This is a genomic window from Planotetraspora thailandica (assembly GCF_016863335.1).
GTDB lineage: Bacteria > Actinomycetota > Actinomycetes > Streptosporangiales > Streptosporangiaceae > Planotetraspora > Planotetraspora thailandica.
On sequence record NZ_BOOR01000045.1, the window covers coordinates 1 to 57671 of the forward strand.

The following is a 57671-nucleotide window of genomic DNA, read 5'->3' on the forward strand; positions in this document are numbered from 1 at the left end:
TGTGGTCGTGGAGTAGATGTCGGTCCAGGTGGTGCCGTTGGGGGAGACCTGGATGCGGAAGGTGGAGGCGTAGGCCGCCTCCCAGTTCAGCACGACCTGGCTGACGGTGGCGCTGGCGCCGAGGTCGACCTGGAGCCATTGCGGGTCGCTGAAGGCGCTCGACCAGCGGGTGCCCGAGTTTCCGTCGACGGCGGCGGAGGCGGAGGTCGCCGCGTTCTCCTGGGAGGAGGCGGTGGCCGTCTTGCCCTGGGACAGCAGGGTGTCGGCCGCCTGCGCCGGCGCGGTGACGGCGGTGTAGCCGACGAGCAGCACGGCCACGACGGCGGCCAGCGCCGCCAGGAGAGACCGACCGCGGAGGACCATGAAGCGTGTGGGGGGTGACATCAGTGGCATGGCACTTCCTGACGTGGTGATACCAGCACCGGACGCGTCCGCCCCGGGGGGTTGCGACGCGTGACGGTCCTGCGACGGATGTCAGAGAGCGCTCTCTCAGTTTGTTAGCCTCACTGACGTTTGTCAGATCGTCAAGGTGATCCAATAGAAACATGGCGTTCACCGGAAAATTGGGCCCCTCGGTGATCGCGGTCCCGGGTGTCGCGTGGAAGCGCTCTCCGACCGCCGGCCCCACCTTTTGGGTGTGATCATGCAGAAGTTCGCCGGGATGGGCCCTGATCTGGCCGAACACCAATCGTGATCATGCAGAAGTTCGATGAAAGTGGCCTTGGCCTGCCCATACGCGAATCGTGATCATGCACTCGAGCATCGGAAGGCGCCGATTGCATGATCACGATTGGTGTGTGCGCAGGTCACACTGCCCATCCACGAACTTCTGCATGATCACGATGGGTATCGGTGCAGGTAGAGCTATGAGCCGGCGAACTTTTGCATGATCACGAGACCTGTTTGCCCCACGTTTCCGAACTTCTGCATGATCACGCGCACGAGATGGGGTCAGATGACGGGGCCGGGGGTGTCGCGGGGCGGCACGGGGCCCGGGCCGGGGGGCGGGTTGATCCCGCGGGACGGCGGGAGCACGCCGGGGCCCGGGGGAGGCAGCGGCGTCTCGCGCGGATACTCGGGGTTCACCGGCTGCGGAGGCATCGGCTCGCCGACGTCGTAGCCGGAGCCTCCGCCGGTGGGCGTCCTCTCGTCACGGCCGCGCTGGTGCGGGCTGGGCACGTCGCCGCGCCAGGCTCCCGTCTCGCCGCCCCGAGACTCGATGAACTCCTTGAATCGCTCCAGGTCGCCCCTGACCCGCAGCTTGACGATCTGCAGCGCGTCGGCGGCCTTCTCGGTGAAGCCCTCGGGGTCGTACTCCATCTGGAGGGTCACCCGGGTCCTGTCCGGCTCGAGCCGGTGGAAGCTGACCACGCCGGCCTGCCTCGGACGGTCGAGCGAACGCCAGGCGACCCTCTCGTCGGGATGCTGTTCGGTGATCTCGGCCTCGAACTCCTTGCGGATTCCGGCGATCTCGACGACCCAGTCGGTACGGGTGTCGTCGAGCTGCTTCACCGACTCGACGCCCTCCATGAACTCAGGAAAGGTCTCGAACTGGGTCCACTGGTTGTACGCAGTGCGGATCGGGACATTCACATCGACGGCATGTTCGATCGAGCTCATGCCTCCTCCTTCTCTGGTGCGTCTGGGCTGTCACGGTGTGTGACCTCATGACTGCCCTGCCCCACGCTGGAGGACTAAACGCGCGAGCCCGCCGTCACCGCACGACGACCTACTTCCGCGTGGTCTTGGTGATGCTCATCACGAGGATGACGCGGTCCTTGCTGTCCGGCGGCGGGGGAGTGTCGGCGTCCCCGTAGCGGCGGCCCAGCCGCACGTAGAACTGCCCTTCGGGGTCGGGCACGACGTCGACGAGGCTGCCCCGGACCTCCAGGAAGCGCATCGGGTCGTCGGGGTCGACGATCAGCAGGCTCATGGACGGGTTCCGCTGAAGGTTGCGGTATTTGGCGCGGTATGTCGTGTGGGTGAACCGGATGTTCTCCCCGTCGTACTCGAACCACATCGGGTTCACCTGCACGGTGTCGTCGGGCCGGATCGTCCCGAGGTTGCCGAAGATAGGTCGTTCGAGCAGGTCGACCAGGTCGGCGGGAATCGTCGCACTCATGATCGGTGAACGTAACACAGGCGATCGACGATTCCCGGTGCCGGGGCATGCGCGGGCGTCCGGCACCATGGAGATGTGACTCGGGCGATAGATGAGGGTCTTAGTGGTTTGTCTGATGTGACGGACGATGTGCCGCGCGACATGACGGACGACATCACGGACGACGTGACAGGCGATGCGCCGGACGGTGTGACGTACGGTCTCCACGCTCCGTCCCTGGAGGTGCTGGCCGAGCTCGTGGCGGCAGGCGATGTGGTCGTCCTCAGCGGCGCCGGCCTGTCGACGGAGTCCGGCATTCCCGACTACCGGGGGAAGACCGGCCGCTCGCGGCCGGCGGACCCGATGACCTACCAGACCTTCACCGGCAGCGTCGCGGCCCGCCGCCGCTACTGGGCGCGCAGCCATCTGGGATGGCGGCACATCGCCCGCGCCGAACCCAACGCCGGCCACCACGCGGTCGCCGCGCTCCAGGACCGCGGCCTGGTCGCGGGCATCATCACCCAGAACGTCGACGGCCTGCACCAGGCGGCCGGCGCCCGGGAGGTCATCGAGCTCCACGGCAGCCTGGACCGCGTGCGGTGCCTTGGCTGCGGGCAGCGGACGCCGCGGCGGATGCTCGACGAGCGCCTCCACGCGGCCAACCGGGACTGGCACGGGCAAGCCGGAGTGATCAACCCGGACGGCGACGCAGTGATATCCGACGATCACGTCGAGACCTTCGCGGTCGTCGACTGCCACACCTGCGGCGGCGTGCTCAAGCCGGATGTGATCTTCTTCGGGGAGAACGTGCCGCGCCCCCGGGTGGACGAATGTTACGACCTGACCGGCCGGGCCGGCCTGCTGCTGGTCCTGGGGTCGTCGCTGACGGTGATGTCCGGGTACCGCTTCGTCCGGCATGCCGCCGAGAACGGCATCCCCATCGTGATCATCAATCAGGGGCCCACGCGCGGCGACTCCGACGCCCGCATGGCCCTTGACGCCCCGCTCGGCCGGGCCCTCACCTCACTGGTGTCGCGGCTCGACCCGAAGGCCGGGTTGTGACGGCGGAGGAACTGCGTGCCGCCCTCATCGGCACGTGGCGTCTCGTCTCCTACGAGGCGACGAGCGTGCGGACCGGCGAGATCGTGCGTCCGTACGGCGACGCTCCCGACGGGCTGATCGTCTACACACCCGGCGGCCACGTGTCGGTCCAGGTCATGCGCAGTGACCGGACCCCTTTCGCCGGGAGCGCGCTGGACGAGGGGCGGCCGGAGGAGCTCGCCGCCGCCGCGCTCGGCTACATCGCCTACGCCGGGCCGTTCCACGTGCCCGACGGGCAGACGGTCGTGCACGACGTCGCCGTCAGCCTCTTCCCCAACTGGGTGTCGGGCGCGCAGCGCCGTACGGCGAGCGTCGACGGCCGCACCCTGCGGCTCGGCCCCGCCGGGCGCGGGGTGATCGGCGCGACGCGGCGCGACGACGTGCTGACCTGGGAACGGATCTGACCGGCCCGGTCACAGCAAGGTCATCTGTCCCGATCCCGCGAGCGGGTCGCGATGCTTGCGCAGGTGCCGCCACTGGGGCAGGTCGTCGAGGTAGGACCACGTCATTCGGTGATGCGGTGTGGGGCCGAGCGCCGACAGGGCCTCCTGGTGGACGGGGGAGGGGTAGCCCGCGTTCTCGGCGAAGCCGTAATCCGGATGGTCGCCGGAGAGCCCGGCCATCAGACGGTCGCGATGGACCTTGGCGAGCACCGAGGCGGCGGCCACGGTGACCGAGCGCTGGTCGGCCTTGATCTCGCACCTGACCCGCCACGGCCTGCTCAGGAAGTCGTGCTTGCCGTCGAGGATCACCGCGTCGGGCCGCTCCGGCAGCGCGTCGAGCGCCCGCTGGGCCGCGCGGCGCAGGGCCTCGGTCATGCCGACCTCGTCGATCTCCTCCGCGCTGGACTCGCCGATGGCATGACCGGCCAGCCAGCCGGGAAGGAGCGCGGCGAACGCCTCGCGGTGCTGGGCCGTCAGCAGCTTGGAGTCGCTGAGCCGTACGGTGCGGGACCCGCGGCCGGGAAGCTCGGGCGGCGGCGTGAGGTCGGTGACGGCCGCGCAGACCACGACGGGCCCCGCCCACGCGCCCCGGCCCACTTCGTCCACCCCGGCGATCCGGACCGCGCCGGAGGCGCGCAGCGACTCCTCGATCTCGTAGCCGGCGACGTGGTGCCGCGGTGGCGGGGCCGCCTCCGGCAGGCCGGGCAGCACGCTCGTGGTGACCTGATCGTCCGGCTTCCTCATCGGGCCATCATGTCAGGACTGCGAGATCCATTGCGCCGTGCGCTTCCGTACCGGACAATCACCCTGATCTCCGCAGAGGGGACACCCGGGGGTGGGCATGGAGACCGTTCAGGAACCGTTGGTCCTGCGCAGGCCGTACGCGATCGCCGGTCGGTGCGTGCGCGTGGTCCTGCTGGCCGTGCTGCTGTGGGGCGTTCTGGTCATCGTTGTCAGCGTGTTCCCCCGGGAACGTTCCGCCGAGGAGTTCTGGGCGGCGTGGAACGCCGGCCGGGTCACCTATGTGATCGACAAGCTGGACCACTCGAAGCTGGAGCCGCTGGCAGACCTGCGCTGGTCGACCGGCCCCCTGGCGTGGTACCACAGCACGGATCTCTACTCCCGCTATTTGGACAGACCCCTGCCTCCACGCGGGTGGACGGAGGTCATGCACCGGAACGACTATGAGAGCGTCGGCGAGTGGATCGTGGCCGCCTGGCCGTTGCGCGTCCCCGACGAGGGCACGCGCCGCTTGGTGCAGATCGCCTGGTGGATCACGCTGATCATCATGCTGGGCACGAAACGGCCTCGTCTGGCCAACCGCTTGGCATGGTTCTGGCTTTTCACGATCGGACAGGTCGGCGCGCTGTTCTTCCTGGTCTTCGAATCCCGGCCGTTGTGGCGGGGGGTTGAGGACCCCATGCGGGAGGCCCGGCCGATCGGTTGCTTCATAGGGCTCTGCCTGGCGTTCATCTCCGCGATGGTGATAGGCCTCGTCAACGTCTGAAGCGCGGCCGCGTAGGACTCCAGGCGGTCGGCCGGTTCGGCCGGCCGGGCGAGCGCGGGCAGGTGGCCGCCGTCCATCTCTTCGGGGGCGAAACCCAGCCGCTCACGGACCACCCGCCGCTGGAACAGCGCGGGGAAGAACCGGTCGTCGCGGCCAGTACCACGAGGTCGAGCCCGCGCCCGGGATCAGAACATACGTCGCCATCGGCGGAGGTCCTTTCCGTCGGGCCTCCCAACCTAGGGGCGATGCCGGGCCGAACGCACCGCAGCATCGCCCCAAGGGGTGGCTAGGCGGCGGACCCTTCGGCTACCGGGCCGCTCACGGCGGCGGGCTTTCCGGCCAGCGCCTGTCCCGTACGGCCGGGGATGGCCAGCACGACGAGGGCGGCGAGCAGCGCCACGCACGCGCCGATGATGAAGTCGGCGCGGAAACCGGCCTCCGAGGGGACGGTGACCGGGCCGAGGCCGACGGTCATGTGCGCCAGCACCACGCCCATGACGGCGCTGGCCGTCGAGGTGCCGATGGCGCGCATCAGGCTGTTCAGGCCGTTGGCGGCGGCGCTCTCCGACGGGGGAGCGGCGCCCATGATCAGGGCGGGCATGGCCGCGTAGGCGAAGCCGACTCCGCCGCTGACGACCGCCGCGAAGATCAGGACGCCCCAGGTGCTGCCCATCAGCCCGAGCGCGAGCGCGTACCCGGCCGCGATCACCAGGGCACCGGTGAGCAGAGAGACCTTCGGCCCGCGCGCGGCCGACAGGCGGGCGGCCACCGGTGAGACGGCCATCATCACCAGGCCGGCAGGGGCCATCCACAGGCCGGCCGCGAGCATCGACTGGCCCAGGCCGTAGCCGGTGACCTCGGGAAGCTGCAGCAGTTGCGGCGTGACCAGGGACATCGCGTACATCGCGAAGCCGACGACGATGGAGGCGAGGTTCGTCATCAGGATCGGCCTGCGGACGCTGGTGCGCAGGTCGACCAGCGGGGCCCCCTGGCGAGACTCCCAGACGCCCCACAGCAGCAGGATCACGACGGACGCGGCGAACAACCCCAGCGTGGTCGCGCTGCCCCAGCCCCAGTCGCTTCCCTTGGAGATCGGCAACAGGAAGCAGACGAGTCCCGCGGACAGTCCCAGCGCGCCCACCACGTCGAACCGCCCGCGTGCGCGGACCGGAGACTCCGGGATGAACGCCAGGACCAGCAGGCCCGCGATGATGCCGAGTGCGCCGGACCCCCAGAAGAGCGTGTGCCAGCTGGCCTTCTCGGCGACGGCGGCCGAGGCGGGCAGGCCGAGCGCGCCGCCGACCCCGAGCGAGGAACTCATGATCGCCATCGATGAGCCGAGCCGTTCTGGCGGCATGACGTCACGCATGATGCTGATGCCGAGCGGGATCACGCCCATGCCGAAGCCCTGCAACGTGCGGCCGACGACCATCGGGGCCAGGGTGTTCGCCGGGGCGCACACCAGCGAGCCGACGACCAGAAGGGCCGTGCTGATCAAAAGCAGCCGGCGCTTGCCGTACAGGTCGCCGAGCCGCCCGACGACGGGGGTGGCGACGGCGCCGCCCAGCAAGGTGGCGGTGATCGCCCAGGTCGCGTCGGCCGCCGAGGCGTGCAGCAGGCGCGGCAGGTCGGGGATCAAGGGAACGACCAAAGTCTGCATGACCGAGACGGTGATGCCGGCGGCGGCGAGCACGCTCACGATCGCCCCGCTGCGCGGTGCGGGAGAGGTGGTGTTCATGATGTCCTTAACTCATCGGACCAGGAGATATGCATCCTACATATGGTGTGCACCATGCATAATCGGGGGGTGCGACCGGGAGGGCTGGACATGGACGAGGAGATCGTGGAGATCGAGCGCGAGCTGCGGCTGATCGGCCGCCACGTCGCCATGGGCGCGTTCGCGGCCGAACGCAGGCTCGACCGCAGCGCCTACCTCTTACTCAGCCGGATCGAGATCGAGGGACCCATGTCGATCGGGCAGCTCGCCGAGGCGTTCGGCCTCGACACCTCCACCGTCAACCGGCAGACCGCGGCGCTGCTGCGCTCGGGCGTGGCCGAGCGCATCCCCGACCCCTGCGGCGGGATGGCGCGCAAGGTGCGGATCACCGACGAGGGCCTGCGCCGCCTGCACGCCGACCGCGCCTGGGCCACCGACGGCCTCCGTACGGTGCTGGCCGACTGGAGCCGCGACGACCTCGCCGCCTTCGCCCGCGTCCTCGAGCGTTTCAACGTCGAGATCGAGGAGAAGGAGGGGCGGTTCTGGCCCCGCCCCGATCATTCGTACGGCACGGCCCCGCGGGACGCGGCCGGGAGGTCCTGATCAGACCTCGGTGATCTGCCCGGAGGAGACCACGAGACGCCGGTTCACCTGGACCGCCTCCAGCATGCGCCGGTCGTGTGTGACCAGCAGCAGGGTGCCCGGGTAGTGCGCCAGCGCCGACTCCAGCTGCTCGATCGCCGGCAGGTCGAGGTGGTTGGTCGGCTCGTCGAGCACGAGCAGGTTCACCCCGCGGGCCTGCAGGAGCGCGAGCGCCGCCCGCGTTCGCTCGCCGGGCGACAGCGTCGCCGCCGGGCGCGTCACGTGCGCGGCCCGCAACCCGAACTTGGCGAGCAGTGTGCGCACGTCGGCGGGCGGAATCGGCTCCACCAGGGCGCCGAAGGCGTCCAGCAGCGGCTCGCCGCCCAGGAACAGCCCGCGCGCCTGGTCGACCTCGCCGACCACGACGCCGGGGCCGAGCGCGGCGTTCCCCTCGTCGAGCGGAAGCCGTCCGAGCAGGGCGGCCAGCAGCGTCGACTTGCCCGAGCCGTTCGCGCCGGTGATCGCCACCCGGTCGCCCCAGCCGATCTCCAGGTTCACGGGCCCGAGCGTGAACGGCCCCCGCCGGGCCACCGCGCCACGCAAGGTGGCCACGACGGCCCCGGCCCGGGGCGCGGCTGCGATTTCCATCCGCAGCTCCCACTCCTTGCGCGGCTCCTCGACGGCCTCCAGCCGTTCGATCATCTTCTCGGTCTGGCGGGCCTTGGCGGCCTGCTTCTCCGTGGACTCGATCCGAACGTTGCGCCCGATCTTGTCGTTGTCGGACATCTTGCGGCGCGCGTTCCTGACGCCCTTCTCCATCCAGTTGCGCTGGGCGCGGGCGCGGGCCTCGAGCTGGGCACGGGTGTCCGCGTATTCCTCGTACTGCTCCCTCGCGTGCGTCCGCGCGACCTCGCGCTCCTCCAGGTACGCCTGGTAGCCGCCGCCGTACAACCGCACCTGCTGCTGGGGCAGGTCGAGCTCCAGCACACTTGTGACGGTCCTGGCCAGGAACTCGCGGTCGTGACTGACCAGCACGGTGCCGGCGCGCAGGCCGGCGACGAACTTCTCCAGCCGGTCGAGCCCGTCCAGGTCGAGGTCGTTGGTCGGCTCGTCGAGCAGGAACACGTCGTAGCGGCTCAGCAGCAGCGAGGCGAGCCCCGCGCGGGCGGCCTGCCCGCCGGACAGCGAGGTCATCGGCTGGTCGAGGCCGACGGCCAGGCCCAGGTCGGCGGCGACCTCCTCGGCGCGCTCGTCGAGGTCGGCGCCGCCCAGCGAGAGCCAGCGCTCCAGCGAGGTGCTGTAGGCGTCGTCCGCGCCGGGAAGGCCGTCGACCAGCGCCTGCGTCGCGGCGTCGAGGTCGGCCTGCGCCCGGGCGACACCCGTGCGGCGAGCCAGGAAGCGGCCCACGGTCTCTCCCTGCCGGCGCTCGGGCTCCTGGGGCAGGTGGCCGACGGACGCCGTGGCGGGGGTGAGGCCGATGCCGCCCTGCTCCGGCTCGTCGAGGCCGGCGAGCAGGCGGAGCAGCGTGGACTTGCCCGCGCCGTTGACTCCGACCAGCCCGATGACGTCGCCGGGGGCGACCACAAGGTCGAGGCCGGAGAACAGGACGCGGTCCCCGTGACCGGCCGCGAGGTTCTTCACTACGATCGTCGCGCTCATATCGCCAACGATGCTAGCCAGGGTCCGCGCGGAAATGTCCGTCGCCGCCGCTACGGTGGGCCCATGCCGCGTGTCGCCGTCGCCTTAGCCGCCGTCGTGACCATCGCCGCCGGGCTGGGCATCAGGGCGGCACTCGACGGGCCGTTCGCCAAATACGCGGGCGACGCCCTCTACACCGTGCTCCTGTACCTCCTCGTGCTGCTTGCCGCGCCGCGCACCCGCCCGGCCGTGGTCGCGGCGGTCGCGCTCGGGGCCAGCTGGCTGATCGAGTTCGCCCAGCTCGCCGACCTGCCTGCCGTGCTCAGGCCGGTGCTCGGCAGCACGTTCAACGCCCCCGACCTGGTCTGGTACGCCGTGGGAGCCGCTGCGGCCGGTACGGCTCACGCAGTGGCAGCACGCCGGCGCCCGGTGCTTCAGGATGGGGGAGGGCTTCAGGATGGGGGAGGCGACTCCCGCCGGAGCACCGCCTGAAAACGAATATGAGGATCGAATGTCTCAAGAACTGACCGTGATGGCCGTCCACGCCCATCCCGACGACGAAGTGATGAGCACTGGCGGCATTTTGGCCCGATACGCGCAGGAGGGCATCCGCACGGTCCTGGTCACTTGCACCAACGGTGAACAGGGCGACGGCCCCGGCGGCGTGAAGCCCGGAGAGGAGGGCCACGACCCCGACGCGGTGGCGGAGGTCCGGCTGTCCGAGTTGAGGGAGTCCGTAGGCCATCTGGGCATCGCCCATCTGGAGCTGCTGGGCTACCGTGACTCCGGCATGCAGGGCTGGGCCGCCAACGAGGACCCCCGCGCGTTCTCGAACGTGCCGCTGGAGCAGTCGGCGGCCAAGCTCGGCGCGCTGATGGAGCGCTACCGGCCGCAGGTCGTCGTCACCTACGACGAGACCGGCGGAGGCGGATACGGTCACCCCGACCACGTCCAGGCGCACCGCGTCGCCGTCGCCGCCACGCTGGGCACCGGCATCCCCGACAAGCTGTACTACGCCGCCGTGCCGCGCGAGAGCATCCGCGAGATGTTCGCCTTCATGCGGGCCTCCGGCGTCGACATGGGCGACTTCGAACTGCCGGAGGACTTCGGCACCCCCGACGAGCTGATCACCAGCGTCGTCGACGTCTCACCGTACGCCGAGAACAAGCTCAAGGCGCTGGCCGCGCACGCGAGCCAGGGACAGAACATCTTCCTGCTGCGCATGCCGGACGAGGCCCAGCAGCGCGTGGTCTCGCATGAGACGTTCATCCGGCACTTCTGCCGCGTTCCCGCCCCCGACCACGAGGACGACCTGTTCGCCGGGCTGCGGGCGTAGACGAGGGACACGTCGGTGGTGCGACGGGGGATCGAAGACGGCGACCGCGCGGCCATCGCGGCCGGGACGGCGCGGGAGCACATGCGCGCGTTCGTCATCACCGGACCGGGCCGCGCGGAGGTGCGGGACGTTCCCCGGCCGCAGCCCGGCCCGGCCGAGGTGGTCGTCGACGTCGAGCGTGCCGGAGTGTGCGGCACGGACGCCGAGTTCTTCTCCGGCGAGATGGCCTACCTGCATTCCGGACAGGCCCGCTATCCCCTCCGCATCGGCCACGAGTGGGCGGGCGTCGTGTCGGCCGTCGGCGAGTCCGTCGACCAGGCGTGGATCGGCCGGCGGGTCACCGGCGACACGATGCTCGGGTGCGGGCGATGCGAACGTTGCGACGGCGGCCGCCGGCATCTGTGCGCCGACCGGTTCGAGATCGGCATCCGCAACGGTTGGCCGGGAGGGCTTGCCGAGCAGTTGCCGGTTCCGGCGGACGCCCTCCAGCCGTTGCCCGATTCGGTCGACGCGGCCCTCGGCGCGCTGGTCGAGCCGGGCGGCAACGCGCTGCGCGCGGTCCGGGGGGCGGCGCTCGAACCGGGCGAGCGGCTGCTCGTGCTGGGGCCCGGCACGATCGGGCTGCTCGCGGCTCAGATCGCGGCGGCCCGGGGGATCGACGTGCACCTGCTCGGCAAGGACGACCGGTCGCTGAGCTTCGCCCGCCGCCTCGGCTTCGGGCACGCGTGGACCGCCGATACCTTGCCCCGGCTGCGCTTCGACGCGGTCATCGACGCGTCGAACGCCGCCGCGCTGCCCGGTCTCGCGGTCGACCTGGTCGAGCCGGGGCGGCGCGTCGTCTTCATCGGGCTCGCGGGGGAGCCGAGCCTCGTCGACACCCGCACGATCGCGCTCAAGGACGTGACGGCCGTCGGCGTGCTCAGCGCCTCGGGCGGTCTTGCGGGCACGGTCGACCTGTACGCCTCTGGAGCGGTCGACCCGCGCCCGCTCGTGGCGGCGACCGTCACCCTCGACGACGTTGCCGCGGTCCTCGCCGGTGAACGCCCGGCCGAGTGGGGGGACGCTCCGAAGATCCACGTCGACCCCCGCCGGAGCCGGGCGTCACGGCCGTCGTGACAGGGCGAGACCCGGCACGAGCACGGCGCCGACGACCAGGTGCATGCACGTCAGCACCAGGACGGCGGCGGTGCCGATGCCGCTGCCGAGCGGCCCGGTGAGCGAGAGCGCGAGCGCCGCGACGGCGAGCACGGTCCAGTTGCGGCGGGGCCGCGTCGTGAGCCGTTCGAGCAGCGCGAGCGACGCCCACGCCGCCAGTCCGGCCGCGAGGCTCGCGGCGACGACGCTGCCCGGCCCCACCTCCTGCACGACACCGCTGAGCCGTACGGACAGGTCGGCCCCGGCGACGGGGCCGGCGAGCGCCCACACCGCCACGGCGGCGGCGGACGCGCCGGCCACGGCGAGAAGCCGCCGCACACGGTGAGCAGCCATCTGTGTCTCCTTCGAGATCGGGTTCGTGACCAGGACGATGACCGATCAGCCGGGCGCCGCGCATCGTCCGTTCGGCGGCCGCCGGTACGACTCCTGTCGGGCATGGCATCGACTTTGGTCGGTATCGGGGAACAGGGGCACGTGCCACCCTGGGCAGATGGACGACGAGGCCTGCACAAACCAGGAGGAATCGGGTTTGCGGCCCCCCGTGGCGGTCACAGTCGCCGTGACGCTCGCGGTGGGGGCGCTGGTGGCGCTCTCGGTCGTGGGCCGGCACGTCGACCAGGGCGTCACGGCCGCTCTGATCGTCGACATCGTGGCAGGCCTGGTGAGCTGCGCCCTGTTGCCGGTGCTGCTGCGCCGGCCCGTTCCCGCGGCGTTTGCGCTGGCGGTGCTGGCGGCGGTGTCGCCGGCGGCCACCCCGCCCGCCACCGTCGCCGCGTGGTACACCGCACGGTCGCGGTCGTTCCCCGTCGCGAGCGGCGTCGCGGCGGCCGGGATCGTGGCGCACGTGGTGCAGGGCCTGCTCTATCCGGCGGGCGGGCTGTCGTTCGGCTGGTGGCTGGTGCTGGTGGTCGTCGCCTACGCGGCGCTGGCCGGCTGGGGAGCGCTGGGACGGGCCCGCCATGGGCTCATCGTCTCGCTGCGCGAGCGGGCCCACCGCGCGGAGGCCGAGCAGGGCCGTAGGATCGCCGAGGCGCGGATCGCCGAGCGCACCCAGATCGCCCGCGAGATGCACGATGTGCTGGCGCACCGCCTGTCCCTGGTGGCCACCTACGCGGGGGCGCTGGAATTCCGCCCCGACTCCTCACCCGAACAGCTTTCCCGGGCGGCGGGCGTGGTGCGCGCGGGGGTGCACCAGGCCCTCGGCGAACTCCGGGAAGTGATCAGCCTGCTCCGCGACGAGGGCTCCGACGAGCCCGGAAGCGGCCGGCCGCAGCCGGTGCTGGCCGACCTGCCCCGGCTGGTCGGCGAGTCTCTCGACGCGGGCGTGCCCGTACGGTTCGACAACCGCGTGGACGATCCCGGGTCCGTGCCGCCTGCGGCCGGCCGCACGGCGTACCGGGTGGTGCAGGAAGGGCTGACCAACGCCCGCAAGCACGCCCCCGGGCAGGCCGTCGCGGTCGAGGTCGGCGGGTCGCCGGGCGGGCGGCTGGTCGTCGACATCCGCAATCCCGTGAGCCGGGACCCGGCGACGGAGCCCGCCGTCCCCGGCAGCGGGGTCGGCCTGGTCGGCCTCACCGAACGCGTGCGGCTCGCCGGGGGACAGCTTGATCACGAGATCACTCCGGGGGGTGAGTTCCGTCTGCGCGCCTGGTTACCATGGCCCGCGTGAGCGGAGCCGTACGCGTCCTCATCGTGGACGACGACCCCCTGGTCCGGGCCGGGCTCTCCCTGATGCTCGACGGCGCGAACGGGATCGCGGTGGTGGCCGAGGCCGCCGACGGGGATGAGGTGCCGGCCGCCGTCGACGCCCACGCACCCCATGTGGTGCTCATGGACCTGCGGATGCCGCGGGTGGACGGCCTGACGGCGACCCGCAGGCTCCGCGGCCGTGCCGGCCCGCCGGAGGTCGTGGTGCTGACGACCTTCGACACCGATGAGAACGTGCTTCTCGCGCTGAGGGCGGGCGCCAGCGGCTTCCTGCTCAAGGACACCCCGCCCCAGCAGATCGTCGACGCGGTGCTCAGGGTCGCCGCGGGCGAGCCGATGCTCTCGCCGACGATCACGCGGCGGCTGATGGAACGCGTCGCCACCGAAGCCGGCTCCTACGAACGGGCCAGGGCCGCGCTTTCCGGCCTGAGCCCCCGCGAGCGCGACGTGGTGCTCGCCGTGGCGCGTGGCCGTACCAACGCGGAGATCGCAGCGGAACTCCTGATGAGTGTGGGCACCGTGAAGGCCCACATCACGCACATCCTGACCAAACTCAACCTCGGGAACCGGACGCAGATCGCCCTGCTCGCGCACGACGCGGGGTTAGCCTGAGCTGATGGCACTGGCTCTTTTCGGCGAAACGGCAGGTCAGGGCTGGATCCAGATCGCGGAGCTGGCTCTGGCGCTGGTGCTGTCGGCCGCGATCGGGCTGGAACGGGAGTTGCGGCAGCAGAGCGCGGGGCTGCGCACGCACACGGTCGTCGGGGTCGCCGCCGCCCTGATCATGCTGGTGTCCAAATACGGCTTCACCGATGTGCTGGGCGACCACGTGGTGCTCGACCCGTCGCGGGTGGCGGCCCAGATCGTCTCCGGCATCGGCTTCCTCGGCGCGGGCCTGATCTTCGTGCGCAGAGACGCCGTGCGCGGGCTGACCACCGCCGCCGTCGTCTGGTTGACCGCCGCAGTCGGCATGGCGGCGGGGGCGGGGCTGTGGCTGCTGGCGATCGTGGTGACGGCCGCGCATTACCTCGTGGTGTTCGCCTTCCCCCCGCTGGTCGCCCTCCTGCCGCGGTCGAAGCACACGGCGACGCGGATGCGGCTGACGTATCTCGACAAGCGGGGTGCTCTGCGGGCGGCGCTGGCTCAGTGCGCGGAACACGATTTCACCGTCACCGACCTGTCGGTGGAGCAGCGCGAGCAGGAGAGGGAGCCGCCCGTCGTCACCGTGTGGTTCACAGTGACGGGCGCGGCGCCGGTCAGTGAACTCACGGCCGCCCTGTCCGAGATCGACGGGGTGCTGACCGCCGCGGCCGAAGACCCCGACCTCCGGCTCCCGTGACGCCTTCCGTTTAGGCCGCTGACCACGGGTACGCGGGCAGGAGAGAGCATCGGAAGGAGCCGATCATGACCGTGACCAGATACCACGATCTGCCCGTGGCCCGCCGCGACCGGGAATGGGACGGGGACGCCGCAGAGCAGCGGGTCCGGGCCTGGGCGCACGCGAAGGACGCTCCCAACGCGGCCTACCGGGACGCGCACGTCTGGTACGACGGCGACGCCCCCGGCAACTTCACCGGATACAAGCTGCTGATCGCCGACGTCGTCGGCGGCAAGCTGAAAGTCGTGCCCCGCGCGGTGATGTCGGCGGGCGGCATCGTGCAGGGCGCCAGGGGCGGGGTGGACCTCCCGCAGAAGGACATTCCGCGGGTTAAGGCGCATCTCGCCAGGTACTACGCCAAGTTCGGCGACACCGCCCCCTGGGAGCGCTGAGCCCGAGAGGGGGACGGCCCATGATCGCATGACCCTTTACCTTTAAGGTGCATGTACCAACTAATCCGGCATGTGCACTGATCGGGGTAATCCTCAAGTGACGAGCTCATTGACGAACTGGGCGGGCAACGTCGTCTTCCAGGCCGGGCACGCCGAACGGCCGTCCTCGATTGCGGAGCTGCGTGCCCTGGTGGGACGCGGCTCCGCCGTCCGGGTGCTGGGCAGCGGCCACTCCTTCAACGACATCGCCGACACCACCGGGACCCTGGTCTCCCTCGAGAACCTGCCGCACGACGTCGAGATCGACACCGCCTCGGGCACCGTCAAGGTCGCCGCGAGCGTGCGCTACGCCGAACTCGGGCGGCGCCTGCACGACAAGGGCTACGCGGTGCACAACCTCGCCTCCCTGCCGCACATCTCGGTCGCCGGGTCCATCGCGACCGGCACCCACGGCTCCGGCGACGGCAACGGCGGGCTGGCGACGGCGGTCGCGGCGATCGAGATGGTCACCGCGGACGGCGAACTCGTCACCCTCCGCCGCGACCAGGACCCCGGGACCTTCCCCGGGGCCGTCGTCGCACTGGGCGCGCTCGGCGTCGTCGTCAGCGTGACCCTGGACGTGCAACCCGCCTTCGAGATGCGGCAGTACGTCTACGAGGGGCTGCCGGGAGAGGTCCTCGACGAGCACTTCGAGGACGTCGTCTCCTCCGCCTACACCGTCAGCCTGTTCACCGACTGGCGGAACCAGCGGATCAACCAGGTGTGGGTGAAGCAGCGGCTCGACGAAGGCGCCGCCGAGCCGCCCGCGACTCTGTTCGGAGCGACGCCGGCCGACGGCCCGCGCCACCCCGTGCCCGGTGTCGCCCCCGACGCCTGCACGACGCAGTCGGGCGTGCCCGGCCCCTGGTTCGAACGGCTCCCGCACTTCCGGCCCGACTTCACGCCGAGCAGCGGCGAGGAACTCCAGGCGGAATACATGGTGCCCCGGCGGCACGCCGTGGAGGCCCTGCACGCCCTGGCCGGGATCCGCGAGCACATCGCCCCGGTGCTGCAGATCTCCGAGATCCGCACGATCGCCGGTGACGACCTGTGGCTCAGCCCCAGCCAGGGACGCGACACCGTGGCCTTCCACTTCACCTGGGTCAAGGACCCGGCCGCCGTACGGCCCGTGCTCACGATGATCGAGGAGCGGCTCGCGCCCTTCGCGGCCCGTCCGCACTGGGGCAAGCTCTTCACCGTCGAGCCGGAGACCCTGCGATCCCGCTACGACCGCCTGGCCGACTTCCAGCGGCTCGCGCGCGACCTCGACCCGGCGGGCACGTTCGCCAACGCCTTCGTGCGGAGGTACGTGCTCGACGCCTGACTCAGAAATCACCCCCTGCCGCGATGAGTTCCGGCCGGGTCGCGGGTCTGTACTGGTGTCGTAGGGCGTCGTACGACGCTGCCCGGCACGAGACATTACGGAGGACACCATGACGACCACGCCGGACGATCCGACCACCGCGCTGCCCGGCCGCCCGCCCGTTGTCGACCTGGCCACCTGGCAGGCCGCCCGTGACGAGCTTCTGGTCCGCGAGAAGGCCCACACCCGCGAGGGCGACGCCATCGCCGCGGCTCGCCGCCGGCTGCCGATGGTGGAGTTCGACGGGACGGTCGAGGTCGTCGGACCCGACGGCCCGGTCCCGTTCCTGGACCTGTTCCAGGGCCGCGACGAACTCGTGGTCTACAAGCACATGTGGCACGACGGCGCGCCGCACCAGGGGCAGTGCGAGGGCTGCACCACTGCGGCCTGGCACCTGAAGGACGCCGTCTACCTCAACGCCCGCGGCGTCTCATTCGCCATCCTGACCACGGGCCGGTGGGAGGAGGTGGCCTCCTACGTCGAGTTCATGGGCTACACCCAGCCCTGGTACTCGGTGCGCGGCGTGGACGCGCCGGTCGGCGGCAGCATGGGTTCCATCACCTGCTTCCTGCGCGACGGCGACCGCGTGTTCCTCACCTACTCCACGACGGGCCGCGGCAACGAGCCGGTCAACGGGTCCTTCGGCCTGCTCGACATGACGCCCCACGGCCGCGGCGAGGCGTGGGAGGACAACCCGGAGGGCCGGCCCGAGGGGCGCAGCGCGTGCTGGTACTGGCGCTCGGACGCGGACGGGAACGCCACCTGGGGCCCGACCAGCCGCCCCGTGCCGCAGTGGACCCGCCCCGGCGCGACCCCCGTGGAGACCCTCGGCCGGCACGGCCACCACCACTGAGTCCCGCTCTCTCAGTGCTTGTGGTGGTTGTCCGGCTGGGCGGGGTCTCCGGGATGCTCCAGGCCCGGCACCAGCCGGAGCCGGTGCGCCCGCGCGTGGTCGAGCCAGCGCACGAACGCCACCCGCCGCGCCGAACCCAGCAGGCCTTCCTCCGGCAGCGGCCGGGGCTCGCGCGCCCCGTCGTGCACCCTGGCGTGCATCTCGATCAGGGTCGCGGTGACGCCGCCCGCGGTCACCGTCCGCCCGGGCCCCGCCTCGGTGAGCGCCGCGGCCAGCCCTGCCGGAAGCGTGGAGGGGGCCGCGTCGAACTCGCCGTCCGGCGTGGCCAGCCGCCACTCCGCCTCCGCGGCGGGCCTCGCCGTCGCCTCCGCGTAGGCCGCCGCCTGCTCGTCCGGGACCGTGACGTCGGCCGTCACCGCCGCGTACACCGCCCGTACGGCGGCGCTGCCCTCGAAGGCGGCGGCGGTGATCGAGCCGAGCTCCACGGCGGCCCGCTGGTCCAGCCGCACCGGCGGGGCGGCCGCATCCAAAGCGGGCACGTCCAGTCCGCGCTCCGCCGCCACCGCCTCACACAGCAGCTCGGTGAGCATCACCTGGGCGACCCACCGGGTGAGCTGCCGGTCCTCGGCGCTGCCCGGCTCGGGCAGCGCCGTGGACCGCGGCCCGCCGCGCAGAGCGGCGAGGCGGCGGTCGAGGCCGGCGCGCGGCACAGGCCGCCCGTCCAGCACCCCCAGCAGGTGTTCGCTGGATGTCACGGGGCCACGACCAGCTCGACGGTCGGTGCGTACTGGCAGCGGCCGAACCACATCACCTTGGCCAGCGCCCAATAGGCCCCGGGGTCGGCGTCGCGCGGCACCGTCACGTCGAACGTCACCGTGTCCGTCGCGCCGGCGGCCAGCGTGAACCCGCGCACCGGCGCGGCGACGGCCTCCCACGAGCCCCACGGCGAGACCACCTGCAGCTCGCCGCGGATCTCACCCCGGGTGCTGTTGGACAGCGTCACGTCGAGCGAGGCGTGGCCGCCGGGAGCGACCCGGACCGACGTGGCGACCACGTCGACCGTGAGACCCGTCTCCCGTGCCGTGGTGGCCTTCGTGCCCCCGGCCCAGGCGGCCCACTCGTCCTCGGGCTTCTCACCGGGGACCGGCAGCTCGGGAAGGTCGCCGATCGCGATCGTCGCCACGTCCTCGACGGCCTGCCCGTCCTCCTCGATGCGCGCCGCGAGGAAGTACAGCCCCGGCTCGGCTCCGGCCTCCGGCGTCAGCGTGACCGGGAACCGCACGTGGCCGTCCGCCTCGAGCCGGTACGGCCGGCGGGCCGGGTTGGCCGTCCAGCCCTCCGGGGCGATCAGCTCGGCGACTCCCTCCACCGCGGCGTCGCGCAGCTGGGAGGCGATCACCACCGACACCTCGACGGGCTCGCCCTCCGTGCGCAGGAGGCCCGGAGAGACGGCGACGGAGACCGGCAGGTAACCCATCGGGGCGGGGCCGCGGTTGTGCAGCCAGTACCGCGAGTGCACCGGCTGTGCGATCTCGGCCGAGGGGCCGAGCGGCTCCCCTCCGCGGCGGGCCGAAGCCGGCACGCCGACGACGGTCGCCACTTCGCTGCCCGCCAGCTCGATCGTCTCCCCGAGCGGTTCTCCCCGTCGTTCCAGCAGGTCGGCGGTGTAGAGGCCGGTGAAGGCCAACGTCCCGGCGAGCGTCGCGGCCGACCCCTGGCCGGTCGACTCGACCAGCCGCAGCGTGACACCGTGCGTGGGGTCCTGCTCGGCGGCCGAACCGGCGGCGATCGGAGAGCCGCTCGGCTTGACCGTGCCGAGGAGCACCTCGCGGGCAGGCTCGACGCGGAGGTAGGACCGGGTGGCCGGCAGCGGCCCCCCGTGCGAGCCGGCCACCCGGGCGTACAACGGGTGGTTGAACTCCTGGCCCTGCGCGGGGAGCGTGCCCGCCCGCCAGTCGCCGTCGCCGGAGACCAGCGCGTAGGAGAACTCGTGCGTCCAGTGCTGGAGCTGGAACGCCGAGCCGTCGGGCGCGGTGCGCTTGGGCGGGTCGATCCACACGCCGGACGGCCAGCCGGTGCACGAGCGCATGAGGGACAGGTGGAGCGCCCCGGTCGGGTCGACCGCGAATCCGGGCAGGCCGTACGTGAGCAGCGCGACCGTGTGGTCGGTCAGCACCTCGGACGCCGGGATCGGCTCCGGGCACACGGCGGACACGCGGGCGTCGGCCAGATCCTCCACCACGGACTCGGGGTCCGCGACCACGAGGGCGGGCAGAGCCCTCAGATCACGCAGGTCGGCGTTCGGCTGCCACACCTCGTGCAGAGGCTTGTCGGCAGGCACCCAGACCCGGCCGTGCGCGGCCAGCGTGCTCGCGTAGCCGCCGCCCGCCCGCTCGAGCAGCTCCCGCGTCGCGTCGTTGACCTCGGGCCCACCGACGAGGATGCGGAAGTCCGGCAGGTTGGAGTCGACGTCCAGCCAGCCGTACCTTGCCCAGTCGGCGTTCGCGGTCGTCGCGGTCACGCCGACCTTGGCCAGCGCGACCACCAGGTCGCGAACGCCGGCGGCGTCGGCAGACGCGGGCACGACCACCTCGGCGACGCCGAGCGCCCGGTCGCCCAGCGGCGTGCCGTCGGGGTCGGTCAGCGAGACACGGGCGGTCGAGCTGAGCCCGAACCACGTGTTGGCCGGGTTGTCCAGCGTCCAGGGCGCCTCGGCGGCGTCCACGTCCGGCAGCGCGAAGCCGCGGCCGACGACGGCGCCGGCCACCTCGCTCACCGGCAGCGCGCCCGGCACGTCGACGGGGAAGCGCACGCGCAGCAGCCGGTCGGCCCCCGCGTAGTCGACCACGCGTGTGCGGCAGTCGACCCGGTCGACCCCGTGCCACACCGTGATGGTCTGCTCGTATCCGAGGCCGTCGACGGTGCCCGCGATGACCAGGCGGGAGCCGAGCGGGCTCGTTTCGGCGCGCACGGTCGCGGAGGCGCCAGACGACCCGACGACCGGACCGCTCGGCACCAGGTGCCACGGCCCCTCGCCGAAGTCGGGGTGCGCCGGATACTCCTCGTAGACGCGCAGCTCGTTGCCGACGTGGCCGTCGCGGATCAGCTCGCGGCCGGACACCTTGTCGTACACGCTGGTCAGGCCGCCGCCCCTGGCCGGGTCGGCGGTCACCCGGTAGCGGGCGTTTTCAATCACGGAGTCATCCGCGGGAGCCCACGCGGGCTCGGCGGCGGACGTCCCCGGCAGCAGCCGCCAGGTGCGCCAGCCCATGGCCGGGACGTCCTCGGCGAAGAACCGCAGCGTGCCCCGGTCGGTCACGGACGCGACCTCGGCGCCCGCGTCGTCCACCACGCGGCCGCCCTCGACATCCTGCGGGAGCCGTACGGCGACCAGGGCCGAGCGGTCGAACGACAGGGTGTTGGCGACGACGAGGGGCACGCCCTCGCCGGTGGTGTCGATCTGCCCGGTGAGCGCGTCGAGCGCGGCGTCACGTACGGCGGCGGCCAGATCGTGGGCCTCCCGCCAGCCGGACAGCAGGTCGATGTAGACCTGGTCGGACTCCGAGCCGGTGATCGCGTCGTGGTGGGCGCCGTAGGCGAGCTGCCGCCACACCTTGTCGAGCGCGGCGGCCGGGTAGGAGCCCAGACCCTCGAGGGACGCCAGCGTGGCGAGCTTCTCGGCGTCGACGGCGGCGACCTCGCCCGCCCGCTGGGCCTGCTTCGTGTCGATGTACGACACGTCCTTACCGGTATAGATCGGGTTCATGTCGCGCGTCTGCGGCGACGGGCGGCGGCCGGTCTCCTCCAGCTCGGCCCGGACGGCGTCGAGGAAGTCGCGGGGGGTGCCGCAGACGAATCGCGGCCACACGTACTTGGCGGCCCACGACCGGTGGATCTCGGTGACCCACTTGTTCGGCGGGGTGTAGTCGGTGCCGACGGGCAGCAGCAGGTTCTTCGTGGCCCCCACCGGCTTGATCCGGGCGTACAGCTCGTAGACGGCCCGCTCGGCCGTCTCCAGATCGGCAGAGGAGTCCATCCACCAGCCGGCGGAGTAGTGGTGCGGCATGAAATGGGTGAGCACCCCGCGGCCGGAGGGGGAGATCCACTCGAACTCGCTCGGGAACTGCATCACCGTGGCGTCGTTCTTGGCCTCGCGGAAGTTCTTCTGAATCGGGCCCCACTGGTGGAACGGCCCGCGCGCCCACGCCGAGCCGGTCAGCCCCGCCGCGTCCAGGTAGCCGGGGAACTGCGGGTCGTGGCCGAACACGTCGAGCTGCCAGGCGGTCTGGGGGTCGCCGCCGAGGATGTCGCGCTGGTAGCCGATGCCGTAGACGATGTTGCGGATCGTCGTCTCGGCCCCGGTGAGGTTGGTGTTGGGCTCGTTGTAGGTGCCGCCGACCATCTCGACCTGGCCGCGCTCCATGAGCAGGCGCAGGTCGGCGCGGCGCTCGGGGTGCAGGTCGAAGTACGGCTTGAGGTAGTCGATCTCGGCGAGCACGAACTTGTACACCGGGTCGCGCAGCGCCAGGTCGAGGTGGGCGTCCACGAGGGCGAAGCCGTTGCGCTCCCACAGGGGGCGGGTGGTCGCGTCGCCGGACAGCAGCTCCCACGGCGACGTGTAGGCCGCCTGGGTGTTCCACCAGACCGGGTCGTAGTGGAAGTGGGACACCAGGAACATCGTCCAGCCCGGCTCGGCCACAGTGAAGGTGGCCTCGGTGCTCGCCTCGCCGGCGGTCACGGTGACCGCGATCTCGGCCCCCGGGACGGGATCGGCGACGTCGAGCGGCACTTCGACCACTCCGGTGCCGGTGGCCTCACCTGTGATCCCGGGCCCGGTGACGGAGACGCGAGCGGGCGGTCCCTCGAGCACGACGCGGAGCACCTGACGTGGCGCGTCCTCGGTGCCGACGAACAGGTCGGTGGATTCTACGGCCGTGATGGTCACCGGCACTGCGTGGTCCTTTCTATCGCGTTCCTCCGGAGTCGCCTCCGGAGGAACGACGGGTATCGGTAGGGCGCGTCAGGCGCCCCAGGCCTCGAATTCGTAGATGCGGGCGGCCGGATCAGAATTCTGCGTCGGTTTGGTGATGTTCAAACGAACGTATCGGGCGCTGACCGAGGCCGGGTGGGTGGTGGTCGCCGCGGTGTTGCCGGTGACCGTCGCGACGGTGGTCCACGGGTCGGAGGTCGAGGAACGGACCTGGATGGTGAAGTCGACGGTGTTCCACGACGGGGACTCGCCTCCCGTCTCCGCGTGATCGACGACGAACCGGTTGAGCGACCGGACCGACCCGAGGTCGGCCTCCAGCCACTTGTCCGCGGTCAGCGCGCACCACTTGGTGGAGGTGTTGCCGTCGACGGCCTTGTCGGGCCCCTCGCCGGCCGCGCACTGGCTGGAGGACGTCACCGTGGCGTCCTGCATGAGGTTCATCTCGGACGGCACGTCACCCGACCAGGCGACCTTCGCCGGCGTCGCGGGGGAGCGGCCGAACTCGGTCGACACCGCCAGCACTTCGATCTTCGTTTTGGTCTCCGTGCCGACGCGGTCGAGCCGCGGCACGTAGTAGACGGTGTTGGGGGTCGCCCCGAGGAAGGTCCGCGTGCCGTCGGGGTTGCGCCGGTACACCTCGTAGTGGTGCACCGACCCGTGCGCCGAGGGCCGCCACGAAAGCCGCAGCGACTTCCTGAGGGGCGACACGTCCGTCGTGCCGTCCACGGTCAGCCCGGTGGGCGGCGCCGGGCGCTCGACCGGGCCGTCGTACACGGCGATCTGGCCGATCCGCACGTCGTAGGAGTCCACGGCGGTCGGCGCCGACGCCTGGAGGCCGATCTGCGCGATCGTCCTGCCGGCGTACGCCGACAGGTCGAGCGTCTTCTTCTCCCAGCCGTTCCCGCTGGTCGAGCCGAGGTCGAGGGTGGTGAACTCGGTCGGCGCGTCGGTGAAGGAGACGGCCGCCTTCAGGTCGGTCGGGCCCGCCGCAGGGGTCTTGAGGACGACCGACAACTTCGTGTGGCGGGTCACGGGCAGCTTGGTCTCGTACAGCCGCACGGTGTTGGTGGCGTCGAGCCTTCCGGTGAGGCGGAGCGACGATCCGCCGTTGTAGGCGTCGCCGAAGTCGATCGACGGCTTCAGCTTGGTGCCGTCCGACGACACGATCCAGCGGTAGGTCGGCAGCACGTCCTGCAGCGACAGGTTGTTCCACCCGCCGGTGCGCACCCGCGTACCTTCGACGTTGTAGAAGTCACCCTGCCCGGTGTCGAACCCGGTCACGAACGGCTTGGAGGTGACCGGCGTCGACTCGGCGATGTAGGTGGACAGACCCTTCCACGACGAGGCGGTCGTTGTGTCGGACGGGTCGCCGTTGGCGCCGACCCAGTAGCGGGAGTCCCTGGCGTAGAAGTCGGCCCGGCTCGTCGAGGACTTCCACGTCCATTCCGGGCGGTAGATGCCGAGCGACGTGACGTGCGGCTGTCCCGCCGGGAACAAGGCGTTCCAGTTCACGGACGTGTTGTAACCGTTCGCCTCGGTGTCGATGCCGGAGTACAGGTCGTACTCGCTGCGCCCGAGCGCCTGCGCGTTGGCGCGCGAGGAGGCGAGACCGGCGGCGGACCACCAGAAGTTGAGGAACATCGAGTTCGACACCGGCGACGGGTCCGACAGGAACGAGTCGTTGGCCGGGGTGAGCGCGTTCTGCCAGGACACCGCGCCGTCTTCCGTCATCGAGTCGTACCACATGAAGTCGACGTCGGGGTGCTCGGCACGGGCGTACTTGATCATCTCCCGCATCGAGGTCGCGAGGGCGGCGTCTCCGCCGCCGGTCTCCTGGTTGACGAACCAGCCGTCGAACCCGTAGTACTTCGCGACCTGCGCCATCTTGTCCGCGACGGGATAGGCGGAACCGGACTGCTGCACGAAGTCGCGCACCCACTGCAGCTGCCCGCCGTACGCGGCCGGAGGGAGGTAGACGTTGCCGTACACCTTGACGCCGTTGCGGTGCGCGGCGTCGATGACCGTGGCGTTCGGGGCGAGGATCAGGCCCTCGCTCGCCGAGCCGCCCCAGAAGACGAGCGTGTCGACGTACTGCCAGTAGCCGAAGGCGTAGTAGTTGGCGTCGAGGGACCCCTGGGACGGGTTGCCCGAGGTGGGCGCGAACGAGACCAGGGACGCCACGCGGCCCTCGCCCGCGTGGGCGTTCGCGTTGGACTTGAGGGCGGGGTCGGCCGTACGCGGCTGCAGCGGGACGCTCGACCGGTTGAACCGCGCGTCGGGGTCGGTGGCCGGGTCCCAGTCGAGGATCGTGTCGGGATACCAGTACGAGGCGTGCGGCTGGCCGCCGGTCGCGGCGGCCGGAGCCGCGTCGGGCAGCGGCTCCGCGCCGGCCGGCACGGTGAAGAACGCCGTCGCCATCGCCGCCGCGCACAGCGCGGGAATGACTCTTAATCGCATACGAGATCTCCTGGGGGGGTCAGGACACTGCCGATTCCGCGAGCGAGAAGGTAGGTGGGGTCGGCCGCGTGCGCCGCGCCGACGATGGCGAGCGGACCGGCCTGGCGCAGCCGCACCCACTCGCGGTGGAAGGGGCTGCCGGGGGCGACCTCGCCCCGCCGCTCGGGCTGGGTGCGCAGGTCGACGTCGCACACGAGGGCCGGCCGCGATGCGGGAGCCGTACGGTTCGCGCGCTGTTCGGCGACGACCGCGGCGAGCTCCCGGGTCGCCGGCTTGATCGCGTGGTCGACGGTGAACAGGCCGAGGTCGTATTCGCGGTCCGGGAAGTCGGCCAGGCCGCGGTCGAGGTCGTGCGAGCACCACCAGGTGACGCCGTAGAGGGCGGGGTTGGCGGTGACCGCGTCGAGCATGCCGCGGACGAACGCGGGCGCGTCCTGCTCGCCGATGTCGGGCCGGGGCGCGCCGACCTCCTGCAGCCAGACGGGCCGCGCCGGGTCCGCGGAGGTCGCCGCCGCCAGCTCCACGAGGTAGTCGGCGTGGGTGACGGTGGCCGGGCCGAGCGGGCCGTCGATACCGGAGACGCCGTTGAACACCCAGGAGTGCACCGTCGTCAGGTCGCCGATGCCGACGTTGTCGGCCGGGTGGAAGGGGTGGTCGGGCTCGTACCAGCTGCCGTCGTAGAGCGAGTGCAGGCTGAGCAGGTGGGGGGCGGCCTTGCGGGCGACCTCGACCAGTTCGGCGGCCCACGCGGAGGAAGCCTCGGGGGTGGTGGCGTTCGACGGCCACAGGTTGTTGACCTCGTTGCCCAGCGTCACCGCGAACACGTTGCCGCGGGTGGCGACGGCCCGGGTGAGCCGGTCGACGTAGGCGACGATCCCGTCGCGCACGGCGGCGTCGGTGAACAGGCTGCGCCGATGCCAGGTGAGCACCCACGACGGCAGGAAGTCGAAGCTGGACAGGTGGCCCTGGAGCAGGTCGACCGAGACGTCCAGGTCGAACTCGGCGGCCACGTCGATCAGGGCCAGCAGGTCGTCGATGCCACGCTGCCGGATCAGCGTCCGGTTGGGCTGGATCCACGGCCAGATCGGGAAGACGCGGACGTGGTCGAGCCCGATTCCCGCCAGGTCGGCGAAGTCGCGCCGGGCGGCGTCGGCCGAGAAGTCGAGCCAGCTGTAGAACCAGCCCGACGAGGGCACATAGTTCGCGCCGAAACGCAAAGGGGTGGTCAGGCCTGGCGGTTGGGGTGTCACTCGTCCTCCGGCTGCGGGTGGCGCCGGGCGGTCCTCCCCCCAGCGCTTGGACCGGACGCAGCCTAAACCGTTTTAGTTATCCTGCCAAGGGCGGGGCCCCGGTGCTCTCCCTCACCACGAGCCGGGGGGTCGGCGTGCGGTGGTCCCTGCGCAGCCCCGGATCGCCGATGATGCCGAGCAGCACCTCGGCCACCTCGGTGCCGAGGGCGAACGTGTCGCGCGACAGCGCCGTCAGCGCGGGGTGCACGATGCGGGTGAGCACCGAGTCGTCGAACGCCACGATCGACAGCTCGCCGGGCACGGCCACGCCCATCTCGGCGGCGACCCCCAGCCCGGCGACGGCCATGAGGTCGCTGTCGTAGACGATCGCCGTGGGCCGGCCGGGCCGCGACAGCAGCATCCGGGTGGTCGTGGCGCCCTCGGCGTCGCTGAAGTCGGTGGGCAGCGAGACGACGTCGGCAAGGCCGAGCCGCCTGGCCGAGTCGCGCAGGGCGCGCATGCGCCGCTGGGTGTGCTGGAAGGCCGGCAGGCCCGCGACGTGGGCGATCCTCCGGTGGCCGAGCGCGGCGAGGTAGTCGACGATCGACAACATCGCCTCCCGGTCGTCGGCCCACACGCTGGGCAGCGACCCGTGCCTTCCGGGCCCGCCGAGCACGACGGCGGGCACGTCCAGACTCTCGACGATCTCCACGCGCGGGTCCTTGACCTGCAGGTCGACCATGATGAAGCCGTCGACGCGGTGTTCGGAGGCCCACCGCCGGTAGACCTCGATCTCGGCCTCGGTGTCCTCGACGACCAGCAGTTCCAGGGCCACGGACTGGGCCGACAGGCCCGCCTGCAGGCCGGACAGGAGCTGGGCGAAGAACGGCTCCACGCCGAGGGTGCGGGCCGGGCGGGCGATGACGAGGCCGACCGCCCCCGCGCGTGCGCCGCCGAGGGCGCGCGCGGCGGTGTGCGGCCGCCAGTTCATCTCCTCGGCGGCCTTGAGGATGCGGGCCCTGGTCGCCTCACTGACCCCGGGCCGGCCGTTGAGCGCGAACGAGACCGCGCCCTTGGAGACCCCGACGCGTCGGGCGATGTCCTCGATGGTCGGTCGCGCCACGGTGTGCCTTTCTTCGTTCCTGCAGGTCATCGGCACGTCGCCCCGAACCCCTGCGCCAAGAGGATTGTCGGCGGATCGCGGCATCCCTTGACACGAAGTCTAGTGGGGTGGATAGTCCCCGTTCACTAGAGCGGTTTAGTAACCGGTCGTCTGCGGGAGAAGTGATGCGCAAATACGGGATAAAGCTGGCCGCCGTCGTGGCAGGGCTGGCGTCGCTCGCGGGATGCGGGCTCGGAGGCGCCGACACGTCGAGCGGAACCCCCACCGCCAGCGCCTCGGGCGCAGTGACGGGGAAGGTGAGCCTGCAGACGTGGGCGCTCAAGCCGAAGTTCACCGACTACGTCCAGGGCGTCATCGACTCGTTCGAGAAGAAGTACCCCGGGGTCCAGGTGGAATGGCTCGACCAGCCCGGCGACGGCTACGCGGAGAAGGTGCTGAGCCAGGCGTCCGGCGGCACTCTGCCCGACGTGACCAACCTGCCGCCTGACTTCGCGCTGCCGCTGGTCAAGCAGGGCCTGCTCCTCGACGTGGCCACGGCCGACCCGAAGGTGACCGAGGAGTACGTCCCCGGAGGTGTCGACGGCTACAAATACGCCGGATACGAGGGCGTGTACGGCTACCCCTGGTACCTCAACACCGACGTCAACTACTGGAACTCCGAGCTGCTCTCGAAGTACGGGCTCGACGCGAAGAAGCCGCCGACCACGCTCGACGAGCTGATCGCCGCGGCGAAGACGGTGACGGAGAAGTCCGGCGGCAAGGTCTACCTCATGAGCCGCAAGCCGACTCTTATCGACCTGACCAACGCCGGCGTCCCGGTCATGTCGCCGGACGGCAAGAGCTTCACCTTCAACACCCCCGAGGCGGCCGCGATCCTCGACAAGTACCGCGACGCCTTCAAGGACAAGTTGATGCCGCGTGACGTGCTGACCACCAAGTACGCCGGCAACACGCAGCTGTTCAACTCCCAGACGGTGGCGTGGACGACCGCGGGCGGCAACTACATCACCAGCCTCGCCGCCGAGGGCAACCCGACGCTCGCGCCCAAGGTCGTGCCGTCGCAGGCGTTCGGCACCCCGCCGCTCTACGTCCAGGGCCTGTCGATCTCCAAGTCGACCAAGAACCTTCCGGCCGCGATCGCGCTCGCCCGGTGGGTCACCAGCGCGGAGAACCAGGCAGCCTTCGCGCACCTCGTCAACATCTTCCCGAGCACCAAGGCCTCGGCGGACGACCCGTTCTTCAGCAAGAGCGACGGCACGAACTCCGGCGACGCCAAGGTGATCGCGTTCAACTCGCTCTCCACGGCGAAGATCCTGCAGCCCGTCCAGGTCACCCAGGCGATGGCCGACTTCATCGACCAGCAGTTCGCCCTCGCGATCAACGGCGACGAGCCGTCGCAGAAGGCGCTCGACGACGCCGTGGCCAAGTGCAACCAGCTGCTCAACGGCTGATGTGACGCCGCGTACGGGGGCCCGGCCCGGGGTCCCCGTACGCGGCGCGCAGGAGATGAAATGACACACAAGCGCTGGTTCACCCCATGGCTGCTCATCGCCCCCGCGGCGGTGTGGCTCGTGGTCTTCAACGCCCTGCCGGCGATCAACACGCTGATCCTGTCGTTCACCAACGCCAAGCCGCTGGGCGGAGGGACGTTCGTCGGCTTCGCCAACTACACCCGCATGTTCGACGACCAGCAGCTCGTGGACGCGCTGATCAACAGCATCGTCTACATGGTGGTCTGCGTTCCGCTGTTGACGCTGCTGCCGCTCCTGCTCGCGGTGCTGGTCGAGAAGAAGCTGCGCGGGATCGCCTTCTTCCGCATCGCGTTCTACACCCCCGTGCTCGCCTCGGCGGTCGTGGTCGCGCTCATCTGGGGCTGGCTGCTCAACGACCGGGGAGTCATCAACGGGATGGCGGAAGGGCTCGGTTTCCTGAGCGAGCCGCTGCCGTTCCTCTCCGACCGCTGGCTGCTGCTGCTCAGCGCGATCAGCCTGACCGTCTGGAAGGGCCTCGGCTACTACATGATCATTTACATGTCGGCGCTCGGCAACGTGAGCCGTGAGCTCCACGAGGCCGCCGCCGTCGACGGGGCCGGGCCCGTGCGCCGGTTCTTCTCCGTCACCGTGCCCGGCGTGCGCAACACGATGTTGCTCATCTCGGTGCTGATCTCGGTCTTCGCGTTGCGGGTCTTCTCCGAGCTCTACGTCCTGTCCAACGGCACGGGCGGACCCGGCGGCCGCGACATGTCGCTCGTGATGCTCATCCAGCTGTACGGCCAGGGCCTCACCGGGCATCTCGGGTACGCCTCCGCGCTCAGCGTCCTGCTGTTCGTCGTCACGGTCGGCCCGATGGTGTTCCTGGCACGGCTCAACCGGAAGGAGTCGTAGCGATGGCCCGGAGTGGTCGCGGGTTCAACTCGATCTCGCCGGCGGAGAAGGTGGTCCGATACGCCCTTCTCCTGGTCGTGCTGGTCATCACGGTGGGCCCGTTCCTGTGGCAGCTTTCCACGTCTCTCAAGAGCGTCAGCGAGGACGTCTTCACGCAGACGCCCACCTTCATCCCCCAGCACCCGACGTTGTCGAACTTCGCGGAGGTCGCCAAGACGATTCCCGTCTGGTCGTACGCCGGCAACTCGCTGATCGTCGCCGTCCTGGTCGTGCTGGGGAATGCGATCGGGGCGACGTTCGCCGGGTTCGCGCTGGCCAAGTTGCGCTTCCGGGGTTCGAAGCTGGTGCTCGGGCTCTTCCTCGCGACGCTGATCCTGCCGAGCGAGGTCACGATCATCTCCCAGTACGTCATCGTGCGCGGGCTCGGCTTCGCCGACACGCTGATCGGCGTCGCGCTGCCGGGGGCGATTCAGATGCTGAACGTGCTGCTGATGCGCACGGCGTTCCTCTCGATCCCGGCCGACGTCGACGCCGCCGCGATCATCGACGGCGCCACCGCCTGGCAGCGCCTGATCCGCATCGGCCTGCCCAACGTGCGGGGCATGCTCAGCGTCGTCGTGATCTTCTCGTTCATCTTCGCGTGGGACGACTTCCTGTGGCCGCTGATCGTGCTGACCGATCCGGACAAGTACACGCTCACCGTCGGGTTGCAGTACCTCAACGGCACGTTCAGCTCCAACCCGCGCCTCATCGCCGCGGGCACGATGATCGCCTTCCTGCCGATCGTCGTCGTCTTCGCGCTGCTCCAGCGGTTCTTTTTCAAGGGCGTGGACGCAGGCGCGATCAAGGGCTAGCCCCGTTGTCCGTACGTCAGTCTGAAGCAGGTCCAGGCCGGGATCGCAGTCGCCTCCGATGGCGCGATCCCGGCCTTTCGCCGCGCCTGTGACGGCGCTGCCGGGACCCCCTGTGGCACACTCAATAGAACAGTTATAGAACTGTCTACATGAGTTATAGAACTATGGGAGGTCCGATGAAGGACCTGGCAGAGCGAGGGCGGTTCGGCGACTATGGCGGCCTGTTCGTGCCGGAGTCGCTGGTGGCGGCATGCAGGGAGGTGGAGGGCGCTTTCCGGGAAGCACGATCCGATCCAGGGTTCCGGGAGCGCCTGGAGACGCTGCTGGCCCTGCACGTGGGGCGGCCGACGCCGTTGACGCCGGCGCCACGGCTGTCCGCGGAGCTCGGCGTCACCCTGCTGCTCAAGCGGGAGGACCTGACCCACACCGGCTCCCACAAGATCAACAACGTGCTGGGCCAGGCGCTGCTGGCCACCAGAATGGGCCGGACGCGCCTGATCGCCGAGACCGGTGCGGGGATGCACGGCGTGGCCGTCGCGACCGGCGCCGCTCTGCTGGGGCTGCGGGCGACCGTGTTCATGGGGGAACGCGACGTCGAACGCCAGGCGCTGAACGTGTTCCGGATGCGCATGCTGGGCGCCGAGGTCGTAACGGTCGGCGCCGGCAGCCGTACCCTCAAAGACGCCACCAGCGAAGCGATGCGCCACTGGGTGAGCGCCACCGAGGAGGCGTACTACTGCGTCGGCTCCGTCGTCGGGCCCACCCCGTACCCGTGGATGGTGCGCGAGTTCCAGCGGGTGATCGGCGACGAGGCACGCGGGCAGTGCGCCGGGGCATTGGCGAGCGCCGTGCCCGACTACGTCGTGGCCTGCGTCGGCGGCGGCTCCAACGCGGCGGGCACGTTCGCCGGCTTCGTCGACACCGCCGCCCGGCTGGTCGGCGTCGAGGCGGAGGGCGGCGCCGGCGCGAGCAGGGGGCGGCTCGGTGTGCTGCACGGTTTCCGCTCGCTGTTCCTGCAGGACGAGCACGGCCAGATCACCGAGGCGCATTCCATCGCCGCCGGCCTCGACTACCCGGGGGTCGGGCCCGAGCACGCGTACCTGCGCGACCTGGGCCGGGCCCGCTATGTCACGGTCTCCGACGAGGAGGTCGTGGGCGCGGCGGTGCGGCTGGCCCGTACCGAGGGGATCGTCCCCGCGCTGGAGTCCGCGCACGCGATCGCGTGGGTGATCCGCGCGGCCGTGGCCGGCGAGCTGCCGCCTGGTGCGACGGTCCTGATCACCCTGTCCGGCAGAGGCGACAAGGACATGTCAACGCTGAAGGAGCTGGTATGAGCCTCGAAAGGCGGCTGCGCGACCGCGGCCGGAAGCTGCTCATGCCGTACGTGACCGGCGGCATCACCGACGACTGGACCGGCTACCTGCGGTCTTTCGCCGCCGCCGGCGCGGACGCGATCGAGCTCGGCCTGCCCTTCTCCGATCCCACGCTCGACGGCGCCACCATCCAGGAGGCGTCCGACGCGGCGCTGGCGCGTGGCGCGACGGCCCACGGCATCCTCGCCGAGATCGACGGCCTCGGCCTGGACGTGCCGCTGGTCGCCAGCACCTACTACAACCTGGTGCTGCGCGACGGGACGTCGGCGTTCTGCGCGGCGCTGCGCCAGGCGGGGATCGCCGGGCTCATCGTGCCCGACCTGCCTTTGGAGGAGGCCGGCGAGCTCGCGGAGGCGGCCGCCGCCACCGGCATCGACCTGGTCCTGCTCGCCTCCCCGTCGACACCGTCACCGCGACTGTACGAGATCGCGCGTCGCAGCCGCGGCTTCGTCTACGCCGTCTCCCGGATGGGCACCACCGGAGAACGGGCCGCGCTCGCCGAGTCGGCCGGGGCGCTGGCCGAGCGGATCAAGCAGGTCGGCGACCTTCCCGTCTTGCTAGGATTTGGCATTTCCACGCCGGAGCAGGCCGTGGAAGCCGCACGCCGCGCAGACGGTGTCGTCGTCGGGGCCGCGATCATGCGCCGGATCCTCGACGGGGCAGGTCCGGACGACGTCGGCACCTACGTCACGGCGCTGCGGCGGGCCCTGGACCAGGAGAGTGACGAAAGACGATGACCCGCGACTCCGGACACGAAGCGAGGTACCGCGCCATCGCCGCCGACCTCGCCGCGAAGATCCGGGCGGGACACTACGCCCCCGGCGAGGCGCTGCCGTCCCAACGCGACCTGAGCGCCTCGTACGGGGTCACCCTCATGACGCTTCGCCAGGCGCTTCGGCAGCTCAGCGACGAAGGGCTGATCAGTCAGCAGGCCGGCCGCGGCACGTTCGTGTCTCCGCCCCACCTGACGTACCAGCTCGGCTCCCTGCAAAGCTTCGTCGACGACCTGCGGAAACAAGGCCACGAGGTGCGCACGGTCGTCGTCGGGCAGTCCTTGCACCGGATCCCGGCACGGGTCGCGACCCAGCTGCGCACCGCCCCCGGCGAGACGGCGCTGCGGCTGGAACGAGTGCGTGAGTTCGCCGGCCGCCCGGCGATCCACCAGGTCTCCTGGATCCGCCGGCCGTCCGCGGAGCGCGTCCGCGACGTGGACTTCACCACCGTCTCCCTCTACGCCGCCCTCGCCGACGGCGGGGTCGCGGTCGCGCGCGCGTCGGAGAAGATCCGGCCCGGCCTGCTCGACCCGGCCATCGCGTCCCACCTGGGCGAGCCCGGCGGCAGCCCGGTCCTCCTCAGCGACCGCGTCACCTACACGCTCGACGCGACCGCGGTGGTCGCCGACCGCGCCACCATCCTCGGCAGCATGATGGAGATCCGCACCGACCGGGCCGCCACCGGGCTCTCCCTCACCTGGGGCGCCAGCAGCTAGCCCGCGCGTCCAGCGGGCTCGCCTCAGCGGGCGGGCAGGCTCGGATGCGGCTTGCCCAGGGTGTTGAGGAGGACCCACCGTTCGTGATCACGCCAGGCGCCGTCGATGAACAGCAGCTCCGGTGCAAGCCCCTCGTAGCGGAAGCCGGCCCGCTGGACCAGCTTGATCGAGCGGGTGTTGTCCGGCTGGATCTGCGCCTCCAGCCGGTGCAGCCGCAGGTTCTCGAACGCGTGGCGCACCACCAGTCCGAGGCCTTCGGACATGTACCCCCGGCCGCCGAACGGGGCGAAGGCCGCGTAGGCGATGGCGGCACTCTGCAGACGCCCGCGGATGATGCTGTTGAGGGTGACGTAGCCGGCGACGGCGCCGGTCTCGCGCTCATAGACGAGGTGCGCTTCGGCCGCCTCCGGATCGTCGTACCGCCGCATGAAGGCCTGGAAGTCCTCCGGCGTGGCGGGCAGGTTCATGTACGGATAATGAAGCTCGGCGCTGGCCCGGACCAGGCCGATGAACTCGTCCTGGTCATGGACGGTGAACGGTCGCAAGGTCACGCGGGAGGGGGCAGACGGTTCGGGTCCGTCGCCGGCAACATGCTGGATCACGGCGCAAAAGGCTACCGGGATTTCCAGGGAAACGGTTGGGCGAGGGGGATCGGGTCGGGGGAACGCCAGGGCCTGACCCACAGCTCGTCGTCCCGCCTGATCGGCTGCCCGCAGTGGTCGCACGTGGCGCGCGGGCCCCCGGGCCCGGTGGCGTGGCCGCACGGCCGGTGGACCACCCGCATGGACGGTGAGGACTCGCCGGCGCGGGTGTGCTCCTCACCCCAGGCGGCCAGCGCGTGCAGCACCGGCAGCACGCCGGCGCCCGCGTCGGTCAGGCGGTATTCGTGCCGCACCCGGCGGCCCTCGGTGTAGGGCACCCGGGCGAGCAGGCCCGCCTCGACCATGCGGGCGAGCCTGTCGGACAGGATGTTGTCGGCGATGCCCAGCTCGGACCGGAACGCCTCGAACCGGGTGGTGCCCAAGGTCGCGTTACGCAGGATCAGCAGGGTCCACCGCTCACCGATCACGCCGACCGCGCGGCCGATGGGGCAGGGGCCGGTCGCCTTTCCGCGTGGCCGGGCCGTCACGCCGCCCCCCTCACATCTCGGGTGCCTTGCACGGAGAAATTCCAAGGCGTAATGTCGGATATATCTTAACTTGCATATTGCAAGTTGTCAGGTGAAAGCGGCTACGCCGCCGCCGGTCGATCCCCACGCCCGCGTTGCGGGGCCAGGGGAGGGGTGATCGATGTCAGGCCGGCTCTCACCACGAACCACACCCGGCCGGTGCCCGCCGAGGCGTCGACGGACCGCCGGCAGTGAGGGGGGACGACATGACGACCCGCACACATGAGACGATCGACACCGTTCACGAGGTGCACCGGCTGGCCGTCGCCGTCGACGCCTCGTTCGACGACTTCAAGAGCCGGTACGAGCGGGCGGTGCCCCGGCTGGACGCGCAGGTCTTCGACCGGCTCATGAGGGAGCACGCCGACTGGGACAACGTCCTGCGGGCCACCGCGCTGAACGCACCGCATGGCTTCATCGTCTACTGGAGCTTCGACGTCACCGCGCTCATGCGCCTGGCCGGTGACACGTGGCGGTGCACCGAATACCTGATGGGCAACCACACCATCGCGCAGCGGATGTTCCGCCACCATCCCGGCATCATGCTGTACGCGCCGCTGCGCACCGGGATCTACGAGGATTGGCGCGGCACGACGTGGTTCTCCGTGGACCAGCCCAGCGCGCAGTTCGCGAGCTTCGGCGACCCGCGCATCGCGGAGGTCGGCCTCGAGCTGGATCACAAGCTGGCCGCTCTGCTCGACCACCTCGGCGTGCCCCCACCCGCCCGTCTCACCGCCCGATGAGAGGAGCCGGCCATGAGCGTGCTCGCCGGATATCAGCGCGAGATCTATTTCGACGGCCTGCGGGGCGTGCTCCCGGTGCTGCCGACCGACCTCGGTGCGCTGGAGCGGGTCGCCGCCGAGCGGCTCGAACCGCGCGCGTTCGGCTACGTCGCGGGCGCCGCGGGCACCGAGTCGACCGCACGGGCCAACCGGGACGCCTTCGAGCGGCGGCGGATCGTGCCGAGGATGCTGAGCGGAGTCACCGAACCCGACATCGCGGTGGAGCTGTTCGGCGAGCCGATGGCCTCGCCGGTGCTCCTCGGCCCGGTGGGCGTTCTGACGATCATGCATCCGGACGGGGAACTCGCCGTGGCCCGCGCCGCGGCCGGGCTCGCCACGACGATGGTGCTCAGCACGGCGTCCGGGCACCCGATGGAGGAGGTGGCCGAGGCGAATGCGGGCGGCAGACGCTGGTACCAGCTCTACTGGCCGAAGGGCCGCGACCTGGCGGAGAGCTTCCTCGAACGGGCCCTCGCCGCGGGCTACCGCACCCTCGTCGTCACACTGGACAACCACACGCTCGCCTGGCGGCCCCGCGACCTGGACCACAGCTACCTGCCGTTCCTGCGGGGCGTCGGAATCGCCAACTACGTCACCGATCCGGTGTTCCAGAAGGCCATCGGCCATCCGGTCGGCGAGCACTACCTGCGCGACGCCGCCATGGCCTGGGCCGCCGTATTCGGCGATCCGTCGCTCACCTGGGACGATCTTCCGTTCCTGCGCAGGCACTGGGACGGGCCGATCGTGCTCAAGGGAATCCTGCACGCCGACGACGCGCGCCGGGCGGCCGACGCCGGGATGGACGGCGTCGTCGTGTCCAACCACGGCGGCAGGCAGGCCGACGGCGCGATCGCCGCGTTGGACGCCCTGCCCGCCGTCGCCGCGGCCGTGGGAGACCGGCTCACCGTGCTGTTCGACAGCGGCATACGCACCGGATCCGACGTGATCAAGGCGATGGCCCTGGGCGCGCGGGCCGTCCTGCTCGCCCGCCCCTACGCGTACGGGCTCGGGCTGGCCGGGGAGGCGGGCGTCCGCCATGTCGTCCGCAGCCTGCTCGCCGACCTGAGCATCACGATGACGGTGTGCGGCATCCCGGTCCTCCGGGAGGTCACCGCGGACGTGCTCGCCGGGTCGTGACCGCGCGCGGGGCCGGCTCACGCGGCTGCCGCGGCCTCCCCCACCTGCCGCAGGGCGGGGGAGTGGCCGTGCTCCGTGAGGTAGTGCCCCATCCCGACGATGAGCACGATGGGCCATTCGACGATTTCGAGTACGCCCAGCACGCCGAGGGCGGCGTAGAAGACGAGGTGGTCGGGTGGAGGCATGACGAGCGTGCCGAGAACCGGCACCGTGATCTTCGGCCGTGCGGGGACGGTGGATCGAGCCATGGCATCCTCCCGAGTCCAGAAATTTCCGGACGTATGCCCGCGATGCCCCACGGCGATGCCCCACCGTGATGCTCGGATAACCCCGCTTGGGGATGACTTTTGGAGCCCGCGCCGGGTTTGACTCCCTGCGCGTCCGGAAACGCGACACCGCCCTGCCCGGAGGCGGGGCGGTGCGGTTCGCGTCAGAAGGACGTCAGAAGGAAGAGGCGGAGATCAGCGGTGGCCGCCGTGGTGGTTGTCGTGGTGGTGGTCGTGGTGACCGTCGTGGTGGTCGTGGTCCTTACGGCCCCACGGACCGGTGATGGCGAAGACGTAACCGGGCGACTGGATGTTGGCGAACAGGATCTGCCCGTCGTGGCTGAAGGTCGGGCCGGTGAACTCGCTGTCGTTCAGCTCGTTCCTGGCCATCGGGTACGGCTTGCCGCCCTCGGTGACGCCGACCAGGTGGGACAGGCCCTCGCCGTCCTCGGCGAGGATGACCCCGCCGTACGGCGAGACGGTGATGTTGTCCGGCCCGTCGTAGTTGGTGTCCGCCTCCGGGTCCGGGTTCACGCCGAAGATCGTCTTGAGCGTGATCGTCTCGGAGTCGGGGTCATAGAACCAGACCTGGCCGTCGTGCTCGTTGCGGCTGCCGTCGTCGTGACGGGCGTAGCTGGCGACGAAGTAGGCGCCGCCATCGCCCCACCAGGCGCCTTCGAGCTTGCGGCTGCGGGTGATCTGGTCATCGGTGAACTGCTTGCGCACCGAGACGGTCTTGGCGTCGCGGTCGGGGACGTCGACCCAGGTGACCTTGTAGCGCGTGCCCGGGGCGGTGGCCTCCGACAGGTCGCCGATGTGCTTGCCGCCCTTGGAGCACTTCATGGCCTGCAGCTTGCCCGCGGTGTCGCCGCCCTTGCCGAGCGCGAGCTCGCGCAGTTCGCCCTTGCGGCCGTGGAAGTGCTTGGGGGGAAGCCAGCGGAAGTACAGCCCGTTCGGGCCGCCGGCGTCCTCGGTGAGGTAGATGGCCGAGGTGTGCGGGTCGACCGCGACCGCTTCGTGGGCGTACCGGCCGAGGAACTTCAGCGGGACCGGGTTCTGGTTGGCCTTCCGGTCGAACGGGTCGACCTCGAAGACGTACCCGTGGTCCTTCTGGAAGACGCCGCCGGCGCGCTGCTCGGTCTCCTCGCAGGTGAGCCAGGTGCCCCACGGCGTGATGCCGCCCGCGCAGTTGTTGTGGGTGCCGGCCACGCTGACGTACTCGCGGATCCGGTTGCCGTGCTTATCGACGTCGATGTTGGTGGTGCCGCCCTTGGCGCCCGGGTCGTAGGTCAGGCCCGGCAGGGCCGGCACGCCGTACGGTTCGTCGCCGCTGATTTCGTGGTTGTTGACGAGCACGAAGCCCTTCGGGCCGCGGAAGCAGCCGGTGCCGTCGGCGTCGCTGGGGGTGGGCTGACCGGTCTCGAGGACGGTCTTGCCGGCCTCGGCGACGATCTTGTAGGAGAAGCCGCGGGGCAGGGAGAGCAGGCCCTTGGGGTCGAGGACGACGGGCCCGTAGCCGACCGCCCTGCCGGCGCCCGCCTGTGCGGCCTGGGCGGCGGCCGGGCCGGCGATCGCCTCGATGCTGCCGGCGATCGCGATGCCGAGGCCGCCGACGGCGCCCGAGCGGAGGAGATTGCGACGGGAAATGGGAGAGGTCACAAGTGCACCTTTCTGGACATAAAGTACAGATAAGTGATTTGCTTATGACGAAACCCAATTCAATTGAATTGAACTTTTAATTCCGCGATGCGTACATAAAGGTGAACGGCGGGAAACGATCAGTCGTCGTACGCGTCGCGGGCCTGATCGGCGGCCAGATTGGCGAGCGCCTCGTCGAGATCCTCGTCCAGCGGGTCGTCGAGCTCGGCCTCCCGGTCCGCGTCCTCATCCGTGAGGTGAACCGCGGCCTCCTCCGCGCCGGCCGCGCCCGCGTCGACGCCCACGTCACGCCCCAGCAGCTCGCCGGAACGGTCGCCCTCCTCGCCGACCAGCCGCCCGCTGCGCGGCTCCTGCTCGTCCCACCGGCCCGCGAGCACCGCGGGGTCCAGCTCGGGCTCCTCCTCAGCCAGCAGCTGGTCGAGTGACTCGCCCTCCGCGGCCTCGTCGGCGGTCGTGCCGTACCCCTGGCCCGCCGACCAGCGCTCGGCGGCGGTCAGGCCGGTGTCGAGCGGGTCGTCGCCGAGGTCGTCGGTCAGCAGGGAGTCCGACGGCTCCAGCACGCCGTCGTCCTCCGCCGCGTCGTCCTGGAACTCGTAGTCGTCGTCCGCCATGGAAAAGCCCTTCGATCGTGTCGCTCGTCGCCGAGACCCTGATGTGCGCGGCCGATCATGCTACGCGGCCGGCACCCCGCAACATAGCCCGGTGCCCGCCGCCCGCCGACGGCAGGTGCCGCGCCCGGCCTTGGCTCGCCCTTGCCGTGCCGTACAAGGGCGGTGCGAGGGTGCCGCTCATATGATCGCACCGCAGGTCAGAGTGGTTCTACGGGGGTCCGATGGTGGTGCAGCCGCGCATCCTGGTGACCGGTGCGGGTGGTGGGGTCGGAGGAGTCGGCCGCACGGTGGTGCGGTCGCTGCGCGCCCGCGACGTGCCGGTGCGGGCCATGGTGCACAGGGACGACGAACGCGCGGCGGCCCTGTGCGCCCTGGGGGCCGAGGTGGTGGTGGGCGACCTCACCCAGCCCGACGACGTCGCCGGCGCACTCGACGGCATCGGCCGGATGCTCTTCAGCATGAGCGTCTCGCCCGACTACCTGGAGGCGACCGCCACGGTCGCGACGGTCGCCCGCGCGGTGGGCGGGCTCGAGGCCCTGGTGAACATGTCGCAGATGACGGTGTCGCAGATGACCGCCGTGAGCACCGAGGAGTCGCACCAGCACCGCCTGCACTGGCTGTCGGAGCAGGTGCTCGACTGGTCGCGGCTGCCGGTCGTGCACATCCGGCCCACCGCGTTCCTGGACAACCCCCTCTTCACCACGCTGGTGGCGCGGGCGGTCGCCGACGACGGAGTGCTCCCGCTGCCCTTCGGCGAGGGCCGTACGTCGCCGATCGCCGCGACCGACGTCGCGCGGGTCGTCGTCACGATCCTGGACGACCCCGCCCCGCACGTGGGGCACGTGTACGAGCTCACCGGGCCGCGCTCGCAGGACATGGCCGGTGTCGCCGCCGAATACTCCCGCGCGCTGGGCCGGCCGGTGACCTACCAGGACGTGCCGCCGGAGATCTGGGCCGAACGCGTCGCCGCGCTGCCCTCCCATGTGCGCGATCACCTGCTCACGATGGCCCGCCTGCACCGGCGGGGCCGCTACGACCGGTCCACCCGCACCGTAGAGGAGCTCACCGGGGCGCCGGCGCAGACCGTCGAGCAGTACGTCGCCGAGCACGCGGGGTTGTTCGCCCGCACCGGTGAGACCGGGTGAGCGGGCTCGTCCGGCGCGACGTGCGCGTGGAGGGCGTCGTTCAGGGAGTCGGCTTCCGGCCGTTCGTGTATTCGCTGGCCACCCGGCTGGGGCTGGCCGGCCGGGTGGGCAACGACGCGGGCGGTGTGTTCGTCGAGATCGAGGGGCCGCGCGCCGGGGTCGACGCGTTCCTCCTCGCGCTGGAACGCGACGCGCCGCCGCTGGCCGTGATCGAACGGGTCACCGTCAGCGCGGGCGAGCCCAGCGGCGCGTCGGCGTTCTCGATCGTGGGCAGCGACGGCTCGGGCCCGCGGCGGGCACTCGTCTCCCCGGACACCGCGACCTGCGACGACTGCCTGGCAGAGCTCGCCGACCCGGCGGACCGCCGCTTCGCCTACCCCTTCATCAACTGCACCAACTGCGGGCCCCGGTTCACGATCGTGCGCGACGTCCCCTACGACCGCCCGAACACGACGATGGCGGGCTTCGCGATGTGCGCCGCCTGCGCCGCCGAATATCACGACCCCGCCGACCGGCGCTTTCACGCGCAGCCGATCTGCTGCCCGGACTGCGGTCCGCGGCTGCGGCTGGCCGGCCCCGACGGCACCGTGCTGCCGGGAGACCCAGTGCTGCCGGGAGACCCAGTCCAGGAGACGGCGGCGTTGCTCCGCGCGGGCGCGGTCGTCGCGGTCAAGGGCCTCGGCGGCTACCACCTGGCGGTCATGGCCGCCGACGAGGCCGCCGTCTCCGCGCTGCGTGCGCGCAAACACCGCGAGGACCGGCCGTTCGCGGTCATGGTGCCCGGCCTGGCCGAGGCCGCCCAGCTTTGCGACGTCGATGCGGCCGCCGCGGCCCTGCTCACCGACCGGGCACGGCCCATCGTGCTGCTGCCCCGCCGGGACGGAACGCCCGTCGCCTCTTCTGTGGCCCCTTCTGTGGCTCCCGGCGACCGGAGCCTCGGCGTCATGTTGCCGTACACGCCGCTGCACCACCTGCTGCTCGCCGCCGTATCGGCTCCCATCGTGCTGACCAGCGGGAACGTCTCCGACGAGCCCATCGCCTACGACGACGCCGACGCGTTCGGCCGGCTTTCCGGCGTCGCCGACGCCTTCCTCACCCACGACCGGCCCATCCATGTGCGCGTCGACGACTCGGTGGTGTGCTCTCCGGCGCTTTCGCCGGGCGGCCGCGAACTCGTCGTGCGCCGCGCCCGCGGCCTCGTGCCCCAGCCCGTACGGCTCAGCCGCCCGGCGGCGCGGCCGATCCTCGCCTGCGGCGCCGAACTCAAGAACACCTTCTGCCTGGTCAAGGGGCGGCACGCCATCATGTCGCACCACATCGGCGACCTGGAGAACTACGAGACCATGCGGTCGTTCGTCACCGGCGTCGACCACTTCACCCGGCTCTTCGACGTGCGCCCCGAGTTGGTGGCGCACGACCTTCACCCGGAATACCTGTCGACCAAGCACGCCCTCGAGATGCTCGGCGTCGACCTGATCGGCGTGCAGCACCACCACGCACATATCGCGTCCTGCCTGGCCGACAACGACGAGGAGGGCCCGGTCATCGGAGTGGCCTTCGACGGGCTCGGCTACGGCACCGACGGCACCCTCTGGGGCGGCGAGTTCCTGCTCGCCGACCTGGTCTCCTTCGAACGGCTCGGCCATCTCGCCCCCGTGCCGATGCCCGGGGGAACGGCGGCGATCCGCCAACCGTGGAGGATGGCCGCCGTCTACCTGGACGTGGCCTACGACGCGGCCCCGCCCCCCGGCCTGGAGGTGGCCCGCCGGAACTCTCCTCGCTGGGCCAACGTCGTCGGGCTCGCCCGCGCCGGGGTGAACTCCCCGGCGACGTCGAGCGCGGGGCGGTTGTTCGACGCCGTGTCGGCCCTGCTGGGCGTGCGCGACACGATCACCTACGAGGGACAGGCGGCCGTCGAGCTCGAACAGCGGGCCGACCCCGGAGAGCGGGGCGCCTACCCTGCGGCCTTCTCTGACGGACGCCCGTTCCAGGTCGTCGCGGCGGGCCTCGTCCTGGCCGCCGCCGAGGACCTGCGGGCGGGTGCGGCCCCCGCGGTCATCGCGGCCCGCTTCCACAACGGCCTCGCCGATGTCGTCGCAGAAGGGTGCGAGAGGCTGCGCCAGTCGACGGGAGTGTCGTCCGTCGCCCTGTCGGGCGGGGTCTTCCAGAACCGGCTGCTGCTCGGACGGGCCGTCGAGAGGCTGACCGCGCGCGGCTTCCGGGTGCTCACCCACCGGCGGGTGCCCGCGGGCGACGGAGGCATCAGCCTGGGTCAGGCGGCCGTCGCCGCCGCGACCGACCGAGGAGACGGCGGCGTGGCCGAATCGGTGTCGGCGCCAGGATCGACAACATCTCCGTCATGTCCGGCGCGCTGATCCACGCCGCGCGCGCCGGCCGTCCTACGGTGCGCGTATGCCCGGACAACGTCACCACGTCGGCCCCGAGCGCGGCCGGCTGATCCTGAGCACCGCCCGGCATGGGCTCGCCTCCACCATGGGACACGACCTCACCATCGAGGTGACCCGATGGTCGGGCGAGGTCGTCACCGCCGACGACCCGGCGGAGAGCAGTGCCGACATCACGGTGGACATCACGGTGGACATGGACAGTCTGCGGATCGTGGAGGGCACGGGCGGCGCCATGCCGCTGACCGACCGCGACAGGCGGGAGATCGAGAAGACCGCCCGGCGGCTGCTCGGCGTGGACCGGCATCCGCAGGCCCGGTTCGTCTCAGGCCGGGTCGAGGTGACGAGCCCCGACGCCGGCGTGGTGGAGGGCACGCTCACCCTGCACGGGATGTCACACCCGCTCAGGCTCGAGGTCTCCGGATCGGGGGAGGGCCGCTACCGCGCCACCGGCACCGTCGTGCAGTCCGAGTACGGCATCAAGCCGTACAGCGCGTTCTTCGGTGCGCTGCGCCTCGCCGACCCGGTCGGCGTGGAGGCCGAGCTCGACCTGTCCTGATCCGGCGGCACGGCCCGACCCTTTCCGCCCGGTTCTCCTGCCCGTGCGGGGACTTTTCCTACCCGCACGGGCGGGGAGGCGTGCCCTGGCGTGAACGCGCCACGGCACCATCACGCCTTGACATGATCTTGACGCAAATGTTCCTGATGCCCGATTTTCGGTTCCGGGATCTTCGTATCCCGCCGCCGGCGTCTGCCCGGCGGAATCCCCCCGGAGAGCAGGAGCAGGACCTTTGCGCACCTGGAGAGGACCGGAACCGCGGCCATGGCCGCGGGTACGCGCCGGCGGCCGTCATGTCGCCCTCCTCGTCACCGTTTTACTCGCCGTGCTGACACTCGGCGCGGCGCCCTCGTCCGCCGCCACGTCAGCCGCCACGCCACCCGCCGCCGGTCAGAGTGCGTCCGGCAGCACGTCAGGCAGCACGGCGGAGCAGCCGCAACCGTTATGTGACGCGCCGGCCGAAGGCCGGTTCAGCTGCTTCGCGCTGCGCCGTCCCCGCCCGGCGGGGCAGTCGCAGAAGCGGGTGAGCGCGGCGGTCGCGCCCGACGGCTACGGCCCCGCCGACCTGATCGGCGCCTACCGGCTGCCCGCCGACGGCGGCGCCGGCCAGACCGTCGCCATCGTCGACGCCTTCGACGCGCCGACCGCCGAAGCCGACCTCGCCGTCTACCGTGCGCAGTACGGCCTGCCGCCGTGCACGACCGCGAACGGGTGTTTCCGCAAGGTCGACCAGCGCGGCGGCACCGACTACCCGGTGCCCGACGGCGGGTGGGCCGGTGAGATCGCGCTCGACCTCGACATGGTCTCGGCCGTCGCGCCCCGGGCGGACATCCTGCTCGTCGAGGCCGACTCGAACTACCCCGACGACCTCGGCGCGGCCGTTGACCAGGCGGTCGCGATGGGCGCCAAGTTCGTCTCCAACTCCTACGGCACCGACCGCGAATACCCGGACGACGCCACCCTCGACGTGCACTACAACCACCCCGGGGTCGCGATCGTCGCCTCCTCCGGCGACTACGGCTACGGCGTCTCCTATCCGGCGGCCTCGCCGTACGTCACGGCGGTGGGCGGCACGTCCCTGGTCCGCGACTCCAGCGCACGAGGCTGGTCGGAGACCGTGTGGAACTCGTCCTGGCTCTCGTCGGGCGAGGAGCGCTGGGGCGCCGCGGGTTCTGGCTGCTCCGTCTACGGCGCCAAGCCCGGCTTCCAGTCCGACCCGGGCTGCCCCGGGCGCACCGTCGCCGACGTGTCCGCCGTGGCCGACCCGGTCACGGGCGTGGCGGTCTACAACAGCTACTCCGACACCGGGTGGAGCGTGTACGGCGGCACCAGCGCGTCCTCGCCCATCATCGCCGGCGTCTACGCGATCGCCGGAACCCCGGTGCAGGGCACCGACGCCAACTCCTACGTGTACGCCAACCGTGGCGGGCTCAACGACGTCGTCTCGGGTGACAACGCGAGCTGCCCCGCGGGGCTCTGCGGCTTCGGCACGACGCCGTCGTGCGATCCCTCCTACCTGTGCGTGGCGGGCGCGGGCTACGACGGCCCGACCGGGCTCGGCACCCCCAGCGGAGTCGCGTCCTTCCGGGGCGGCCCGCACGGCACGATCGCCGGCACGGTGACCGACGCCACCACCAAGGCGCCCATCCCGGGTGCTCTGGTGTCGTTCGGCGCGTATTCCGCGACGTCGGGACCCGACGGCGGCTACCGCCTGTCGATCCCCGCGGGCGACTACACGGGCACCGTCGGCGCGTACGGCTACAAGCAGGCGTCCATCGAGAAAGCCACTCTCGGCGACGGGGCGACCCTCACCCGTGACGTGGCGCTCGAACCCCTTCCGTCGCAGACCGTCTCCGGCACGGTCACCGACGGTGGCGGCCACGGATGGCCGATGTACGCCAAGGTCGGCGTCGCCGGAGTGCCGGGAGCCCCCGTCTGGACCGACCCGGTGACCGGCGTCTACCGCGTGAAGCTCCCGCAGGGCGTCACCTACGCCCTCACCGTCACGGCCGCCTACCCCGGCTACCTGCCCGCGACGGCGAGCGTGACCGTGGGGACCAAGCCGGTGACGGCGAACGTCGCGATCCCCGTGGACGCGCAGAAGGCGTCCGCGCCGGGGTACACGCTGACCTACCACGGCGGAGGCGTGCAGCCCTTCGACGACCGCTCGGCGCCCGCCGGGTGGACCGTGAAGAACAACAACGACAACGGCGGATGGCAGTTCGACGACCCGCTCGGCAGGGGGAACCAGACCGGCGGCGGAGGCGGATTCGCCATCGTCGACGACTTCCACCTCGGCTGGGCCCAGGTCGACACCGAGCTGCGCAGCCCCTCCTACGACCTGTCGAAGGAGAAGGACCCGGTCGTCGAGTTCGAGACGCATTTCCCGCCCTTCCAGCGGCTCGACACCCCCAAGGCGGACGTGGACGTCAGCACCGACGGCGGCTCCACCTGGACCACGGTGTGGACCGCACCCGACACCGTGAACGGGCCGGCACACGAGTCGGTCTCCCTCAAGGCATACGCGGGCAGGAGCGACGTGCGGCTGCGGTTCCACTACGCGGGCGGCCTCGGCAACATCTGGGAGGTCGACAAGGTCGCCGTCGGCACCCGCACGTTCGCGCCCGCGCCGGGCGGTTTGGTCGTCGGCCAGGTGACCGACGCGAACACCGGGGCCGGCGTGGTCGGCGCCACCGTGTCAGGCGGATCACCGGGGGAGCGCGCGATCAGCGTGCCGACCCCCGACGACCTCACCCTGGGCGACGGCCTCTACTGGCTCTTCTCGCCGAAGGGAGAGCGGAAGATCACGGCGGAGAAGGCCGCCTTCCACTACCCGGCCCTGACCGAGCACGTGAAGGTCTCCGGCGGCGTCACCCGGGCCGACTTCGCCCTGAAGGCGGGCAGGCTCGCGGTCGCGCCGGCGGCACTGGACGCCCCGGTCACCTGGGGGAGCAGCCGTACGCTCACGTTCACCGTCCGCAACACCGGTGCGGGGCCCGCCACGTTCAGGCTCGGTGAACGACCCGGTTCCGCCCAGCCGGAGGCGGGGGCGTCCGCCCCGGTCAACCGGGTGAAGGTGCCGAAGGAGCAGGCCACCGCCGACGGCGGCACCGGAGCCCCGGTGCCCGGCGCGCGCAGCACACAGCCCGCCGGCACGGCCTGGCGCCCGGTCGCCGACCTGCCCGTGCAGGGCACCGGCATGGTCGCCGGCGCTTACAACGGCAAGCTGTACGCCGGGCTCGGAAACACCGGGCAGGGCACCACCTTCTCCAACTCTTTCAGCTCCTATGACCCGGCCACGGACTCGTGGACCACGCTGACCAGCCCCTGGTACCGGCGGTGGGCGGCCGCGGGAGCGTTCGTCGACGGACGCTTCTACGTGACGTCGGGCCGCGACAGCATGGGCGGCACCGTCGCCGCCACGGAGGCCTACGACCCGAAGGCCGACTCCTGGCAGACGCTCGCGCCGAACCCCGAACCGTACGGCTCCTCCGGCGTCGCCACGCTGGACGGCAAGTTGTATCTGGTCGGGGGTTGCCGCCAGGGCGACTTCGGATCCGAGAATTGCAACAACAACACCGTCATGGTCTACGACCCGGCGGCCGACCACTGGTCCAAGGCCGCGCCGTACCCTGCGGGCGCCGCCTACCTGTCGTGCGGCGGCATCGACGGCAAGGTCTACTGCGCGGGCGGCATCGCGACGACCGCGGGCTACGCCTACGACCCGGCCGCGAACTCCTGGTCGCCGATCGCCGGCATGCCGCTGGACCTCATGGGCTCGGCCTACGCCGTGGCCAACGGGCGACTCCTCGTCTCCACCGGCTACAGCTACGGGCTCGGCGCCGACACCAATGAGGGATTCGCCTACGATCCGGCGGCCGACGCGTGGAGCCCACTGCCCAACGCCGGCGTGACCGTCTCGGGCGCGGCAGGAGCACCCGGGTTCTACCTGGTCGGCGGCACCGACCCCGCCACCGGACAGCCGTCCACCCGCGTGGAGACGCTGCCCGGCTATGACCGGCCGTACGCCGACGTGCCGTGGTTGTCGGCGCGAGCGGGCACGACCCGCCTCGCGCCCGGCAAGAGCACCACCGTCACGGTGACACTCGACGCCGACCCCCGGACCACCTCGATGCTCACGGACTACACGGCGGCCGTGACCGTCGCGGGCGACACCCCCTACACGTCGCAGGCGGTGCCGGTGACGATGCGGGTGCGGCCTCCCGCGTCCTGGGGCCGGCTCTCCGGGACGGTCCGCGAGACCGGCGGGCGGGCCGTCGCCGGTGCGACGGTCACGCTGCAGACGGAGCGCGGCACACACACCGTGACACACACCGTGACGACGGGCGCCGACGGCGGCTACGAGATCTGGCTCGCCCACGCAGGAGACTCCGTACGCGTGACCGTGACGGCGCCGGGCCATCGCGCGGCGACCGGGCTCGTGCGCATAAAGGGAGGTGACACCGCGGTCAGGGACTTCACGCTGCAGCCCGCCTCCTGACCGCCGCCCTTCGACGACCGTCACAGGGTTCGACCAGCACAGGGTTCGACCAACACAGGGGCCCGGCCGGAACACCTTCCGGCCGGGCACCTCTCCTGATCAGGGCCCGCTCAGGCGCGCGCGTCCGGCTCCCACCAGCCGCGGCGCGCGGCCAGCACCCCCGCCTGGAAGCGGCTGCTCGCGCCCAGCCGGATCATCAGCGCGTGGATGCGCCGCTGCACGGTGCGGTGGCTCATGTCGAGCTGACGGGCGATCGCCTCATCCGGCAGGCCGAGCGCGAGAAGCGACACGATCCTGCGTTCCTCCTCCGTGAGCGGCGTCTCGTTCGCGCCGGGACTTCGCGGGTTCACGGGGCCGCCGGAGACGCCGTGGGCCTGCGACGTCGCGGCATCGTCCGCGGCGACCTGCCCGGCCACGAACGGCATCGCCTGGTGCCACAACATCTCGAACAACGTCGACAGGGCGTCCAGCAGCGAGCACGGATGGACCAGGATGCACGAGTCGAGCACCCGGGGCGTGGCCCGCAGGGGGATCAGCCCCATGTCCTCGTCGCCGAGGATCATCTTCATGGGCACGTTGGCCAGGATCCGCACCTGTTCCCCGGAGGCCACGCTCAGCTCGATCTTCTGCGCCTGACCGGCCAGCCGGAGGGTGTCGCGTTCGTGGATGAAACGCCGGCGCACGCCGCCGTCCAGCACGTTCGCCATGGAGGAGATCATCTCGCCGTCGATCGCCCTGGCGTACGGCGGAGCGTCGATGCCGCGGATGGCGGTCCTGGCGCGGCGGAGAAGCTGCTGGCCGGCTCGTGCGACGCCGTCAGGTCCGGAGATCACCTCGATCAGCTCGGCCGCGTCGCGTCCCGATCGGGTGCGATGCCGTTCGCCCAGGTGGTGGGCCAGCGCCCTGACCCGTTTGATGTCGTGCTCCCGTGCCAGGAGCAGGACCTCGATCGCGCTGTCCGGCGGCAGCGCGGTGTAGCGCACGGGCCTGCCGCTGACCCGGCAGATCAGGCCCCGATCCTCGAGCCGTCGCAGCACACCGGGGAGCGTCTCCCGGTCGACGGTGGTCAGGTCGGCGAGCTCGTCGACAGTGTGGGGCGCTCCCTCCACGAGCGCCAGATACGCCTCTTCACACCAGTGGTCGATCCCCAGGACTTCGAGCACCGTGTCACCTCTCAAGAAGCCGCCGTTTGCCGGGCGGTTCCCGCCGATTAACGCAGGATCGTAGAGGAGACGCCAAAGGGCTTTCCGCGTGCCCCGCCCCGATTGGGCGCGCTCCCACGCAGTGTGAGTCATCTCATTTGGCGATCTGGGGTGTTATATGGCGGTAACTCCCGTTGCCTGTGCATGCCCCGATGCCGTGCCCCCAAGAAACGGATCCTCGTGGAACAGACGACCGACCTTGGTTCGATCGCGGGAGCGCTGTAACGAAGAACTCCGGTGACCAGGGCGCCTACCGCGCGATGCTCGGCGAGGGCTGGAAGATCAACGGCGCCGTCAACGGCGGCCTGCTGCTCGCCACCGCCGCCCGCGCGCTCTCAGAGGAACTCATGGGCGAGACCGGGCACGCCGATCCCGTCGTCGTCAGCGCGCACTATCTGTCGGCCTCCCGGCCCGGCCCGCCGACGCCGGCCGCCTCGTCGCACAGGGCCGGCAACTCGCCGCGGTGCCCCGCAGCTAGATTCCCGCGGCGCTTTCCGCCTCCTCCCAGGTGGCCTGGGCCGCGGTGCCGCCCGCCGCCCGGGCCGACAGGGAGCCGCACGCCGCCGCGAACCGCAGCGCGGCGCCCAGCGGCAGCCCCCGCAGGCGGGCCGCCACGAAGCCCGCGTCGAAGCTGTCGCCTGCCCCGACGGTGTCGACGGGGGTGACGGGCACCGCCGGAGCGTCGATGGCCATGTAGCCGTCCCAGCTCAGCACGCCGTCCTGGCCGCGCTTGACCACCGGAAGGACGCCTCGTGCGGCCAGGTCGCGCGCCGCGTCCCGCACGTCGCCACCGCCGCTGATCGCCAGCGCTTCGGCCTCGTTGGGGAGCAGCACGTCGGTCTCGGCCAGGACGCCGTCCAGCCCCGCCCACGCGCCTGACGGGTCGTCGTTGGTGTCGAGCGAGGTCACCGCCCCGTTCGCGCGGGTCGCCGAGAAGAGGGACGGCAGGTCCGCCGCCAGCCGCGGCTGCAGGAAGAACGAGGCCGCGTGCACGTGCCGAGCGGACGCGAGCAGTTTCCGCGGAACGTCGCGCCCCGAGAGGTACGGCAGGCAGCCCGGTGCGGTCAGGATCGCCCGGTCACCGTGCCGGTCTCCCTGTTCGCCTGCATCCTCGACTACTGGGCCCTCGACGAGCACGACCGTCATGGCGGTCGGCCTCGACGGGTCGATGACGCATGCCGACACGTCGACGCCCCGGGCCTCCAGCGAGGAGAGCATGAACCGGCCCGCCTCGTCGTCTCCGACCCTGCCCACGAAGGCCGTGCGCAGTCCGAGCCGTGCCGCGCCGCAGGCCATGATCGCGCCGGAGCCGCCGACCGTGAGCACGCCGGTGTCGACGAGTTCCTCCCGCTGGCCGTACGCGGGGACGCGCGGAACGCCGGACAGGATCACGTCGGGGTTGGCGTCGCCTATCACGAGGAGGTCATACATCGCGCAAAGCTCCCGTTTCATGCGAATTAATGCTCGAAAGCATTGCCAATCGAACGAAAACAAGCAAGTCTTGACCCCAAGTCACGAGGGAGGAGCCCGACCGGGGCGTGTCGCTCCCGCCGCATCGGTGGATGCCTGCCGCGTGGCCCGCCGTGGTGCCTGAACCACCCGGGTGGCCCCCCCACCTGCAAGGAGCTGACCAATTGAAGATCGTTTTTGTCGGCGCCGGCAGCGTCGTCTTCACGCAGGGCCTGCTGGCCGACCTGGCGAGCTTCCCCGAGCTCGCCGGCAGCGAGATAGCGCTTCATGACATCTCCACCGAGCGGCTGGCCGTCGCGGAGGCAGGAGCACGGAGGATCACGGGCGGCGGGCGCACCGGGCTCACCGTCACCGCCCATCTCGACCGGCGCGCGGCGCTGGACGGGGCCGACTTCGTGATCAACATGGTCCAGGTGGGCATGCTCGCGGCCACCGTCACGGACTTCGCGATCCCTGCGTCGTACGGCCTGCGCCAGACCATCGGCGACACCCTCGGCGTCGGAGGGATCTTCAGGGCGCTGCGCACCTTCCCCTTCCTGGACGAGCTGGCCGCCGACATCACCGCGGTATGCCCCGACGCGTGGCTGCTCAACTACACCAACCCGATGGCCATGAACGTCACCTACCTGTCCCGGCTGCTGCCCCGGGTGGTCGGGTTGTGCCACTCGGTCCACTGGACGATGGACGGCCTGGCCGGCCTGGTCGGCGTCCCGTACGACGAGGTGGACTACCTGTGCGCGGGCGTCAACCACCAGTCCTGGGTGCTGCGCTTCTCTCATCGCGGGGAGGACCTGTACCCGCGGCTGGACGCGGCCATCGAGAAGGACCCCGAGCTGCGGCGGCGGGTGCGGGTCGACATGTACCGCAGGCTCGGTTACTACCCGACCGAGTCGAGCGAGCACTCCGCCGAATACGTCCCCTGGTACCTCCGGCATGACGGCGAGGTCGAGCGGCTGCGGCTGAAGGCGGGCGAGTACGTCCAGATCAGCGAGGAGAACGTCGCCAGCTACGAGCGGGCGCGCGCGGGCGACTTCGACCCCGTCGAGGCCAGCATGGAATACGCGCCGCAGATCATCCACGCCATGGTGACCGGCCGCCCCCGCGTGGTGTACGGCAACCTGCCCAACCACGGGCTGATCTCCAACCTGCCGCCGGGATTCGCGGTCGAGGTGCCCTGCCTGGTGGACCGGCTCGGCGTGCACCCGACGGCCGTCGGGGACCTGCCGCCGCAGTGCGCGGCGCTCAACAACGCGTTCGCCTCCGTGGGCGACCTCACCGTCCGCGCCGCCGTCGAAGGGCGGCCCGACCACATCCGCCACGCCGCGATGCTCGACCCCAACACCGCGGCGACCCTCACCCTGGACCAGATCTGGGCGCTGTGCGACGACATGGTCCGTGCGCACTCCGACCTGCTGCCCGAATCGCTCCGAGAGGAGATGCAGCCATGATTCGCAAGCTCGCACTCGTCTTCGCCGTCGTGCCGGCGCTCGCCCTGTCGGCGGCCTGCGGCGGCCAGTCCGGAGACGACGACGGCAAGGTCACGGTCGTCTGGTGGCACGGGCAGGCCGACGCCGAAGGCGACATCCTCAAGGGCCTGGCCGACGAATACAACAAGTCTCACCCCGGCATCGAGGTCAAGCCCGAGGTCGGCACGACCAACGTCGACGACATGCTGCAGAAGGTCCAGGCCGCGCTGGCCGGCGGAGACCCGCCCGACATCGCGTACATGTACGGCTCCTGGTCGGCCACCCTGGCCGAAACGCCGCGGGTCGCCGACCTGTCCTCCCTGGTCAAGGACCCGTCGTTCGGATGGGACGACTTCTGGCCCGCCGAGCGGGAGGCGGCGACGGTCGACGGCAAGGTAATCGGCGTTCCGTCCGTGGTCGACAACCTGGGACTGATCTACAACAAGAAGCTCTTCGACGCGGCAGGCGTGGCCTACCCCACGAAGGACTGGACCTGGGACGACTTCCGGTCGGCGGCCAAGAGGCTGACCGACGCGTCCAAGGGCGTCTTCGGCACCTCCTACGTGGCCACCGGCGACGAGGACACCGTATGGCGGTTCTGGCCGATGCTCTGGCAGCAGGGAGGCTCGATTTTGAGCCCCGACGGAAAGAACGCCGCGTTCGCGACCCCGCAGGCCGTGCAGAGCCTTGAGCTGTGGCGGGCCATGGCCGTCGATGACAAGTCCGTCTACCTGGACCAGAACGGTGAGAAGTTCCTGCCGCTCTTCTACAGCGGCAAGGTCGGCATGGAGATCGCCGGCCCCTGGGCGATGCGCGACCTGGCCGACCACAAGGTGGACTACGGCGTGGTGCCGCTGCCCGGATACGGCGGAAACCACCAGACAATCTCAGGCCCGGACAACTGGGTCGTCTTCGACAACGGCTCGAAGCGGGCGCAGGCGGCCAAGGACTTCCTTGCCTGGCTGACCAAGCCGGAGCAGGACGCGCGGTGGTCGCTCGGCTCGGGCAACCTGCCGATCCGCCAGGCCACGTCGAAGCTGCCGGCCTACAAGGAGTTCGCCAAGCAGTACCTCGGAGCGGACGCCTTCCTGGCCAATCAAGACAACGCCGTACAGGCCCGGCCGTCCATCACGTCTTATCCGGATATTTCGGCAAAAATCGGTGACGCCATCGACCGTGTCCTCCTCGGCCAGGCCACGGCGCAGGAGGCGCTGACCGGCGCCGCCGCGGAGGCGGACAAGATCCTGGCGAAGGGCTGACATGAGGGCGGACACGGCCGCGGGCGCGCTGCCCCTGAGCGGCCGCAGACGCAAGGCGGGCCCGCGCGTACGGCTGATGCCCCAGCTGACCGGATGGGGGTTCGTCGGCCCCGCCACCCTCGTCATCGTCGGGCTGTCGATCTTCCCCGCCGTCTGGGCGCTGATCCTGTCGCTGCGCGACGACAACCTGCTGGCCCCGGGCACGTTCGTCGGCCTGCAGAACTACCGCGACCTGCTCGACGATCCCGACCTGATGGCGGCCACCGGGCACACGCTGCTCTACTCCGTGCTCTTCGTCCCCGGATCGCTGCTGATCGGGCTGCCGATCGCGCTCGCGCTGAACCGGCCCCTCCGGTTCCGCGCCTTCTACCGCACCTGCCTGTTCGTGCCGTACGTCGTCTCGGCGGCGGCCACGGGCATCCTCGCCAACTTCGTGCTCGACCCGCAGTTCGGCATCGTCAACGACCTGCTCGCGGGGCTGGGCGTCGCCCGCCAGGGATTCCTGCAGGACCCTTCGCAGGCTCTGCTGACCCTGGTGGTCGTGTCGTTGTGGGGGTCGGTCGGCCTGCCCATCGTGGTCTACCTCGCGGCCCTGCAGGACATCCCCCGCGAGCTGATCGAGGCGGCGCGCGTCGACGGGGCCGGGCCGCTGCGGGTCTTCCGCGCGGTGACGCTGCCCCAGTTGCGGCCCGCCACGGTCTTCCTCGTGATCTGGCAGACGATCGACGCCCTTCAGCTGTTCGACCTCGTCTACACGACCACCAAGGGCCAGCCGCTCGACTCCACCACGGTGATCGTGTTCTACCTGTACCAGCAGGCGTTCAAGCTGTTCCACGCCGGATACGGCGCGGCCGTGGCCTACGCGTTGTTCGTGGTCACGCTGCTCGTGTCCGGCCTGGCCCTTTGGTACGCCCGGAGAGGGGAGGCGGCCGCATGAGACGCCAGTGGCCCTACCACCTGGTCCTGCTGCCGCTGTCGCTGCTGTTCGCGGCGCCGCTGGTGTGGATGCTCCTCACGTCGTTCATGCCGGACGCGGAGATCAACTCCTACCCGCCGCGCCTTTGGCCCAGCCACATCAGTTTCGACGGCTACATCAAGGTGCTGACCGAGGACTCCTATCCGCGCTGGTTCGGCAACACCCTGCTGGTCACCGTGGTGGCGGTCGTGTCCCACCTGGTGTTGTGCTCGCTGGCGGGGTACGGCTTCGCCCGTTTCCGTTTCCGTGGCCGAGGCGTGGCGTTCGCGGCCATCATGGCGACCGTCATGGTGCCCACCCAGGTCCTGATGATCCCGACGTTCCTGGTCTTCAAGAACCTCGGGCTGATCGACACCCTGGCCGCCGCGTTCGTGCCGTGGCTGGCGACGGCCTTCGGCGTCTTCCTCATGCGGCAGTTCTTCCTCGGCCTGCCCCGCGAGCTGGAGGAGGCGGCGAGGATCGACGGCTGCAACCGGTTGGGTGTGTTCTTCCGCGTCGTGCTGCCGCTGGCCCGGCCTGCCCTCGCCACGCTGGCCGTCTTCACCTTCCTCGGCGCGTGGAACGACCTGATCTGGCCGCTGATCGCCATCAACTCCGAGGACACCTACACCCTGCAGGTGGGCCTGACCACGTTCGCCGGAGCCCGGCACACCCAGTGGTCGGCGCTCATGGCGGGGAACGTGCTCGCGACGTTCCCGCTGATCGTGGCCTTCGTTCTGGCCCAGCGGCACTTCATCGCCACCATGTCGTTCAGCGGCCTCAAGGGATAGGACGAGGAAGATGAGCCGGCCCGTCAGCCTGGTCGTCGTCGGCGCGGGGATGCGCGGCACCGCCTATGCGCGGCACGCCGCGGCCGCCGGAGCGCGGGTGGTGGCGGTCGCCGACCCCGACCCCGCCCGCCGAGCGGCCTTCGCCGCCGAACACGGGCTGCCCCAGGAAGACGTCCACGCCGGCTGGACCGAGTTGGCCGGCCGCCGCCACGCGGACGCGGCGGTCGTCGCCAGCCCGGACGCCGAGCACGCCGAGCAGGCCGTCGCCCTCGCCGGCGCCGGCTACCACCTCCTGCTGGAAAAGCCCATGGCGACCACCGAGCACGACGCGCGTCGCGTCGTTCAGGCCGTGGGCGACACCGGGGTGATCCTGGCGGTCTGCCACGTGATGCGGTACACCGCCTACACCCGCGTGCTCACCGGGCTCATCGAGGCCGGGGCCGTCGGCGAGGTCGTGAGCGTGCAGCACCTCGAACCCGTCGGCTGGTGGCACCAGGCCCACTCGTTCGTCAGAGGCAACTGGCGGCGTGAGCAGGACGCGCCCATGCTGCTCGCCAAGTCGTGCCACGACGTCGACTGGCTGCTCCACGTCACCGGCCGACCGGTCGAACGCATCTCCTCGTTCGGTTCGCTGACGCATTTCACCCCGGCCAACCGGCCTCAGGGCGCCGCCGACCGGTGCCTCGACTGCGCCGTCGAACCCACGTGCCCCTATTCCGCGCCGCGGCTCTACCTCGACTGCCTGAATGACCCCGACCGCACCTTCTGGCCGCTCAGCGCCGTCACCACCGACCACACGGAGGCGGGTGTACGGCAGGCGCTGCGCGAGGGCCCGTACGGCCGGTGCGTCTACGCCTGCGACAACTCCGTCGTCGACCACCAGGTGGTGTCGTGGGAGGCCGCCGGGGGCCAGACGGTCAGCTTCACCATGACCGCCTTCACGCCGCAGGAGCACCGCAAGACGAGGATCTTCGGCACTCACGGCTACCTGGAGGGCGACGGCCTGGTGGTGCGCCACACGGACTTCCGTACGGGACGGGAGGAGGTCGTCGACACCCGAGCGGTCAGCGGCGCGGCCGCCTCCGACGAGCACGGCGGGGGAGACGAGGCCCTGGTCGACGCGTTCCTGGCGGCCGTCGCGGTGGGCGACCCGGGCCTGGTCTGGTCTGACGCGGCCACCAGCCTCGCCTCCCACCTGGTGGTCTGGGCCGCCGAACGCGCCCGCGAGACCAGCACCGTGATCACCCTCCCCTAGATGTGACCCCCCTTGGGATACAACCACCCCCCCTTCCGCGTGATCACACCCCCCCTTGGGCGTGATCATGCAGAAGTTCGGTGACGGCCGCGCCGACCTGCGGCGACGTATGTCGTGATCATGCAGAAGTTCGGGCGTCGCCCCGTTGACGTGCGGGAATCTCTTTCGTGATCATGCACTGTCAGCCCGCGAGCACGCCCAGCAGATGGGTGACCTCACGAGCCACGGCCTCACGGCCGGCCCGGACATAGGTGCGGGGGTCGACCACCGATGGATGCTCCGCCAGCTGGCCGCGGATCGCCTCGGTGAACGCCTTGTTCAGGTGCGTGGCGATGTTGATCTTCTTCATGCCGTGCCGTACGGCTGAGCGGATCGTGTCGTCGGGCACGCCGGAGGAGCCGTGCAACACCAGGGGCACGGGCACCGCGGCGGCCAGCTCGGCGATGAGGTCCAGGTCGAGCACGGCGTCCTTGGTGGTCATCGCGTGCGAGCTGCCGACGGCCACGGCGAGGGCGTCGACGCCCGTGCGCGCCACATAGTCGGCGGCCTCGTGCGGCTTGGTGCGCACGCCCGGCGCGTGCACGCCGTCCTTGCCGCCGACCTCGCCGAGCTCGGCCTCCACCCACACACCGCGGTCGTGGCACCACGTGGCGACGTCCGCGGTCGCCGCCACGTTGGCCGCGTCGTCGAGCGCGGAGGCGTCGAACATGACCGATCCGAGCCCGAGCACGACGGCCTCCTCGACCAGCGCGCGGTCGGTGGCGTGGTCCAGATGCACGGCGACCGGCACGTCGGCCGCCCGGGCGGCAACGAGGCACGCCACCGCGATCGGGGCGAGGGCGCCGTGGTAGCGCACGGCGTTCTCGCTGATCTGCAGCACGACGGGCGCGCCCGCGGCATGAGCGCCCGCAATGATCGCCTCGGCGTGTTCGAGCTGGATGACGTTGAAGGCGCCGACGCCCGCGGGTGCCGCGCGGACGATTTCACCGATCCCGACGAGGGGCATGGCAGGGGCTCCTGATTCAGAGGGGGGTCAGGCGATCGGCTCGACGATGATCGCGGAACGCAGGGAGTCGTAGACGCCGGGATCGAAGTCGCCGGCCACGGGGGCGGCCACCGCGGCCGAGCCCAGGGCGGTCGCACGGCGCAGCCGGTCGGGCCACGGAGTGCCCTCCACCAGGCCGAGCGCGAGCCCGGCGACGAGCGCGTCCCCGGCGCCGGTGGGGTTGCCCACGACGTCATGGGGCACGCGCGCCCGCCACGCGCCGCCGGAGGTCACGGCGAGCGATCCCTCGGCGCCGAGGGACACCACGACCGCCTGGGCTCCCGCTTCGCGCAGCAGCTCCGCCTGCTCGTGCCGGGAGGAAAGGTGCGCCACCGCACGGGCGAGTTCGGCCGCGTTGGGTTTGACGATCGCGGGACGCCCGCTCAGGGCATGGCGCAGGAACGGGCCGTCGGCGTCCACGATCGCGGGCACGCCGCGGTCGGCCGCCACCGTTGCCAGCGTCGCGTAGAAGTCGACGGGCGTGCCGGGGGGAAGGCTCCCGGACAGCACGACCGCATCCGCCCGGCCGAGCAGGCTGCGGAAATGCGCCGTGAAGCGGCCCAGGTCGTCACCGGTGACCTCCGGGCCGGGCTCGTTGAAAAGAGTGTGGCCTCCGGGCTCGGAGACGACGAGCGTGGTGCGCGACTCCGCGCCGACGGGCGTGAAGTCGGCGGGCACACCCGCCTGGGAGAGATCGGTGAGGACGGCCTCACCCGTCCTTCCTCCGGCGAGGCCGGTCGTGAGCACGTCGTGGCCGAGGGCGGCGAGCACGCGGGCGACGTTG

General features: G+C 71.2%; 51 protein-coding genes and 1 pseudogene (1 of these 52 running past the window's edge). 31 read left to right on the plus strand and 21 right to left on the minus strand.

The window, feature by feature from the left end; genetic code table 11:
* The 3 genes from Pth03_RS27020 to Pth03_RS27030 all read right to left on the minus strand — a co-directional run.
* Positions 1-384, minus strand: a 384-nt coding sequence (locus tag Pth03_RS27020; protein WP_239119396.1) for a discoidin domain-containing protein, incomplete at its 3' end; no start/stop codon positions are given.
* 567 nt (positions 385-951) lie between these two features.
* Entirely contained in the window at positions 952-1620 is a 669-nt protein-coding gene (locus tag Pth03_RS27025; RefSeq protein WP_203947211.1) for an SRPBCC family protein, read from the minus strand.
* A 109-nt stretch (positions 1621-1729) separates the two neighbouring features.
* Positions 1730-2122, minus strand: a complete 393-nt coding sequence (locus Pth03_RS27030; protein WP_203947212.1) for a PPOX class F420-dependent oxidoreductase — start codon at positions 2120-2122, stop codon at positions 1730-1732.
* A gap of 141 nt (positions 2123-2263) precedes the next feature.
* On the opposite strand from Pth03_RS27030, the gene Pth03_RS27035 reads away from it, so the two are divergent.
* Positions 2264-3163, plus strand: coding sequence for an NAD-dependent protein deacetylase (locus Pth03_RS27035; protein WP_203947213.1), 900 nt, complete (start codon positions 2264-2266; stop codon positions 3161-3163).
* Complete coding sequence (locus tag Pth03_RS27040) at positions 3160-3606, plus strand: lipocalin-like domain-containing protein (RefSeq protein WP_203947214.1); 447 nt, start codon at positions 3160-3162, stop codon at positions 3604-3606. Before Pth03_RS27035 ends, Pth03_RS27040 begins: the two co-directional genes overlap by 4 nt.
* Positions 3607-3615: 9 nt before the next feature.
* Here the strand turns inward: Pth03_RS27040 and rnhB are convergent, their stop codons facing one another.
* Positions 3616-4389 carry a ribonuclease HII gene (rnhB, locus tag Pth03_RS27045; RefSeq protein WP_203947215.1) on the minus strand — a complete coding sequence of 258 codons (774 nt, stop codon included), beginning with the start codon at positions 4387-4389 and terminating at the stop codon, positions 3616-3618.
* A 97-nt stretch (positions 4390-4486) separates the two neighbouring features.
* Here rnhB and Pth03_RS27050 point away from each other — a divergent pair, with 97 nt between their 5' ends.
* On the plus strand, positions 4487-5152 hold the full coding sequence (locus Pth03_RS27050; RefSeq protein WP_203947216.1) for a hypothetical protein: 666 nt from the start codon (positions 4487-4489) through the stop codon (positions 5150-5152).
* Positions 5153-5438: 286 nt separating this feature from the next.
* On the opposite strand, the gene Pth03_RS27055 is transcribed toward Pth03_RS27050, so the two are convergent.
* Positions 5439-6890, minus strand: coding sequence for an MFS transporter (locus Pth03_RS27055; RefSeq protein ID WP_203947217.1), 1452 nt, complete (start codon positions 6888-6890; stop codon positions 5439-5441).
* 69 nt (positions 6891-6959) lie between these two features.
* Between Pth03_RS27055 and Pth03_RS27060 the strand changes: the two genes are divergently transcribed.
* Positions 6960-7472: a MarR family winged helix-turn-helix transcriptional regulator gene (locus tag Pth03_RS27060; protein ID WP_239119397.1), complete on the plus strand. Its 513-nt coding sequence runs from the start codon at positions 6960-6962 to the stop codon at positions 7470-7472.
* Here the strand turns inward: Pth03_RS27060 and Pth03_RS27065 are convergent, their stop codons facing one another.
* Positions 7473-9110, minus strand: coding sequence for an ABC-F family ATP-binding cassette domain-containing protein (locus tag Pth03_RS27065; RefSeq protein WP_203947218.1), 1638 nt, complete (start codon positions 9108-9110; stop codon positions 7473-7475).
* A 63-nt stretch (positions 9111-9173) separates the two neighbouring features.
* On the opposite strand from Pth03_RS27065, the gene Pth03_RS27070 reads away from it, so the two are divergent.
* From Pth03_RS27070 to Pth03_RS27080, 3 genes are read left to right on the plus strand one after another with little or no spacing between them, the layout of a single operon-like run.
* On the plus strand, positions 9174-9581 hold the full coding sequence (locus Pth03_RS27070; protein ID WP_203947219.1) for a DUF2809 domain-containing protein: 408 nt from the start codon (positions 9174-9176) through the stop codon (positions 9579-9581).
* A 19-nt stretch (positions 9582-9600) separates the two neighbouring features.
* Positions 9601-10425: a PIG-L family deacetylase gene (locus Pth03_RS27075; protein WP_203947220.1), complete on the plus strand. Its 825-nt coding sequence runs from the start codon at positions 9601-9603 to the stop codon at positions 10423-10425.
* A gap of 15 nt (positions 10426-10440) precedes the next feature.
* A complete protein-coding gene (locus Pth03_RS27080) occupies positions 10441-11541 on the plus strand; it encodes a zinc-dependent alcohol dehydrogenase (RefSeq protein WP_239119398.1) in 1101 nt (366 codons plus the stop codon).
* On the opposite strand, the gene Pth03_RS27085 is transcribed toward Pth03_RS27080, so the two are convergent.
* The gene (locus Pth03_RS27085; protein WP_203947221.1) at positions 11527-11913 is read right to left on the minus strand and encodes a DUF6069 family protein; all 387 of its coding nucleotides are present in this window, start codon (positions 11911-11913) and stop codon (positions 11527-11529) included. The two genes, Pth03_RS27080 and Pth03_RS27085, sit on opposite strands and share 15 nt — an antisense overlap.
* A 157-nt stretch (positions 11914-12070) precedes the next feature.
* Here Pth03_RS27085 and Pth03_RS27090 point away from each other — a divergent pair, with 157 nt between their 5' ends.
* From Pth03_RS27090 to Pth03_RS27115, 6 genes are all read left to right on the plus strand, one after another.
* On the plus strand, positions 12071-13249 hold the full coding sequence (locus Pth03_RS27090; protein ID WP_203947222.1) for a sensor histidine kinase: 1179 nt from the start codon (positions 12071-12073) through the stop codon (positions 13247-13249).
* Positions 13237-13899 carry a response regulator gene (locus Pth03_RS27095; RefSeq protein WP_203947223.1) on the plus strand — a complete coding sequence of 221 codons (663 nt, stop codon included), beginning with the start codon at positions 13237-13239 and terminating at the stop codon, positions 13897-13899. Before Pth03_RS27090 ends, Pth03_RS27095 begins: the two co-directional genes overlap by 13 nt.
* A 4-nt stretch (positions 13900-13903) precedes the next feature.
* Positions 13904-14626, plus strand: a complete 723-nt coding sequence (locus Pth03_RS27100) for an MgtC/SapB family protein (RefSeq protein ID WP_203947224.1) — start codon at positions 13904-13906, stop codon at positions 14624-14626.
* 65 nt (positions 14627-14691) lie between these two features.
* Positions 14692-15057, plus strand: a complete 366-nt coding sequence (locus Pth03_RS27105; protein WP_203947225.1) for a hypothetical protein — start codon at positions 14692-14694, stop codon at positions 15055-15057.
* A gap of 97 nt (positions 15058-15154) precedes the next feature.
* Entirely contained in the window at positions 15155-16420 is a 1266-nt protein-coding gene (locus Pth03_RS27110; protein ID WP_239119399.1) for a D-arabinono-1,4-lactone oxidase, read from the plus strand.
* Between the two features lie 109 nt (positions 16421-16529).
* Positions 16530-17312, plus strand: coding sequence for a DUF899 domain-containing protein (locus Pth03_RS27115; RefSeq protein WP_203947227.1), 783 nt, complete (start codon positions 16530-16532; stop codon positions 17310-17312).
* 11 nt (positions 17313-17323) lie between these two features.
* On the opposite strand, the gene Pth03_RS27120 is transcribed toward Pth03_RS27115, so the two are convergent.
* From Pth03_RS27120 to Pth03_RS27140, 5 genes are all read right to left on the minus strand, one after another.
* A complete protein-coding gene (locus Pth03_RS27120; protein ID WP_203947228.1) occupies positions 17324-18067 on the minus strand; it encodes a DUF7158 domain-containing protein in 744 nt (247 codons plus the stop codon).
* On the minus strand, positions 18064-22263 hold the full coding sequence (locus Pth03_RS27125; protein WP_203947229.1) for a glycoside hydrolase family 38 N-terminal domain-containing protein: 4200 nt from the start codon (positions 22261-22263) through the stop codon (positions 18064-18066). The genes Pth03_RS27120 and Pth03_RS27125 overlap by 4 nt, the downstream gene beginning before the upstream one ends.
* A 69-nt stretch (positions 22264-22332) precedes the next feature.
* The gene (locus Pth03_RS27130; RefSeq protein ID WP_203947230.1) at positions 22333-24759 is read right to left on the minus strand and encodes an endo-beta-N-acetylglucosaminidase; all 2427 of its coding nucleotides are present in this window, start codon (positions 24757-24759) and stop codon (positions 22333-22335) included.
* On the minus strand, positions 24750-26009 hold the full coding sequence (locus tag Pth03_RS27135) for a glycoside hydrolase 5 family protein (RefSeq protein WP_239119400.1): 1260 nt from the start codon (positions 26007-26009) through the stop codon (positions 24750-24752). The genes Pth03_RS27130 and Pth03_RS27135 overlap by 10 nt, the downstream gene beginning before the upstream one ends.
* A 76-nt stretch (positions 26010-26085) precedes the next feature.
* A complete protein-coding gene (locus Pth03_RS27140; RefSeq protein WP_203947231.1) occupies positions 26086-27111 on the minus strand; it encodes a LacI family DNA-binding transcriptional regulator in 1026 nt (341 codons plus the stop codon).
* Positions 27112-27275: 164 nt separating this feature from the next.
* On the opposite strand from Pth03_RS27140, the gene Pth03_RS27145 reads away from it, so the two are divergent.
* From Pth03_RS27145 to Pth03_RS27170, 6 genes are all read left to right on the plus strand, one after another.
* On the plus strand, positions 27276-28562 hold the full coding sequence (locus Pth03_RS27145; RefSeq protein WP_203947232.1) for an ABC transporter substrate-binding protein: 1287 nt from the start codon (positions 27276-27278) through the stop codon (positions 28560-28562).
* A 60-nt stretch (positions 28563-28622) separates the two neighbouring features.
* Positions 28623-29495: a carbohydrate ABC transporter permease gene (locus Pth03_RS27150; RefSeq protein ID WP_203947233.1), complete on the plus strand. Its 873-nt coding sequence runs from the start codon at positions 28623-28625 to the stop codon at positions 29493-29495.
* 2 nt (positions 29496-29497) lie between these two features.
* On the plus strand, positions 29498-30349 hold the full coding sequence (locus Pth03_RS27155) for a carbohydrate ABC transporter permease (RefSeq protein ID WP_203947234.1): 852 nt from the start codon (positions 29498-29500) through the stop codon (positions 30347-30349).
* A 176-nt stretch (positions 30350-30525) separates the two neighbouring features.
* The gene (gene trpB / locus Pth03_RS27160) at positions 30526-31683 is read left to right on the plus strand and encodes a tryptophan synthase subunit beta (RefSeq protein WP_203947235.1); all 1158 of its coding nucleotides are present in this window, start codon (positions 30526-30528) and stop codon (positions 31681-31683) included.
* Positions 31680-32459 (plus strand): tryptophan synthase subunit alpha, encoded by a 780-nt coding sequence (gene trpA / locus Pth03_RS27165; protein WP_203947236.1) that lies wholly within the window; start codon positions 31680-31682, stop codon positions 32457-32459. The genes trpB and trpA overlap by 4 nt, the downstream gene beginning before the upstream one ends.
* Complete coding sequence (locus Pth03_RS27170; protein WP_203947237.1) at positions 32456-33211, plus strand: GntR family transcriptional regulator; 756 nt, start codon at positions 32456-32458, stop codon at positions 33209-33211. The genes trpA and Pth03_RS27170 overlap by 4 nt, the downstream gene beginning before the upstream one ends.
* Positions 33212-33234: 23 nt before the next feature.
* Here the strand turns inward: Pth03_RS27170 and Pth03_RS27175 are convergent, their stop codons facing one another.
* The gene (locus Pth03_RS27175; protein ID WP_239119401.1) at positions 33235-33762 is read right to left on the minus strand and encodes a GNAT family N-acetyltransferase; all 528 of its coding nucleotides are present in this window, start codon (positions 33760-33762) and stop codon (positions 33235-33237) included.
* A gap of 62 nt (positions 33763-33824) precedes the next feature.
* Positions 33825-34340, minus strand: a complete 516-nt coding sequence (locus Pth03_RS27180; RefSeq protein WP_203947238.1) for a winged helix-turn-helix transcriptional regulator — start codon at positions 34338-34340, stop codon at positions 33825-33827.
* 245 nt (positions 34341-34585) lie between these two features.
* Here Pth03_RS27180 and Pth03_RS27185 point away from each other — a divergent pair, with 245 nt between their 5' ends.
* Both Pth03_RS27185 and Pth03_RS27190 read left to right on the plus strand, forming a co-directional pair.
* Positions 34586-35122: a DUF302 domain-containing protein gene (locus tag Pth03_RS27185; protein ID WP_203947239.1), complete on the plus strand. Its 537-nt coding sequence runs from the start codon at positions 34586-34588 to the stop codon at positions 35120-35122.
* Positions 35123-35134: 12 nt separating this feature from the next.
* A complete protein-coding gene (locus Pth03_RS27190) occupies positions 35135-36298 on the plus strand; it encodes an alpha-hydroxy-acid oxidizing protein (RefSeq protein WP_203947240.1) in 1164 nt (387 codons plus the stop codon).
* A 17-nt stretch (positions 36299-36315) separates the two neighbouring features.
* Here the strand turns inward: Pth03_RS27190 and Pth03_RS27195 are convergent, their stop codons facing one another.
* The 3 genes from Pth03_RS27195 to Pth03_RS27205 all read right to left on the minus strand — a co-directional run bounded on the left by Pth03_RS27195 (position 36316) and on the right by Pth03_RS27205 (position 38834).
* Positions 36316-36546, minus strand: a complete 231-nt coding sequence (locus Pth03_RS27195; protein ID WP_203947241.1) for a hypothetical protein — start codon at positions 36544-36546, stop codon at positions 36316-36318.
* Positions 36547-36759: 213 nt separating this feature from the next.
* On the minus strand, positions 36760-38223 hold the full coding sequence (locus Pth03_RS27200) for an alkaline phosphatase PhoX (RefSeq protein WP_239119402.1): 1464 nt from the start codon (positions 38221-38223) through the stop codon (positions 36760-36762).
* 119 nt (positions 38224-38342) lie between these two features.
* A complete protein-coding gene (locus Pth03_RS27205) occupies positions 38343-38834 on the minus strand; it encodes a DUF5709 domain-containing protein (RefSeq protein ID WP_203947242.1) in 492 nt (163 codons plus the stop codon).
* Positions 38835-39055: 221 nt separating this feature from the next.
* On the opposite strand from Pth03_RS27205, the gene Pth03_RS27210 reads away from it, so the two are divergent.
* The 4 genes from Pth03_RS27210 (at position 39056) to Pth03_RS27225 (ending at position 47444) form a co-directional block, all read left to right on the plus strand.
* Positions 39056-39979: an NAD(P)H-binding protein gene (locus tag Pth03_RS27210; RefSeq protein ID WP_203947243.1), complete on the plus strand. Its 924-nt coding sequence runs from the start codon at positions 39056-39058 to the stop codon at positions 39977-39979.
* Positions 39976-42354, plus strand: a complete 2379-nt coding sequence (gene hypF, locus Pth03_RS27215) for a carbamoyltransferase HypF (protein ID WP_203947244.1) — start codon at positions 39976-39978, stop codon at positions 42352-42354. Before Pth03_RS27210 ends, hypF begins: the two co-directional genes overlap by 4 nt.
* Positions 42355-42391: 37 nt before the next feature.
* Positions 42392-42943 (plus strand): YceI family protein, encoded by a 552-nt coding sequence (locus Pth03_RS27220; RefSeq protein WP_203947245.1) that lies wholly within the window; start codon positions 42392-42394, stop codon positions 42941-42943.
* Between the two features lie 325 nt (positions 42944-43268).
* Complete coding sequence (locus tag Pth03_RS27225) at positions 43269-47444, plus strand: carboxypeptidase regulatory-like domain-containing protein (protein WP_203947246.1); 4176 nt, start codon at positions 43269-43271, stop codon at positions 47442-47444.
* Between the two features lie 110 nt (positions 47445-47554).
* Here Pth03_RS27225 and Pth03_RS27230 read toward each other — a convergent pair whose 3' ends face one another.
* Complete coding sequence (locus Pth03_RS27230) at positions 47555-48607, minus strand: helix-turn-helix domain-containing protein (protein WP_203947247.1); 1053 nt, start codon at positions 48605-48607, stop codon at positions 47555-47557.
* Between the two features lie 299 nt (positions 48608-48906).
* Between Pth03_RS27230 and Pth03_RS42610 the strand changes: the two are divergent.
* A pseudogene (locus Pth03_RS42610) lies at positions 48907-49089 on the plus strand (acyl-CoA thioesterase domain-containing protein); the annotation flags it as partial.
* Between the two features lie 31 nt (positions 49090-49120).
* On the opposite strand, the gene Pth03_RS27235 reads toward Pth03_RS42610, so the two are convergent.
* Positions 49121-50098, minus strand: coding sequence for a carbohydrate kinase family protein (locus tag Pth03_RS27235; protein ID WP_203947248.1), 978 nt, complete (start codon positions 50096-50098; stop codon positions 49121-49123).
* A 182-nt stretch (positions 50099-50280) separates the two neighbouring features.
* Between Pth03_RS27235 and Pth03_RS27240 the strand changes: the two genes are divergently transcribed.
* Genes Pth03_RS27240 through Pth03_RS27260 form a run of 5 tightly spaced genes read left to right on the plus strand, consistent with a single transcriptional unit; the run spans position 50281 to position 55842 of the window.
* On the plus strand, positions 50281-51564 hold the full coding sequence (locus Pth03_RS27240; protein ID WP_239119403.1) for an alpha-glucosidase/alpha-galactosidase: 1284 nt from the start codon (positions 50281-50283) through the stop codon (positions 51562-51564).
* The gene (locus Pth03_RS27245; RefSeq protein ID WP_203947250.1) at positions 51561-52841 is read left to right on the plus strand and encodes an ABC transporter substrate-binding protein; all 1281 of its coding nucleotides are present in this window, start codon (positions 51561-51563) and stop codon (positions 52839-52841) included. Before Pth03_RS27240 ends, Pth03_RS27245 begins: the two co-directional genes overlap by 4 nt.
* 1 nt (position 52842) lies before the next feature.
* Entirely contained in the window at positions 52843-53778 is a 936-nt protein-coding gene (locus Pth03_RS27250) for a carbohydrate ABC transporter permease (protein WP_203947251.1), read from the plus strand.
* Entirely contained in the window at positions 53775-54587 is an 813-nt protein-coding gene (locus Pth03_RS27255) for a carbohydrate ABC transporter permease (RefSeq protein WP_203947252.1), read from the plus strand. The genes Pth03_RS27250 and Pth03_RS27255 overlap by 4 nt, the downstream gene beginning before the upstream one ends.
* Positions 54588-54597: 10 nt before the next feature.
* Positions 54598-55842 carry a Gfo/Idh/MocA family protein gene (locus Pth03_RS27260; protein ID WP_203947253.1) on the plus strand — a complete coding sequence of 415 codons (1245 nt, stop codon included), beginning with the start codon at positions 54598-54600 and terminating at the stop codon, positions 55840-55842.
* A gap of 181 nt (positions 55843-56023) precedes the next feature.
* Here the strand turns inward: Pth03_RS27260 and Pth03_RS27265 are convergent, their stop codons facing one another.
* Both Pth03_RS27265 and Pth03_RS27270 read right to left on the minus strand, forming a co-directional pair.
* A complete protein-coding gene (locus tag Pth03_RS27265; RefSeq protein WP_203947254.1) occupies positions 56024-56848 on the minus strand; it encodes a class II fructose-bisphosphate aldolase in 825 nt (274 codons plus the stop codon).
* 27 nt (positions 56849-56875) lie between these two features.
* On the minus strand, positions 56876-57671 hold the 3' portion of the coding sequence (locus Pth03_RS27270; protein ID WP_203947255.1) for a 1-phosphofructokinase family hexose kinase. 119 nt of this gene lie beyond the right edge of the window; only the last 796 of its 915 coding nucleotides appear in the window; the start codon falls outside the window, past its right edge — the gene reads right to left on this strand; the stop codon is at positions 56876-56878.

Bases quoted from the DNA above. Each gene is read 5' to 3' on its own strand.
- Pth03_RS27235 (WP_203947248.1), bottom strand. From the start codon at position 50,098: ATGAAACGGGAGCTTTGCGCGATGTATGACCTCCTCGTGATAGGCGAC.
- Pth03_RS27190 (WP_203947240.1), top strand. From the start codon at position 35,135: ATGAGCGTGCTCGCCGGATATCAGCGCGAGATCTATTTCGACGGCCTG.
- Pth03_RS27030 (WP_203947212.1), bottom strand. From the start codon at position 2,122: ATGAGTGCGACGATTCCCGCCGACCTGGTCGACCTGCTCGAACGACCT.
- Pth03_RS27170 (WP_203947237.1), top strand. From the start codon at position 32,456: ATGACCCGCGACTCCGGACACGAAGCGAGGTACCGCGCCATCGCCGCC.
- Pth03_RS27055 (WP_203947217.1), bottom strand. From the start codon at position 6,890: ATGAACACCACCTCTCCCGCACCGCGCAGCGGGGCGATCGTGAGCGTG.
- Pth03_RS27025 (WP_203947211.1), bottom strand. From the start codon at position 1,620: ATGAGCTCGATCGAACATGCCGTCGATGTGAATGTCCCGATCCGCACT.
- Pth03_RS27255 (WP_203947252.1), top strand. From the start codon at position 53,775: ATGAGACGCCAGTGGCCCTACCACCTGGTCCTGCTGCCGCTGTCGCTG.
- Pth03_RS27155 (WP_203947234.1), top strand. From the start codon at position 29,498: ATGGCCCGGAGTGGTCGCGGGTTCAACTCGATCTCGCCGGCGGAGAAG.
- Pth03_RS27265 (WP_203947254.1), bottom strand. From the start codon at position 56,848: ATGCCCCTCGTCGGGATCGGTGAAATCGTCCGCGCGGCACCCGCGGGC.
- trpB (WP_203947235.1), top strand. From the start codon at position 30,526: ATGAAGGACCTGGCAGAGCGAGGGCGGTTCGGCGACTATGGCGGCCTG.
- Pth03_RS27085 (WP_203947221.1), bottom strand. From the start codon at position 11,913: ATGGCTGCTCACCGTGTGCGGCGGCTTCTCGCCGTGGCCGGCGCGTCC.
- Pth03_RS27065 (WP_203947218.1), bottom strand. From the start codon at position 9,110: ATGAGCGCGACGATCGTAGTGAAGAACCTCGCGGCCGGTCACGGGGAC.
- Pth03_RS27105 (WP_203947225.1), top strand. From the start codon at position 14,692: ATGACCGTGACCAGATACCACGATCTGCCCGTGGCCCGCCGCGACCGG.
- Pth03_RS27095 (WP_203947223.1), top strand. From the start codon at position 13,237: ATGGCCCGCGTGAGCGGAGCCGTACGCGTCCTCATCGTGGACGACGAC.
- Pth03_RS27130 (WP_203947230.1), bottom strand. From the start codon at position 24,759: ATGCGATTAAGAGTCATTCCCGCGCTGTGCGCGGCGGCGATGGCGACG.
- trpA (WP_203947236.1), top strand. From the start codon at position 31,680: ATGAGCCTCGAAAGGCGGCTGCGCGACCGCGGCCGGAAGCTGCTCATG.
- Pth03_RS27100 (WP_203947224.1), top strand. From the start codon at position 13,904: ATGGCACTGGCTCTTTTCGGCGAAACGGCAGGTCAGGGCTGGATCCAG.
- Pth03_RS27245 (WP_203947250.1), top strand. From the start codon at position 51,561: ATGATTCGCAAGCTCGCACTCGTCTTCGCCGTCGTGCCGGCGCTCGCC.
- Pth03_RS27075 (WP_203947220.1), top strand. From the start codon at position 9,601: ATGTCTCAAGAACTGACCGTGATGGCCGTCCACGCCCATCCCGACGAC.
- Pth03_RS27185 (WP_203947239.1), top strand. From the start codon at position 34,586: ATGACGACCCGCACACATGAGACGATCGACACCGTTCACGAGGTGCAC.
- Pth03_RS27115 (WP_203947227.1), top strand. From the start codon at position 16,530: ATGACGACCACGCCGGACGATCCGACCACCGCGCTGCCCGGCCGCCCG.
- Pth03_RS27260 (WP_203947253.1), top strand. From the start codon at position 54,598: ATGAGCCGGCCCGTCAGCCTGGTCGTCGTCGGCGCGGGGATGCGCGGC.
- Pth03_RS27035 (WP_203947213.1), top strand. From the start codon at position 2,264: ATGACGGACGACATCACGGACGACGTGACAGGCGATGCGCCGGACGGT.
- rnhB (WP_203947215.1), bottom strand. From the start codon at position 4,389: ATGAGGAAGCCGGACGATCAGGTCACCACGAGCGTGCTGCCCGGCCTG.
- Pth03_RS27150 (WP_203947233.1), top strand. From the start codon at position 28,623: ATGACACACAAGCGCTGGTTCACCCCATGGCTGCTCATCGCCCCCGCG.
- Pth03_RS27210 (WP_203947243.1), top strand. From the start codon at position 39,056: ATGGTGGTGCAGCCGCGCATCCTGGTGACCGGTGCGGGTGGTGGGGTC.
- Pth03_RS27220 (WP_203947245.1), top strand. From the start codon at position 42,392: ATGCCCGGACAACGTCACCACGTCGGCCCCGAGCGCGGCCGGCTGATC.
- Pth03_RS27205 (WP_203947242.1), bottom strand. From the start codon at position 38,834: ATGGCGGACGACGACTACGAGTTCCAGGACGACGCGGCGGAGGACGAC.
- Pth03_RS27050 (WP_203947216.1), top strand. From the start codon at position 4,487: ATGGAGACCGTTCAGGAACCGTTGGTCCTGCGCAGGCCGTACGCGATC.
- Pth03_RS27250 (WP_203947251.1), top strand. From the start codon at position 52,843: ATGAGGGCGGACACGGCCGCGGGCGCGCTGCCCCTGAGCGGCCGCAGA.
- Pth03_RS27070 (WP_203947219.1), top strand. From the start codon at position 9,174: ATGCCGCGTGTCGCCGTCGCCTTAGCCGCCGTCGTGACCATCGCCGCC.
- Pth03_RS27145 (WP_203947232.1), top strand. From the start codon at position 27,276: ATGCGCAAATACGGGATAAAGCTGGCCGCCGTCGTGGCAGGGCTGGCG.
- Pth03_RS27090 (WP_203947222.1), top strand. From the start codon at position 12,071: ATGGACGACGAGGCCTGCACAAACCAGGAGGAATCGGGTTTGCGGCCC.
- Pth03_RS27195 (WP_203947241.1), bottom strand. From the start codon at position 36,546: ATGGCTCGATCCACCGTCCCCGCACGGCCGAAGATCACGGTGCCGGTT.